Genomic DNA, 57231 nt, shown 5'->3' with positions numbered 1-57231 from the left:
ATCGACAACGCCATCGAGGAGGTCGCCGATCCCGGCCACGGCGGTTCGACGGTGACCATCACCCTGCACGCCGACGGATCGGTCAGCGTGGCCGACGACGGCCGCGGCCTGCCGGTCGACACCGATCCGGCCACCGGCAAGAACGGCATCGTCAAAACACTCGGCACCGCGCGGGCCGGCGGCAAGTTCTCCGCCCACACCGACGCCACCAGCACGGGTGCCGGCTTGAACGGGATCGGTGCTGCCGCAGCGGTTTTCATCTCGGCGCGCACCGACGTGACCGTGCACCGGGCCGGCAAGACCTACGTCCAGTGCTTCGGGCGCGGTTATCCCGGCGTGTTCGAAGGCAAGGAGTTCGATCCGGACGCCCCGTTCACCCGCGCCGACACCCAGAAGCTGCGCGGCGCCGGCAACCGCAAACCCGACCTGCACGGCACCACTGTCCGCATTCTGTTCGACGCGGCCGTGGTGCCCGACAGCAGCGTCGACATCGGCGAGGTGCTGCTGCGGGCCCACGCGGCAGCGCGGATGTCGCCCGGTGTGCACCTGGTCGTCGTCGACGAGGGCTGGCCCGGCGAAGAGGTGCCGCCGGCACTGCTCGAACCGTTCAGCGGCCCGTGGGGCACCGACACGCTGCTGGACCTCATGTGCACCGCGGCCGGCACTCCCCCGCCCGGCATCCGCGCGGTGGTGGAGGGCCGCGGCGAGTACACCACCGGACGCGGCCCGACCCCGTTCCGCTGGTCACTGACCGCCGGACCGGCCGAACCGCCGACGGTGGCGGCGTTCTGCAACACCGTCCGCACCCCGGGCGGCGGCTCGCATCTGACGGCGGCGGTGAAGGGCTTGTCCGAAGCACTCGCCGACCGCGCATCACGAATGCGCGACCTCGGCCTGGCCAAAGGCGAAGAAGGTCCTGAAGCGCAGGACTTCGCCGCGGTCACCGCTCTCGCCGTGGACACCCGCGCACCCGATGTCGCCTGGGACTCGCAGGCCAAGACGGCGGTGTCGTCCCGCTCGCTCAACGTCGCGATGGCCCCGGATGTGGCGCGCAGCGTCACCATCTGGGCGGCCAACCCCGCCAACGGCGACACCGTCTCGTTGTGGACCAAGCTGGCGCTGGAGTCCGCCCGGGCCCGGCGCAGCGCTGAAGGTGCGAAGGCGCGGTCCCGCGCCGCGTCGAAAGCCAAAGGGCTGGGCACCAACCTGTCGCTGCCGCCCAAGCTGCTGCCCAGCCGCGAGACTGGACGCGGATCGGGCGCCGAACTGTTCCTGTGCGAGGGCGACTCGGCGCTGGGCACCATCAAGGCGGCACGTGACGCGACCTTCCAGGCCGCGTTCCCGCTGAAAGGCAAGCCACCCAACGTATATGGCTTCGCCTTGAGCAAGGCACGCGCCAAGGACGAGTTCGACTCCATCGAACGCATCCTCGGCTGCGGGGTACGGGACAACTGCGATCCGGAGTTGTGCCGCTACGACCGGATCCTCTTCGCCTCCGACGCCGACCCCGACGGCGGGAACATCAACTCCAGCCTGATCTCGATGTTCCTCGACTTCTACCGCCCGTTGGTCGAGGCGGGGATGGTCTACGTGACGTTGCCGCCGCTGTTCGTGGTCAAGACCGCCAGCGAGCGCATCTACTGTCAGGACGAGTCCGAGCGCGATGCGGCCGTGGCCAAGATGAAGGCCACCTCGAAAGGCCGGGTCGAGGTGCAGCGCAACAAGGGTCTCGGCGAGATGGACGCCGACGACTTCTGGAACACCGTGCTGGATCCGCAGCGCCGCACCGTGATTCGCGTGCTTCCCGACGACGGCGAGAAGAAGTTGCACCACACGCTGTTCGGCGGACCGCCCGAGGGCCGGCGTACGTGGATGGCCGAGGTCGCCGCCCGCGTCGACACCGCTTCCCTCGATCTCGACTAGAACATAGGTAAACACTGTGACCTCCACCCTGGATATTCCGGAGCAGAATCCCGACCAGGTCCTCGACCAGAGCGCCGACGACTACTGGAACCGCTACCAACTGACGTTCGCGCTGTACAGCGTCAGCGACCGCGCCATCCCGTCGGCCTACGACGGGCTCAAGCCGGGTCAGCGTCGTCTGCTCTATCAGATGCACGAGTCGAAGCTGCTTCCCGGCAACAAGCCGCAGAAGTCGTCGAAGGTGTGCTCGGCGGTCACCGGCAACCTGCACCCGCACGGCGGCGCGTCGATGTACGGTGCGGCCGCGCTGATGGCCGCGGAGTTCCAGCGCGTGAAAGTCATTGACGGACAGGGAGCGTTCCCACGGATCCAGGGCGACATCCCTGCCGCCGACCGCTACACCGAGATGCGGCTGTCGGCGCCCGGCGCCGCGCTGACGGCCGAACTCGACAGCCACGCGGTACCCATGGTGTCGACGTTCGATGGTGAATGGATCGAGCCGACGGTCTTGCCCGCGCAGTGGCCGGTGCTGTTGTGCAACGGCGCGGTGGGTATCGCCGAGGGGTGGGCCACGAAAGTGCCGGCGCACAATCCGCGCGAGATCATGGCCGCCTGCCGGGCGCTGCTGAAGACGCCGAACATGACTGACGACCGCCTCGTCAAGCTCATTCCCGGCCCGGACTGGGGCTGTGGCGCCACCGTGGTCGGCACCGCGGGTCTGCGCGAGTACATCACCACCGGCCGCGGCCAGTTCACGGTTCGCGGAACGCTGTCGGTGGACGGGAAGAACGTCGTCATCACCGAGCTTCCTCCCGGTGTGGCGAGTAACACTGTGCAGGAACGGATCCGGGCTCTGGTCGAGTCCGGTGAACTGCCCGGGGTGGCCGACATGTCCGACCTCACCGACCGCCGCAACGGGCTGCGGATCGTCGTCACCGCCAAGCGTGGCCACAGCGCCGAGCAGATTCGTGATCAACTGCTGGCCATGACTCCCCTGGAGTCGACGTTCGCGGCGAGCCTCGTCGCACTCGACGAGAACCGGGTGCCTCGCTGGTGGTCGGTGCGGGAATTGATCAGAGCGTTTCTGCAGCTGCGTGATTCGGTGGTGCTGCACCGCAGCGAGTACCGGCTGGAGAAGGTCACCGCTCGCCGTCATCTGGTGGCGGGCCTGATGACCATCCACCTCGACATCGATGCCGCGGTCGCAGTGATCCGCGGATCCGACACCGTCGACGAAGCGCGCCAGGGGTTGCAGGACCGGTTCGGCATCGACGCCGTCCAGGCTGACTATGTGCTGGCGCTGCAGCTGCGCCGCCTGACCAAGCTCGACGTCATCGAGCTGCAGGCCGAGGCCGAGCGGCTGGACACCGAATTCGCCGAACTCACTGAGCTGGTGTCCAATCCGGATGCGCGTCAGCGGGTGATCGACAAGGAGCTCGTGGAGACCGCGAAGTTGTTCAAGGGCCCCGAGTTCGACCGCCGGACCGTGCTGGACTTCGAGGCCACCCCGGTGTCGTCGGGCGCGTCCGATGACGGGTCGCGGGAGCGCAAGGTCAACGCGAACTGGCGACTGGACGACCGTGGCGTGTTCTCCGACCGCCACGGTGAGTTGCTCACCTCCGGTTTGGGCTGGGCGGTGTGGTCCGACGGCAGGGTGAAGTTCACCACCGGTGGCGGCCTGCCCTTCAAGATCCGCGACATTCCCGTCGCACCGGACATCACCGGACTGGTGTGCTCGGGCGTGCTGCCGGCCGGATTCCATTTGGCTTTGGTGACCCGGCGCGGAAAGGTCTTGCGGATCGACCCGGCTACCGTCAACCCGCAGGGCGCGGCCGGGAACGGCGTGGCCGGCGTGAAGCTCGCGGCGGGCGAACCGATGGACGAGGTGATCGCTGCATTGCCGGTGTCCTGCGCCAACGGTGAGGCGATCCTGTCGCTGTCCGAAAAGAGTTGGAAGGTCACCGAAGTCGCCGACATTCCGGTGAAGGGCCGCGGCGGCGCCGGCGTCGGCTTCCATCCGTTCGTCAAGGGCGAGCACATCCTGCTCGCGGCGTCGATCTCAGCGACGGGATACGTGCGCGGCAAGAGAGCGGTACGTCCCGAGAACCGCGCGAAGGCGGCGATCAAGGGCTCGGGTGTGGACGTGACGCCGGCGGGTTAGGGCCCGGCCGCACACAACTCAACCGACGTTGGTGTAGGGGACACCGCCGCGGGCGACGCCGTCGTGGTTGACGCCGCGGTCGAAGTCGAATGGCAGGGGCCGGCCGTTTTCCATTGCCAGCCAGAGCCGCACGAGCAGACGGCGTTGGGTCTCGTCATCGGAATCGATGAACTCCGAGCGGCCGTGCATGACGCTGTAGTTGTTGGCGATCACCATGTCGCCGGATCCGAACCCGACCTCGACTCCGCCCTCGTTGGAGATCTCGTCGAACACATCCATCAGGCGCAGTTGCCGTTCAGTCAACGGCGGGCAGTCGCCGCGGTACAGCGCCGCATCGGTCAACGGCCGTACGTAGCGCGTGGTGATCTTGCCGTCGACGATTGTGCACAACCGGCTCAGGTAGTAGGTGGTGTCCCCGTCGAGAATCTCCATCTGCCGATCGAACGGAAAGTAGTCCTCGAACAGAGACGGCAGCAGCTCCGGATAGCGTCGCGCGATCTCCTTGACGGTGCGCGCCGAGCTGGATACCACCGAGTTGCCGCCGACCATCGCCTGTCGAATGCACATGAGCATCAACAGATCCGACCCGTCAGTGTGAAAACTCAGCCCCTCGTTGGTGTTCTCCGCGCGGGGGTGATCGGGCCGGGCCTTTCCTTTGTAGGCCAGCCGCGCCAAGAGGGTGCCGCCGCCCATCTGGTTGACCGGTTGCCCGATCGCGGCCCCGATGAGCCAGAGCAGGTTCTCGTTGTACGGCAGCTCAGCGTCGGGAGTGCGCACCGGCAGATTGCGCAGCAACGCGATACCGGTCCCACCTTCCAGCGAGTGCTCGACGGTAGAGAAGTACTTGGCCAGCGGGGCGGCCAGCTCCTTCCACTCCTCGCGGGTGCCGTTCCCGGCCGACCAGTGCCCGAACTTCTCCGTCGCCTCCTCGGCCAACTCACCGAGCATCGCACTCTCCGGATCGGTCAGCGCCAGATCCCAGCTGCTGCGGCGGCTTTCGAGCTCCTCGGCACTCCACGCCGCCGGCTCATCCAGCTTCAGCACATACTCACGGACACGATCGAGGCCGGCGGTGATCAATGGCGTCGGGCTGTAGGAAGTGGTCATCGTGAGTCTCTCCTGGTGTCGCTTTGTCTTATGGGAGTGGTGGCGCGGATGCGGTCCGAGCCTGAATGGGCCTCGCCTGCAGACAGCTTGGTCCGCAGCTGTTACGGACGGGACGCTGGGCCGGTTACGCTTTGTAAATTCCGAACAGATCTGTGCGTTTTCTGCAACACACACCCGAGGGGGTCACCCGACCTCGACGTAGGGGACACCGCCGCGGGCGACGCCGTCGTGGTTGACGCCGCGGTCGAAGTCGAATGGCAGGGGCCGGCCGTTTTCCATTGCCAGCCAGAGCCGCACGAGCAGACGGCGTTGGGTCTCGTCATCGGAATCGATGTACTCCGAGCGGCCGTGCATGACGCTGTAGTTGTTGGCGATCACCATGTCGCCGGATCCGAACCCGACCTCGACTCCGCCCTCGTTGGAGATCGCGTCGAACACATCCATCAGGCGCAGCTGCCGTTCGGTCAACGGCGGGCAGTCGCCGCGGTACAGCGCCGCATCGGTCAACGGCCGTACGTAGCGCGTGGTGATCTTGCCGTCGACGATTGTGCACAACCGGCTCAGGTAGTAGGTGGTGTCCCCGTCGAGAATCTCCATCTGCCGATCGAACGGAAAGTAGTCCTCGAACAGAGACGGCAGCAGCTCCGGATAGCGTCGCGCGATCTCCTTGACGGTGCGCGCCGAGCTGGATACCACCGAGTTGCCGCCGACCATCGCCTGTCGAATACACATGAGCATCAACAGATCCGACCCGTCAGTGTGAAAACTCAGCCCCTCGTTGGTGTTCTCCGCGCGGGGGTGATCGGGCCGGGCCTTTCCTTTGTAGGCCAGCCGCGCCAAGAGGGTGCCGCCGCCCATCTGGTTGACCGGTTGCCCGATCGCGGCCCCGATGAGCCAGAGCAGGTTCTCGTTGTACGGCAGCTCAGCGTCGGGAGTGCGCACCGGCAGATTGCGCAGCAACGCGATACCGGTCCCACCTTCCAGCGAGTGCTCGACGGTAGAGAAGTACTTGGCCAGCGGGGCGGCCAGCTCCTTCCACTCCTCGCGGGTGCCGTTCCCGGCCGACCAGTGCCCGAACTTCTCCGTCGCCTCCTCGGCCAACTCACCGAGCATCGCACTCTCCGGATCGGTCAGCGCCAGATCCCAGCTGCTGCGGCGGCTTTCGAGCTCCTCGGCACTCCACGCGGCCGGCTCATCCAGCTCGAGGATGTAGCGGCGGACTCGCTCGATACCCGAGGTGATGAGCGGGGTCGGTGAAGCGGATGTGGTCATGCTGGCTCCGTAGTGAGGGTGCGGTCGGGTTGGTTGACGGCTGGAATGCCGTCAGTGGTGGGGACGGGGGATTGATCGGCGGGTTTGCACGGGATCAGCCACCACTGGGCGATGGCCAGGATGATCAGGACGACCGAGGCGGTGGCGACGGCGTCGATGCCCTGCCAGGCGTAGATGCTGGGGCCCAGCAGGCTTCCGGTACCGCCGACCAGGAAGACGATGAAACCGAATCCGGTGTTGAGTTGGGCGGACTGCTGCGGATCCGTCGCGAGGGCACGTACCTGGTTACCGGACAGGGCCGACTGGTTCGCCCAGGTCGCGACGAACATGACGATCCCGAAGGCGACCGGCGTGCTGTTGGTCAACAGAACACCCACCATGGCCGCCAGAAGGAGAAACAGGAACCATCCGGTCATCCGGGCGGCGCCGAACCGATCGATGAGGCGTCCCGCATAGGGAGTGAAGAAGCCCGCGACCATACCCACCATCCCGAACAGCCCGGCCTGGCTCAGAGTCCAGGCCAGGCCGGGGCCGGTGAGATGGAGGGCCATCACCGTCCACACCGCGTTGAAGGTGGCGAAAACACAGGCCTGGGTGAGTGCCGAGCGGACCAGGATCGGATTCGAGGCGGCGTGTTGTACCGTGCCGAGAACGAGCTGAAAGTGGCTTGACGCAACGTCTTCCGGTGCGGGAGCATGCCGAAGGGCCCAGCGGGTGGCCGGGATGGTGGCCAGTACCGCCAGCGCGAAAACACATACGGTGGCACGCCAGCCGATCCATTCGCAGCAGAGGCTGGCCAGGAGCCTGCCACCGAAGATCCCCACCAGCAGCGACCCGACCAGCACGGAATTGGTCGCGCCGCGCCGGTCGTGGGCGCTCATCCGGTTCGCAGCCGGGATGAGCACCTGGGAGATGTTCGCCACCAGTCCGACCGCGAGGAAGGCCACCATGGCGCCGACGATGTTCGGCGCGACCGCGGCCATCAGCATCGTGCCGGTGAGGGCGAGGGTCTGGTAGGTCACCTGCTTCTTGACCTCCAGGCGGGCCGCCAGCGGTACCAGCATCAGAATGCCGACGGCGTAGCCGATCTGAATAACGGTCGCCAGCACGCTGGCCACCCCGTGCGAGATCCCGAGATCACCGGCTATGCCCGTGAGCAGCGCCTGCGGGATGTAGGTGACGCTGACGGTCAGGCCACACACCACCGACAGGGCGAATAGTCGCAGCGATCCCGTCTTGCCCACGAAAGAATCGATCATGATGCGCCCGTCGCGGCGCGGAACTGGGATCTCACCTCCGCTCGGATGTCCGGATCGCTGGCGAACTCCGCGGTCATGGCGGCCAGTGCAATCGCGGAATCGAAGATGCACGCCTCGGCATCGGCGCCGACGCTGACTTCGTGGAAGGCGTGCGAATGCGGTGGGACCGAACGCGGTGTCATCTTGATCTGCGGCTGCAGATACGGCACACGGCGGCTGAGAGTGCCTGCGTCCGTGGACCATGCGCCGGTGACCTGGTCGGTTGGCAGCGGGGATCGACCCACGGCCCGCAGCGCGCTGTCGAAGAGCGCGGCCAACGCGTCGTTGCCGAGTACTGTCTCGGCGCACCGCTGGGCGGGCGTCACCCTGCTCCGCGCGCCTACCGCTGCCATGGCCTGCTCGAACGCGCGGATGACACGCGCCCGCACGTCGGCGAGTTCGGTGAGATCGGCGGCCCTGACCACCACCGTCGCCCGCGCATAGTCCGGGACGACCTGCGGGTGGATGCCGCCTTCTTCGATGATGCCGTGAACGCGCGCGGTCGCGGGAAGGCTCGGGCGGAGCATCGCCATGGCGGAGAACCCCATGACGATGCCGTCGAGGGCATTGATCCCGAGCTCCGGGTGAGCCGCGCCGTGCGCCGGGGCGCCGAAGGCCTCGATGGTCAATCGGTGAGCGGCAAGCGTGCGCGACGCTGAGATGTCGTCCATGCCGGGGTAGATCGACGCCGCGAAGTCCACGTCGTCGAAAACCCCTCCGTCGCCGAGGACGTACTTTCCTCCGACACCCTCCTCCGCCGGCGTCCCGATCACCAGCAGCCGGAGATCGAGATCGCGGATAAAGGGGCGCAGCGCCAATCCCGCGCCGTAGGAAGCGGCCGCTACCACGTTGTGGCCGCAGCTCTGTCCGTATGGGGGGAGTCCGTCGTACTCACACACGAATGCGACGGTCGACGCCGCGGAGTCTGATCCGATCGATGCGCGAAATGCTGTTTCCATACCGGCGATTCCCCGCTCGACGGCGAACCCGTGCTCTTCGAGTCCTGCTGTCAGTCGAGCGCTGCAGGCGAACTCCTGGGACGACTCTTCGACATTGGCATGGATGAACTCGCTGACGGCGACGACGTCTCGCCAGTCCTTCTCCAGTTCCGTTCGGATCTTGGGTGCGAATACGTCTGCGATACGGGTGCTCACGAGGCCGGATGATGCTCGAGCCAGTGGGTGGCGATGTCCATCCGGCGGGCGAACCACACCTTGCCGGTCGCCTTTGCATGCTCGATGAACTGGCGGAGCGCGTGGACGCGGGCCGCCTGGCCGGCGACCCGTGGGTGCAGCCCGATCGACATCATCTTCGGATAGCCGGCCTCACCCTCACGCCAGAGCTCGTCGAAGGCACGCGTGATGTAGTCGGCGAACAGCCCTGGGCTCTTGTCTCCCTGCAGATCGTTGTAGGTCAGGCTGTACGGGATCACCAGCTGCTGGTGCTCCCCCACCGAGACGTAATAGGGCAGGTCGTCGTTGTATGCGTCCGAGTCGTACACGAACCCACCCTCTTCGACCACCAGCTCCCGGGTGTTGACCGACGCTCCGTATCGGCAGTACCAGGCGCGGGGCCGTTCACCCCAGGTCCGTTCGAAGGACTCGATCGCCAGGCGGATGTTCTGCCGCTCCTCGTCTCGCGTGTAGCGCCACACCTCGTTCCAGCGCAACCCGTGGCTGAGCAGGTCGTAGCCGGCGGCACGGGCGTACTTGGCGACCTCGAGGTTCTTCTCGAAAGCCTCGGCGCAGGCGTAAAACGTACAGGGAACGTCGAGTTCGTCGAAAAGACGCATCAGGCGCCAGATCCCGGCGCGGCTGCCGTACTCGTACATCGACTCGCGGGACAGGTCGCGGGTGTCGGCCGGGAAGTTGTACGGCGCTTCGACGGGGACGTCGTTCTCGCCATCGCGGTCGAACGAGTACTCCGAGCCTTCCTCATAGTTGACCACCAGATTGATCGCCACGTTCGCGCCGTTCGGCCAGGTCACCTTCGGGATGTCCCGGCCGTACCCGATGAAGTCCCGAACGGGACCGACGCCAGCGGTCGATGTGTTCACTGAGATGCACTCCTGAGAGAAGAAGAGGGATGGTCCGGTCAGTCGACCCAGCGGGTCAGATGGTTGAGCACTTTCACGAGCACCAGATGAGTACATCCGGCAACGATGACCACCACCAACGTGGTGACCGCCACGACATCGGTTGCGGCATAGAGCAAAGCGAAGTTGAGAATGCGGCCCAGTCCGTACTGCTTGCCGATCACCTCGGCGGCCAGCACCGCACTCCAGGCGAACGGCACGGCGAGCAGGATCCCCACCTTCAGATTCGGTGTGATGGACGGGACGATCACCGACAGATAGATGCGGGCGCGGCTGGCCCCCAGGGAGGTCGCCGAATCGCTGTAGATCCGGGGGACGTTGTTCACCGCGGCGACCGTCAGAACGAACAGCAGGACGGCGACCGCGAACGCGGTGAACATGTAGGTGCCCATCTCGGAACTGCCGAACCACAGACCGAACAGGGGCAGCATCGCCAGCAACGGCATCATCCGCAGGAAGTGGGCGGGAAACGACACGGTGCATCGGGCGATCGGGGACCAACTCACGAGCAGACCTGCGCCGACTCCCACCACGGCTCCGATGACAAAGCCGACCGCGAAGCGGGACAACGAGATCACGACGTTGTACGCCAACCCGAGCGTCGCTCCCCAGACGGACGGTTCTGCGCCCCGGACTGTCTGCTCGGCACCCAGGCCGCCAGGCCAGTAGTCGGCGAAGACCATGTAGGACGACACAACGTCGCCGATACCGGGCACCAGTCGCATACCTGACTGGCCTTCACCGATCAGCACCGAGGCGAGCTGCCACAGAACCAGAACCAGAACCAGTGATGCAGCAGCCCAGAGGAGGCCGGATCTGTCGCCCTTGGGGCGCAGTGTCGGGTTGGTGAAGTGGAATCGAGCCCGTGCCGCGGGCAGGAGAGTAGCGGTCACCGGGAGAACTCCTCCAGTAGCTGCCTGCGCAGTTGGTTCGCCGCGGGGCCGGTGATGTGTTCGGTGCGGCGCGGTCTCGGAAGATCGACCCCCATGTCGAGTGCCAGCGTGCCGTGCTTGATCACGAAGATGCGGTCCGCCAGCGTCAGCGCCTCGTCGATATCGTGGGTGATCATGAACACCGCTCGCTTGTCACCTTCCTGCCACAGATCGAGGAGCACCTCGTGCAGTTGCCCCAAGCGGAGGTAGTCGATTCCGACGAAGGGTTCGTCCATCAGGAGCACTTCTGGCTTGTTAGCGAACACCGCGGCGATCGCCACTCGGCGGCGCATGCCGCCCGAAAGCTGCTTCGGCCAAGCGTTCGCGAATTCCTCGAGGCCGATGATCTTGAGCATCTCGGCGACGATGGCCTTGCGCTCGGACTTCGGTATGCCTCGCGCCGACAGGCCGAACTCGATGTTCTGCGCAACCGTCTTCCAGAGGAACAACGTGTCGCGCTGGAAGACGACCCCGCGGTCAGGGCCGGGTTTGATCACCGGCACGCCCCCGACCGTGATGGCTCCGTCGGTCGGCGGGATGAAGCCGGCGATCATGTTGAGCAGCGTCGACTTCCCGTGTCCGGAAGGCCCGATCACGCAGATGAATTCGCCGGGATCGACACGGAACGACACCTCGTTGACGCTGTTGACCACGTCGCCCGACTCCAACCGGAACTGTTTGGAGACATTCACGAGCTCGATGGCCGCGTGTCGCACAACGACTCCTGTGCTCTGTTCGGAGCGCATTTCGATTGTCATTCGTTCCACCTCACAATCCAGCGACCGGCGATTCCGATCAGGGCATCGACAAGTACGGCCACGCATCCGACAACGATCAGGACACCGATCGCCCCGGCCGTCTGGGTGGCATCGGAGAACGACCGGATCAGCCGTCCTGCCCCTTGGCTGCCTCCCAGTACTTCGGCGATGCACTGAAAGCCCCACCCGAATGCGGTTGCCGCGCGGACGACCCCGATCGTGGATGGAGCCAGTGCCGGCAGGATGACCGACATGGTGGTGCGCCGCGGTGAAACACCCAATGTGGCCGCGTAATCGGCGTATCTGACCTCTGCGGAGACGGCAGCCGACTGCACCGTACTTGCGACGGTGAGTGCGGTGAAGAAGATGACCAGGCCACTGGTCGCCAGCGCCGAGTTGCCGAACCACAGCGTGAGAAACGGCAGGACGGCGAGAACCGGGACTGTGCCGAGGATCGCCACGGGCAACCTGCCCAGCCGGTTGAACCATTCGATCCGTGCCAGTGCCAGGCCGGTACCGAAACCGATGATCAGACCCATGGCCACCCCGAGGAGCACATTCTGTGCCGTCCACAGCACATTCGACCAGACGCCTCCTACCCCGAATGTGGTGTAGGCCAATATGGGTGCTGCATCGAAGTTCTCGACGATCGCGTCGAAGATGGAGGGAATGCTGGGGAATCGAGCCGCGGTGCTGGTGGCCGATAGGACCGTCCAGATCAGGGCGACCGCGCCGATTCCGGCGATTCCGCCCGCAACCGCAGGGCCTGCTGTTCTGACTCGCATCTTCCTCTCCTCCCGGATGGCCCTACTTGACCGCGGCCTGCAGAATGCGGGAGGCGTCAAGGTAGTTGCGGTGTGCGTACTGGGCGGCGGCGAGTTCGGCGAGCTTGGCCTGATCGCCGGTCAGCGCTTGGGCCTCGGGCAACAAGGCTTCGTACTGTTGCTTGTACTGGACCAGTTCGGAGTAGACGTCGTCGGCGACGATGAAGTCCGAAGCGTCGAGGTCGGCGTTCTTGATGACGCCGGCGTCGCGTGCGGCTTGGATCTGCTGGTTGTAGGTCGCTTTGTAGTAGTACGGCGACTCGGTGTTGACCCACCAGTCCGCCTGGTCCTCGAACGACGCGAAAGGTCCGATCTCCTCGAAGACGATCCGGAGAGCGTCGGCAGAGGTGTCCACCGAGGCGGCGGATTCGATGACCGGTACCAACGCGTCGATGGCATCGGTGGTGCCATTGTTGATGTCGGCGAGAACTGCATCGACGATGCGGAACGCCACCGACGAGACCCGCAGCATCGTGTCGTGGTTCTCTTCGATCCACTTCTCGTCGGCGGCATGACCGACGTGCCCGAGCCCGGAGACCGCGCGGGGGTCGCCGGCCGGAAGGTTTTCGATCAAGTCCTGGAGACCGATGACGGGGTACCAGCCGTCCTCGATCAACTCGGCCGTCTGGACGGCGCCGATCGGCTTGGCGTAATCGAGCTGGCCGCCTCCGGCCAGCAGCAGCGTTTGAGAGTCGTCCACCACGGCGACGTTCCCGAAGTCGCTCTGCGAGAAGCCACTGATCTCGTAGATGGCATCCAGGAAGCTGCGATGCGCACCGATATCGTCGGTGGCGAATCGTGACCCCTTCATGTCATTCATCACGCGGGTGACGGCGTCCTGGAAGTTCATGCCGTCCCCCATCAGGTCGGCCACCGAGGACTTGCCCGATCCGGGCGCGGCGAGAATCGCCAGGCCACTGGTGACGTCGATGAAGTTGAAGATCTTGATCGAGGGCGCCCCCTCCGTATTGCGCACCATATTGGGTCCGTAGGCGGCGACGACGTCGTAGTCGCCGTTGAGGGTCAGCGGGATCTGCTGTTCGTCGGAGATGCTGGAGAACTTGTCTGGACCGACGTCGATACCGACTTCCTCGAACCAGTTCTTGGCCATGCCGATAGACAACATCATGTTGTCCGCGTAGGGCATCATGCCGATGTTGACGACTTCCTGCGGGATACCGACGCCGTACTTCTCGAGCAGGGCGTTGTCCGTCACGGTGCTGGGACCGGCTTCCACGGTCGCGCTACCGCCGTCGTCGCTCGAACACGCGACCAGTGCGCCGGACAGTGCAACACACGCCGCGAACGATGCTGCCCGGAACATTCCGCGGCGAGTGGATATCTTCATGAATAATTCCTGCCTTCAGACGAATTCGATTGATTCAAAGCTCTATGAAGGCCGAGTCGAGGTCTTGGTCGTTGGTCATCCAACGCCCTCCGCTCGGCGTGACGCGAATGTTGTCGGTCAGCCCGAAGAGGCCGAACTCTGCAGACTCCTGATCAGTCCGGAACAAGCGATGCGGGTGGATGTTGACGACTTCGTTCTCCATCAAGGAGCGATCGTTTCCGCTGACCCAGACACCCTGGATGGCATCGGTGCCGATGCCGTGGAGGTGGAACGACCGGTGCTTGTCGTCCGGCGATCTGTAGTCGAGTTCGATTCCACCGGAACGGAACACGTCCGCGACACGCTCGACAAACACGCTGGCCATCGATCCTGGGACCATCGCCGCCACGCCGGCTTGGTGGGCTGCGGTGTAAATCTGCCACGCGTCCCGGTACTCGGGCGAGATGGGGCCCAGAGAAAACATTCGGCGGTACTCCAGCCACGTCCCGTTGGGACCGGCGGACTCGATCCACACCGTCACCACGTCGCCACGCTCAATCGGCTTCCGGGTCCCGAAGGACGTGGCCCCTTTGAACGGGGTCGAATCGAGCGCAACCATGGGATCGCGCACCCCGTGCTCGCGACAGATCCGATGAGCCTGCGCCGCCAGTTCGATCTCGGTGATCCCGAGTGTCAAGTGCTGTTCCAACTCGGCGTAGATCGACTTCCAACATTCCGAGGTGTCCGCCATCGCGGCGAGCGATTCACCGCTGTTGATCTGTCGACACGTCTCGAACAGTACTGTGGCATCAACGATCTGCGCGCCGGGCAGCGCGCTGATGAGCTCCATGTAATGGCTGTAAGCAAGCCCACCGTCGCGCAGGCCGACAATCCCGATCTTGGCGTTCGACAGCTGCTGTGCGGCCAGTACCTCTGCGATCTCGATACCGGGTGTGCCCGTCAGGCGGCACTCCGAAATCCAATCAGACTGCCGCGCCTGCGAGATGCCCCAAACAGTCCCTCCGATCAGGACTGGGCCGGCCGAATGAGTCAGCACCACATGAGAGTCGGCGAACAGTTGCCAATAGTCGGTCACGTAGAAGACGCGCCCGCGGAACCGGATGTCGTCACGACCGGCAATGACCAGCGCGTCGAGTTCATACGTCTCCATCGCCGAACGAAGGGCATCGATTCGGCGCCCACGCTCCTGGTCGGTGGTGAAGCGATGATCGTCGACCATCTGCGTCATGTATCGGTTCCTTGCCTAGGCTCGAACAGCTTCGGGCGGTGCGTTTTCTGCACAACCCTGTGCGTTCTGGAGTACGGAAAGATTGAGGGCCGAACGTTACGAACGCGCTTCCAGCTGCGTTAAGTTGTGTAAATTCGCGCAGTGCTGTGCATTTCGTGCAACTGTCCTGGACGATGGGAGAACCCATTCCGGCGCCGAGGGTGGCGGGTCAGCCGCTAGACGCGGTGTCACGGGGGAAAATCGTCGAAGGAGAGCGATGGCGGGAGCTACTCAGCGCATAGCGGAGATCATCGAGCGGATCGCAGACGAGCCGCTGTCGGTGGCCGAGCTCGCCGAGGAATTCGACGTCCATCGCTCCTCGATGTTCCGTCAGCTGAAGTCGTTGGAACAGGTGGGCTACGTCAGACGTCGCGAGGACGCGCGGTTTGTGCTGGGCGCCAAGCTGATCGCGCTCGCCAGATTGAGCTTCGACGATGTAGATCTGCGTCGCGCCGGATACCGGCATGTGCGACGACTGCATGCGAAGATCGGACACACCATCCAACTTGTCGGTCTGATCGGTGACAGCCTCATCTACGTGGACAAGGTGGAGAGCGCGTCAGGGGTCGGCATGTACTCCCGCATCGGACGCGAAGCACCCGCATACTGCAGCGGGGTCGGCAAGGTCATCTTGGCAGCGCTCGATCCCTATCGTCGAGAAGCAATCTTGGATTCTGTTCCGTGGAATCGGTTCACTCCCAATACATTCACCACCCGCACGCAACTCGATCAGGCTCTGGCGCATGCTGCTGAGCACGGGTGGGCAGTGGACGATCGTGAACTCGACATGTTGATCAACTGCCTCGCCGTCCCGATATCGCGGCCATCGGGGATCGTCGGCGCGGTGTCCGTGACCGCTGTATCCAGCGTCGAGGACATCGACGCGTTGATGAAGTACCTCCCCCTTCTTCAGGACACCGCGCGAGCGATCGAAGGCGAACTGGGGTAATCCGCCGGCGCAGGCACAAGGGCTGCTCGAGTGACTCCGAGATTTGTCGGTGCTTGTTGCGATATTCGTGTCATGTCCACGGCCACCGACGAGTTCATCGGGAACGCCGCCAACCGGTACTCGGGAAACGGGGACCGCGTCCGGGGTGGCGACCAGATGAGTGAGAGCGCGCCCCCTGTTGGACAGCGCCCCGGAGCAGCACCTGACGACCACCGGAGTCGGTACGCGCAAATGAGTAGAGTGCCTGTGGTATCGCGTTGAGCAGTTCGAGGAGGTCACCTATGAGCGACCACGACGTTCGGATGATCGTCTTGTCGACGGACAACCTGGACGAATCGATCAAGTTCTACACCGAGGCGTTGGGGATGTCGCTGAAGTTTCGCGATGGCGCGCATTTCGCCGCACTTGACGGCGGATCGGTGACGCTGGCACTGGCGACGGCAGTGGACCATCCCATTCCTGGACAGGTCGTCGTCGGTATCAAGACCGCTGATGTCGATGCCGCGGCCAAGGCGATCGAGGACAGCGGCGGCGGCATCGTCAAGGCCCCGTACGACGACGCCCACGAGCGACGCGCGGTCGTCTACGACAACAAGGGCAACGGGTTGGTGTTCTACAAGCCGCTCAGTCGCTGAGCCGCAGTCGAGGCCAAGCCAAATCCAGCGTGGCGTCAGCCCCAGAGACGTTGTCGCGCAGCGTGCCTGGCGATTATTGCTCGACCACCTCGATGCGGCACAGCGGGCCCGGCGCACGCGCAAGCCGGGCGTCCATCGTGAGCAACGTGGCGTTCATGGCTTCGGCGAGAGCAACGTAGAACGCATCCCATCCACGTACCGTGGCGCGGAGCTGCCAGACCCGGTCGAGCATCCACCGGTGGGCGAAACGCTCCCCCGGCCAGTCGTGCAAGTCCGCAACGGCCTGTCCGGCCGCCGTTTCATCTAGCGCCCCCTTCAGGTACTGGGCACGGACAACACCGAGCACCTCGACGTCGATGACCTCCGGCGCCGCGTGCTCGGTGTCCGCGGCAAGCCTGTGCCGGATCACATCGGCGCGCGGGGTATCCGCCACCACCTCGAAAAGACACGATGCGTCAACGACCAGCATCGGGCCACTCGCCACGCCACTCGTCGAGTGTCTGCACCACTTGCTCAGTCGTGACCTGGGAGGGACGTCGCCGTGTTCCCCGTAGCCATTCATTGACCGACGGCCGTGCCGCAATTCGGGCGGCCTCCCGACGCAGCAGTTCGGGCACGGTCAGCCCGTCCTCGGCGGCGCGGCGGACAAGGCCGGCGTACACCTCGTCGTCGATGTCGCGAATCTGCACGGTCTTAGGCATGTCAGCATGTTAACATGCATATACGCATGATCCCTTTTCGCGGCGCCTTCGTGGGCTCGGCGAGCGCAACTACGTTCGGTTTTAACGGGCATGGCGGCAGGGAGCAGCGACACGAACCGACACCCCCGCCGTCGTCCCACCATTCCCCGTGGTCACTTTGGTAACTTCGCGCCGTGCAGGTATCCCGGCGTGACGCGCTGCGCTATGCCACCGCGGTGTCGGCACTGGCAGGCCTCGGTGCGGCTTCGATGGCGCAGGCGCCCGGAGCGGCGGCGGCGGCTCCCACCCTGATCGACTTCGCGATGCGCCAGATCCCGGCGCAGGACATCAAGGCCGCCGGCCACTCCGGGGTCATCAACTACGTGTCGACCTCGCGTCCTGGCTCCAACTTCGGCGCCAAGCCGATCACGCTGCCCTACGCGCAGTCGCTCACCGCCGCCGGCCTGGTGATCGTCAGCAACTACCAGTACGGCAAGCCTGGCGGCACGGCGCCGTCCGACTTCACCCGCGGGTACGCCGGCGGCGTGGCCGACGCAAAGACCGCCTGGCACCTGCACACCGCCGCAGGCGGCGGCCGCAGCGCCCCGATCTTCTTCAGCGTCGACGACGACATCGACCGCCACGCGTGGGACACCCTCGCGCTGCCGTGGTTCCGCGGAATCAACTCGGTGATCGGGGTGCAGCGCACCGGCATCTACGCGGGCATCCGGCCGTGCCAGTGGGCCGCCGCCGACGGCGTGATCGGCAAATCCCGTACGCCCGGCCATGTCTGGGCGTGGCAGACCCGGTCCTGGTCCAACGGCCAGATCTACCCTGCAGCGGTGCTCTACCAACGCATCATCGACACCGCCTCCAATCCGGGACCGGTGGTCGGCGGCATCCGCGTCGACGTCAACGACGTCCTGGCCCGGGACTGCGGCCAGTGGAACTTCCACCCCTGACCTGACGGCACCGCTGCTTGACGACACCGTCGACACCTGAAAGCATTGTGATCTGCGTCATAGGACCTTTGGTCCGCAGAGGGGCGGTATCGCATGACCACGAAAGACAGATACACCGAGCTGCCGGCAACCTCCTCGTGGGAGATCCCCAGCGCCGGTGACGCCCGCTTCAACTGGGAGTATGACGACGGCCGAGCCCGACTCCTGTCCCTGTACCAGAAGGGCAAGGACAAGCAGTGGGATGCCCAGTCGCGCATCGACTGGACGACGGACGTCGACCCGATGAACCCCATCGGGCTGCCCGACGAGTTCCATCCGCTTTTCGGCAGCCCGATGTGGGACGCGGCGGACGAAGCGCGTCGCGCCGAGATGCGCCAGCACTCCCAGGCGTGGCAGTTCTCGCAGTTCCTGCACGGCGAGCAGGGGGCGATGGTCTGCGCAGCCAAGATCGTGGAGGTCGTTCCGGACCTGGATGCGAAGTTCTACGCGGCCACCCAGGCCATGGACGAGGCCCGCCACGTCGAGGCGTTCTCCCGGTTCCTGCACGAGAAGGTCGGCCTGGTCTATCCGATCAACAAGAACCTGACAGCTCTGTTGGAGGACACTCTGCGCGATTCTCGTTGGGACATGCCGTATCTCGGCATGCAGGTGCTCATCGAAGGGTTGGCGCTCGCAGCCTTCGGAGTGCAACGGGACCTTGCGCAGCCGGACTCGCTTGCCAAGCAGCTGTTGGCCTACGTCATGCAGGACGAGGCTCGCCACGTCGCCTTCGGTCGAATTTCGTTGAAGGACTACTACTCTGCGCTGACCGAGGCCGAACGCGACGAGCGCGAAGAGTTCGTCGTGGAAGCCTGCTACCTGATGCGCGACCGGTTCCGGGGCGAGGAGGTCTTCGAGACACTCGGCCTGGACGTGAAGGCGTGTGCCGAATGGGTCGACACGGCGCCGGTGATGATCCAGTTCCGCTCGCACCTGTTCAGCCGTATCGTGCCGATCGTCAAGGACATCGGGTTGTGGGGCGACAAAGTCCAGAAGGCCTTCAGGGACATGGGCGTTCTCGATATGGCGGCCTTCGATATCGACTCGCTCATGAAGGCCGACGAAGATCAGGCCGAAGCGCTGGACCAGGCACACCGCGAGATGGCGACCCGGGCCACCGAGGTCGACCAGGTGATCGCCGCAGGAGCCGGTTGACGGGTTCGGCCGGCCGGGTGGGTTCTCGTCGGGTTGGGTACTCCCCAGCCCATGGCTGACAAGAAACCACGCGGCGAGAACTCGGACGACCCCAGTCCAGTTGTCATCTTCGCGCCCCTACCCGTTCTCACCGTCACGATCGAGGACCGTTCGGGTGCAGCCGACATCCACGTCCACGCCGGCGGCCAGGGTGTCTGGCAATCCCGCATGATGTCGTCCCTCGGCGTGCCGGTCGTGTTGTGCTCGGCGCTGGGTGGAGAGACGGGCGACGTCCTGGGCCACCTCCTGCCGATGCGCGACATCACCGTACGGACGGTGCCGGTCAGCGCACGCAACGGTTCCTACGTCCACGACCGCCGCTCGGGCACTCGAGAGGTCATCGCCGAGGCCGCCGGCAGCCCACTCGACCGGCACGAACGCGACTCGCTCTACGAGCTCACCCTGACCGAGGGGCTGATCCACGGGCGGGTCCTGCTGTCCGGACCACAGGAGGACGACGTCGTGCCGGCTGATCTCTACCGGCGGCTGTCGACCGACCTGGGTGCCAACGGCTGCAAAGTCGCCGCGGATCTCTCCGGGGAACGGCTCGAGGCGGTACTGGAAGGCAGGCCCGACCTGATCAAGGTGAGCCACGAAGAACTTCTCGACGATGGCCGGGCGAAATCCGAGGATGCCGAAGATCTGGTCGCGGCCATGCGCGCCATGCGCGACGAGGGTGCAGGCACGATCGTGGTGTCGCGCGCCGGTTCCGAGCCGGCGCTGGCCCTGCTCGACGACCGTGACCCCGACGGGAACGGGACACGAGGCGGCGACATCGTCGAAATCTGCATGCCCTCTTTGGAGCCTGCCGATTCGGCGGGCGCCGGTGACTCCATGACCGCAGGCATGGTGGCCGCACTGGCCAGCGGTCGCCCGCTGCGCCGGGCATTGCAGATCGGAGCCGCGTGCGGCGCACTCAACGTCGTCCGCCACGGCCTGGGCACCGGCGGCTCTCGAGCCGTCGAGACCCTCGCCGAGCGGGTGGAGTTGTGCGAATGGAAGAAGAAGTAGGAGGTTGACGCGTGCCGCTCGCACTCGTGACCAACGACGACGGGATCGATTCTCCAGGTTTGCATGCGCTCGCGGCGGCGGCGCTGGACGCCGGGGTGGATGTCATCGTGGCCGCCCCGGCCGAACAGGCCAGCGGCGCGAGCGCCGCACTCACTGCCGTCCGCCGCGACGGGCGCACGGTCGTGGAGCCGCGCGAGTTACCCGACCTCGACGTCCCGGCGTGGGCGGTCCAGGCCCAGCCGGGACACATCGTCGCGGCGGCACTCAACGGTTGGTTCGACCCGCGTCCGGACCTCGTGCTGTCCGGAATCAACCACGGCGCCAACGTGGGTCGGGCGATTCTGCACTCGGGAACCGTCGGTGCGGCGCTGACCGCCAAGATCAGCGACACCCGCGCCCTGGCGGTCTCGTTGGACGTCGCGCTGCACCCCACCGGTGACCGCTATTGGAAGACAGCGGCCGGCCTGGTCGCCCCGGTCCTGGAGTTGCTGTTCGATGCGCCCGACGGCACCGTGCTGTCCCTCAACGTCCCGGATCGGCCCGCAACCGAGGTCGGGCCGATCCGTCACGCACGGCTGGCGCGCGGCGGCGCCGTGCAGACCCGGGTCGAAGAGGTTCGCGACGGCGGCGTGCGGCTGCGCGAGGTCGAGGTGTCCGACGAGTTGGAGGAGGACACCGACACGGCGCTACTGGATGCCGGGCACCCCACGCTGACCGAGCTGCGGTCGATCGAGGCGGACGACGGTGACCTCGTCCATCGATGGATTCAGGCGTCCACTCGATAAACGATCTCCATGGCGACACGCGACGCGCCGACCGAGGTGGACGTGGTGACCGCGGCCTGCCCGGCGACTCCGTCGGGTAGCCCGCGGCCGAATCCGTAGATGTCCTCGGGGCTGGGCAGAAACACATGGACCTTGAGCGGCTGGATGTCGCCTCCGGCGTCGGCCGCGGTCCCGTCGAACGCTGCGCGCACCAGCTTCTGGATGGTGAACGGCCGGTACCACTCCTCCTCGACCGGGGTGTCCACCACGGCGAATCGTGTGCTGGGTTGGGTGGTTCCGGTTCGCACCGCGATGACGTCGATCTCGATCTGCGCTCCCCCGGTCAGCAGTTCCTCCACGCCGATGATCAGGTAAGGAGGCGGGTTGCCGTCGAACTTGTCCTGCCACAGTGCGTCGAACAACGGGGCCTCGGTCATGTCCTTCAGGAACACGTGCACCCGGACGGCGTGCTGCCAGTCGCTGCCCGCATCGCCCAACAGGGTCTCGCAGATCGCGATGGTGAACTCCGCCTGTGCGACCAGAGGTGAAACATGGTGGGGGAACGCGGGGTTGACCGATGCTTGTGGCGCCAGACCGGTGTCACCGAACTCGGTCGGCAGTTGACCGGCCAGGAACAACCAGTCCCCGGCCGCTACACACGGCGTGTAGTTGGCGAGCGGTTTGGGCAGAGTCGGGCTGTCGATCGCCCGAATGTCCAATTCGTCCGGCAGTGCCGCGATGGCGTCGACGACCACGAGTGTGCCCGGCACAGGCATTCCCGCCTCGCCGACACCGACGGTGGTGCGCGGTGGCGGGGTCGGGAAGAACTTCTTCCATACCTGGTCGAAAGCGTCGAAAAGCCGGCAGTCTGCGATGAACACCTGGGTCTTGACGACGTCCTCGAGACGAGCACCCGACCCGGCGAGCAGATCCCGCAGTTTTTCCAGGATGTAGGTGGTCTGCTTCTGGATATCGGCGCCGTAGTAAGGAAATTCGGGCGATACCGCAGCCTGCTGGGGGATGCCCGTGCCCGCGTCGGCAGCGGTCAATCCGGTGATGAACAGCAACCCGTCGCTGACGACGACACGCTCGTCGAGAATTGCTTCGACGGATTGCTTTCCGCTCTGTACGTAGGACATGCCGAATTGCCTCTCCGGCGGGTTGCCCCGCCCGATCGTTTCTTCTGTGTTGATGTGTGAACTTCTCGTTCGGGACTGTGCGCGACGACCTTGGTCAGTGGTGGTCAGTGGGCGCCTTCGATGCCGAAGAAGAGCTTGCGCAGCCCTTCGTCCTCCAGCACCGCGGCCACTTCCTGCTCCTCGCTGATTCGGCCGCCGGTCATGATGCGCACTCGGTCGCAGTGCGGCAGGATCACCGCGGGGTTCTCCTCGACGACCCACAGCACCCCGACGCCGTCCTTGGTCACCTCGGCGATGCTCGCGATCAATTCCTGCACGATCGTCGGCGCCAGGCCGGTGGTGGGTTCATCGAGTGCGAGGAACTTCGGTTCGGACGCCAACGCCCCTGCTACCGCGAGCATCTGGCGCTCGCCGCCCGAGAGCGTGGACGCGCTGGCGTCGCGGCGCTTGGCCAGGCCTGGGAACCTGTCGAACGCGAGGTCTATCCCCCCGCTCATCTTGCGCCGGCCCATCGGCATGAGCGCGACTCGAATGTTCTCCTGCACGGTGAGTGCCGGAAACGTGTTGCCGCCCTGCGGAACATAGGCCATTCCGCGCCGCACCATCTTTGCTGTCGGCACGGTGCCGAGGTCTTCGCCTTCGAGCTCTACGCGGCCGGACATCGGAGTCACGACCCGGAAGATGGACTTCAACAACGTCGATTTGCCGGCGCCGTTGGGCCCCACCAGCGCTACCGTCTGGTTCGTGGACACGTCCAACGACACGTCGTGGATCACCGGCAGCTTGCCGTAACCGGCGGTCAGTCCCTGCACGCTCAACAACGTCACTGCGCACTCCCCAGGTAGATCTCGGCGACCATCGGGTGAACCGCGATCTCGTCGGGCGTCCCGGACACCACGACGCGCCCTTCGGCCATCACGTAGACGTAGTCGGACACCGCGAAGACGAATTGGATGTTGTGGTCGATGATCAGCAATGTGATGCCGCGGGCCCGAAGGTCGGTCACCTGATCGGCCAGTCGTCCGATCCCCTGCGGCGCCACGCCGGCTGCCGGCTCGTCCAGCAGCACCATACGCGGCTGCACCATCAGAAGACGGGCGAAGTCGACCAGCTTGGTCTGGCCCGCCGTGAGGTCTTCGATCCGTTGATCTTTGACCTCGGTGAGCCCGAGCTCTTCGATCAACAGGTCGGCACGTTCAGCGGTCTGGCGTTCCTGCTCGAGCCAGCGTCGCCGGTTGAACAGGCCGCTGAACAACGATTCGGACTGGTCGGCTCCGGCGGTCATGAGGTTCTCCCACACAGACAGCAGTGGGAAGCCCACCGGCGTCTGGAACGACCGAACCATTCCGCGGCGCGCGATCTTCCAGGCCGGCTCCCGCTCGATACGCTCACCGAACAGCGCAACCTCTCCGGTGTCGGCCTGATCGAATCCGGTCAGCACATTGAACAAGCTGGTCTTGCCGGCGCCGTTCGGTCCGATGACGGCGGTGATGGTGCCCTTCTCCGCCTGGAGCGACACCCCGTCGACAGCTCGGACGCCTCCGAACGACTTGCTGACATTCGACGCGCGGAACGCGAGTTCTGTTGCGACACCGGTACTCATTTGGCTGCCACCACCTTGTTCTTCTTCGACCGGACAGGCCCGAGGTCACGCTCGCTGAGCTGGAAAGCAGACCGCTCGTTCATCAACCCCTCGGGGCGGAACCGCAGCACCAGGATCAGCAGGATGCCGAGGATGACCGGACGGGTGGCCGCGAGCATCTGGGCGTACTCGGCCGACCCCTGCAGGAACGTCAGAAGTTCGGTGCAGACGATCAGGAGCGTGGCGCCGATCAGCGGTCCCTTGCGGCTGGCGATCCCGCCGATCACCAGTGCGGTCCACACCACGAAGGTGAGCTCGGAGACGAACAGCGACGGCACGACGCTACGGACGTGCCACAGGTACAGCGGTGTGATCACGCCGATCAGCGCCCCGGCGAGCACGTAGGTGATGAGCCGGTAGCGCACCACGTTCTTGCCCAATGAGCGCGCCACCGCCTCGTTGTCGCGGCTGGCCCGCAGCAGGCGGACATAGGGAGTCTTGGCCAGGCGATTCATCAGCAGGTAGATCGCCAGCGCCACGGCCACCGCCAGACCGAGCAGCACCCAGCGGTAATCCGACGGGGGCACCAGATCCCGGAACGGGCGGTCGATCGACGAGAAGCCGGTGGTGCCGCGGGTCAGACTGCTCTCGCTGATCGCGAGTTGGTGCACCACTTCGGCGAACGCCAATGTGGTGATCAGGAAGAACTCGCCGCGCAGCCTGATCGACGGAAGCGCGACGACCAGTGCCGCCAGCGCGGTCATCACGATTGCTCCGATGATGCCGACAGCCATCGGCCAACCGGGCATGAACAACAGTCCGCTGTCGACGCGGGTCTGCGTGAGGATGATGTAGGTGTAGGCGGCCACCGCCACCAGTCCGGCAATGCCCAGGTCCCACATCCCGGCCCAGCCCGCGACCAGATTGAGGACCATCGCCAGCGCCGCGTAGATCGCCGCGAGAGTGAGAACACCGACAAGGAAGACCAACAAGGATTGCATTTACGCGGCCTGCTTTCTCTGCCTGACGCTGAAGAGTCCGCTGGGTCTGACCAGCAGGACGATGATGAGCGCCACGAACGCGACGACGGTGCGATATGACGTGGGGATCAGTAGCGCGCTGAGATCCATGGCCAGCCCGAGAATCAAGCTGGCGAAGATGACTCCGTACGTGCTGCCGAGTCCGCCCAGCACCGCCGCTGCGAGAATCAAAAGGATGTTCTGCCAACCCAGTTCCGGGCCGACCGAGCCGATGATGCCGATCATGACCCCGGCCAGGCCGGCCAGGAAGCCGGCGATGAACCACACCTGGTAGGACACGAACTGCGTCGATATTCCGCGCACTCTCGCCAGGTCCGGGTTGCTGGCCACCGCCCGGATCGAGATGCCCGCCGGTGTTTTGGTCAGGAACAGGTGCAGCGCGAGGATCGACACCGCGGCCGTGACGATCATCGCGAGCTCGCCGAACGAGATCTGGACGCCCAGCCCGTTGAAGGTACTGCCGAACGACACCTCATAGTGCTGCAGGTTGGCGCCGAAGACCATCACCAAGAGGCCGTAGATCACGTACGCGACGCCCACGGAGGTGAACAGCTGAACCAGGACGCCCTTCTGGCGAATGGGTTCGAAGATCACCACGGACAGGATCACTGCGGTGACACCGGTCGCAATGGCCGCGAAAAGCGCGGCAGCCCAGGTCGGTATCCCCCAGTCGCGGGACGCGATCAGCCCGAGAAACGCAGCCAGGGCGAGGAACTGGCCATGGGCGATGTTGAGGAAGCCCTCGGTTTGGCGGACCATCGAGAACCCGACCGTGGCCATCGCCAGAATGCTTCCGGTGACGAGACCGAAAATCAGATACTGCACTGCTCAGTGCCTTTCGAAATCCGCAGGGGTGTGTGAAACGGGTTGTCCGGCGGCCGACGATCGCTCGGCGGCCGCCGGACCGACGTCAGCGGTCGAGGATCCCGCGCAGGGCGGGATCCAGCTCGATCACGTCGACCTGTGTCCACTCGCCGTCGACGATGAACTGCTCACCGAACAGGGGTGCGGCCAGGTTGTTGTGTTCGTTGAGATCCAATGAGCCCGAGGCACCCTCGTAGTTGATCTCGTTCCCCGCCTCGAGCTCCTTGATGCCGTCGGCGTAGGAGTACACCACCGTGCCGCCGGGATTGAGCACCTCGGGAATCGCCTCTGCGATCGCCCGGCCCTCTGTGCTCTGCGCCTTGGTGATCGCCAGCGCCAGCGCGATGTACTCGTCGTACTGGTTGGCGTCGTAGACACCTGCGGCCGGCTGGTGACCGGTCTTGGCCTGGAATTTCTCGGCGAACGCCTTGTAGGCGGGAGAATCCGTGTCGTAGGCCGCGATGGCGCCCACGGCGACACCGTCTGCGAGCTCCGGCATCAACGAACTGATCGGGGGCGTCACCAGATCCGGTGATACGAAGAACTTTCCGCCATATCCGCGCCGTTGCCACTCCCGGAAGATCACCGACGCCGCCTCGTGACCGGCCGCCAGATAGACGGCATCGGGCTTGGCATCGAACGCCTGAGCCAGTTCGGCCTGATAGGAGGACCGCCCCGGATTGAATCGGACGTCGGCAACGACCTCGCCGCCGGCGCCCTCGACGAACACCTTCTTGAAGATGTCCGCCGGCTCCGACATGCCTTCGGTGTTCTGCGCCATGATCGCGACGCGCTTGATGCCTTCGTCGCGCGCGAACTGCGCGGCGATGGTTCCGCCGTCGCTGTCGGATCCCGTGATCCGCCACATGAATTCGCCCGTGCCGGTGTCCAGCTCCGGCGTGCCGCAGCCGGGGCAGAACACCGGGATCTCCATCTCGTTCGCGCTGTCGAGGATCGCGAGGCCACCGGTGGACTCCACCCCGCCGACCGCGACGACGTTCTCGACGTCGACCAGTCGAGAGAATCCCTGGACGGCGCCTTCGACGGTGGACAGGTTGTCCGCGCTGACCAGTTCCACCTTCTTGCCCAGGACGCCGCCGGCTTCGTTGATCTCGTCGATCGCGATGGTCACGGCGGCTTGGGAAGGCTCGTAGTAGGACGCGTAATCACCGGTGATGCCGTTGAGCCACCCGAACTTGATCACGTCGCCGCCGCCGGCGTCGCCTCCGCCGCCCCCACCGCTACACGCGGTCAAAAGCATTGCGGCAGTGGCGAAGACGCCTACAGCTCCTTTTCGTTTCAACATCGCTGTTCCTTTCTTGGGCATGCGCTACTACACCGTCGACATCGATGGTGTGTGCAGACGGTGGGGTGAATCGTGAACTTGCTGCTCGGTTTGAGCTGCGTCCTACGCGCGATCCTCATCGCTGGCCAGGAGATAGCGCACGATGAATTCATGCGATGTCTCGAGATGGGTGCGGGTAAGTTCATATAGCCGTTGGCCGTCACCGGCCTTCGCGGCGTCCAGGATGTCGGTGTGCTCCTCCTGCAGGTGCTCGACGTTGCCGATCACGGCGAGGTGCAGGTAGAGGTAGCGGTCGGTGAGTTTGCGGAGTTGGTCGACGTGGGCGATCATCATCGGCCGGTTCGCGCGGTGGTAGATGGCGGCGTGGAATTTCGCGTTCGCCTCGAGCCACTCCACGAGATCCGTGGTTTCGGCCATCATCTCGTAGTACCGCGTCATCTCGATGATGTCGGCCCGGCCGACCTGCGTGACCGCGATCTGCGTGAGATAGGGCTCCACAGCCATTCGCATCTCGTAGAGTTCCTGCAGCTCGAGGATCGACAGCGGCCGCGAGTGCGGCACCCCCTCGATCATCACCACCAGGCCCTCCGCCACCAGGGTCTGCATCGCGTCGCGAACCGGAATGCGGCTCACACCGAAGCGGTCCGCCAACTTCGAGTACGACAGCCGCACACCCGCGCCGATCTCCCCGGTGAGCAGAGCCTGCCGTAGCCCGTTGACCACCACGCTTCCCACCGCTGCTGTAGGCACCACACCCGCACTTCCCTGATACGTTCCGAACAAGTTGTATACGGAACATACGGCCTGTATCGCTTTTGGGTATCCAAAATACGAAAATTCCGTGTTACATCCGGATTTCGGTTGGTGTGTACACCATGTAGCACCGCGCCGAGACGGACACCCGCAGCAGGCCGGAGGGCAACCCTGCGCGCGAGGAACTTCGAACCGTGGTCAGCCGGGCAGCGTCGTGATGTGCACGTGGTCGAAGTGGCCGTATCCCGATCCGCGCGGGCCGGCAGGCGTGTAGTAGGTGCCCCGCCAGATCACGTCCTGCAGTCGGAATCGGGCGGCGTTGGCCATCGCGAACGCGAGGATTTCGTTGCCGAGCGCGATGCCTTCGGGGCTGTTGTGGTTGGGGATCATGATGTCGATCGCCAGTCCGCGGGGATGCCACGGCTTCGAGTCCGGCCGGACACCGTCGATCTGCGCGATCTGCGGAAAGCGGGCGCTCATCGAGCGGGCGACCAGGACGGTGCTGGGTTGCAGACCCGCTTCCTTGGCGACACCGACGGGCAGGGCCTCCATCGGGACGTGGGCGGCGGCGAGGGAGGCAGGGTCGGGCATCGGGGCGACGGCGGCCGGAGCCTGCGGAGCCGGTGCAGGAGGCGCCGGCGGCGGGACCGCAGCGTCGACCGCCGCCTGCTGTTGCGGTGTCAACGCCGCGTACTGCGCCTCCGCGGCTGCCACCTGGCGCAGCAGCTCGCTCCACTTGGCCTGTAGGTCGGCCTGCACGGCGGCGGCCTGTTCAGCCGCGACGCGGGCCTCTGCGGCCGACTTCTCCGAAGCCTGAGCAGCTGCGGCCGCACGCTCACGCGTCGCCCGGAACGCCTTCATCCGGTCGGCTGCCGTCGCCGCCACCACTCGCTGCAACGACAATGACTCGATCAGCTGTTGCGGGGACGTCGCCGTCAGCACTGCTGCCACCTGGCCCTCGCGGCCACTCATGTAGCTCATCGCAGCCACCCGGTCGACCGCGAGCTGATAGTGCTCGAGCTGCGCGTTGGCCGCCGCGGCGGCGTCGAGGTCAGCGCGGTGCCGGTCTTCGGCGGCGGTCTGGGCGGCCAGCTTGGCGTCGGCCTCGCGCTGGCCCGTCGTGACGGCCTCGCGGGCCTGAAGCGCCTGGCTGGACAGCTCGTTGAGCCTGGCCAGCGCATCCGCCGCCGGGTCGGCACTCACGTCGATGGGCGATGCCAGAACCAAGAGAGCGGTTGCTGAAATGCACACGGTGCGCCGAAGTGACTGGCGTACCCGGGTCATCTGGTGTGCCACGATCCTTCGCTGCGAGGACCGCTCGCGGCCCCGAACCTTCTACGTCCCGAGACAGGCTACGAACTGGTTCCGACGATGTCCACTCGTCGCTTCCGTTCGGCGGGACGCGCCGGGTACTTCAGCAACAGCTCACCCGGCGGCAAGCGAGGGAAACGTGAACACGAGGGTCGTGCGGCTGCCGTCAGCCAGGACGACTCCGGACATCGTGACAAAACCGGTGCCGTCGGCGTCGAACGTCGGTGGCTGAACGCTTCGCAGGGATTGATATTCCAGGTCGAGAACCTCCTCGGCTCCGGCCGGCGTCAACACGTACACACCGCTGTGGTCGGGACCGAAGACGGTGAGGTAGGCGTTGCCGGCGGGGTCGAACATCAGCACCCGTTGGTCATCCGGACCGATGGACAGGGCCCTCGCAACGGTCAAACCGGATGCTGATCCCACCACTTCGCCCGCAGCATTGAATCCCAAGACCTCGACGCCGAGCTGAGTGTCACCGCCGGTGATCAAGTAGCCCTCGCCGTTCGGACCGAATTCGATGAGGGGTCCCCACTGGGGAGTCGGGACATATCCCGAACCCGGCACGATGGGTGTGTAGGTGTCGGTGGACAGTGCCAGAATCTGTTCGTCCGTGTAGTTGCCCTCCGGGATGCGATACCGCAGCGACACGTAGGCAGCACCGTCAGGACCGAAGAACACCTGGGCGCCCTCGGTCCCCAGTGGCAGTTCGATCATGCGGTTCACGGTCGCGTCGGGGTTCAGCACCGCGACGTATTCCCTGCCATCCACGACGTAGACGAAGTAGCCGAAGTCATCGGCGGCCGTCGCGCCCCCACCGACAAGGTTGATTCCCTGGCCCAGGACCAGTGCCCCCGGCAACTCCGTGGTCGCGACGACTCCGTCCCGGTCGATCACCGCGACGGAGGCGGTCTCGGACGACGCCGGGTTGATCGCCGCATAGACGGTGCCGTCCGGTGTCACCTGGAAGCCCGAGATACGGGCGCCGATCGTGTCCGACGTGTCGATGGTGGTCGCGGTGATCCGCGAGATCGTGGTCGTCCCCGTCTGGTTGTCCGTGGAACCGCTGTAGTTGAAGGTCTCCAGATAGAAGCCGTCGGGACTCACGACCGTCTCACCCGGCAGTCCGCGGATGGTGCGCACGGTGCGCGCACCCTCTCCGACCGTGTACACCCGAGTTGTCTTGCTGCCGAACCATCCTCGGATGCCGACGGTGACGTACGCATTGCCGTCCTCACCCAGGATGGGACCGCTGGGGTCGGTGCCGAAGGGCAGCCCGATGGCCCTCGTCCCACCGTTCGGATTGAACACTCGCAAGGTCGAGAAGCCGAAAACGGAAGACACCATGTAGGCGGTGCCGTCTGGCGCCAGTTCGAGCTCGGCGTCGTAGGAAAAGGACCGCACCGTGTTGGCCGGGGAAACCCGGACCAACCGGTAGTCGATCGGTGCACTGAAGGGGTCGAAGAAGTTGAGGACTTGGGTACGCATGTACAGCGCGCCGTCGGCGCCCACCATAGGTGTGCCTTCCGCCAAACCGGTGAACGTGGCCAATCGGGACACGTTGCCCTCGCTGTCGACAGCCGAGATGGTCGAGCGACTACGGCTTGCGTTTCTCGTAATGACGATCAGCGTGCCGTCAGGTCTGGTCACACGCACAGCGCCCGATCCCGGGATGTCCTCGCTGGTGGTGACGACCTGGCCGTCGCTGTCCAAGATGCTGACCCGGGTGACGTCCCCGCTCCAGGTGACCTGGTAGCGGGTGCCGTCGGCCCCGATGACCACAGGACTGCTGGCATTCCCGGGGATCGATGCTGCCGCAGCCGCGGCCTGTGCGCCGGCTTGCGCAGCACTTCGCGCCGCGGCGCTACTGAATTCCGAAGTGCGCTCCCCCAGATGACGACGCGCTGACGTCACCGCCGTGAACAACAGCGGAGACGCGGCCGGAGATCCGGGCCCGTTGCTCTGGCGCGAGACGGCCCGCGGCGAGGACAACGGCGTCGACACCGTGGCGGGCGGTGACGTCTGTTCAGACTGTTCGACGACGGGATCGGTGGATGGTTCTGCGGCCGGCGGATCGGCCGGAAGAGGCTCGGCCGGCGACGGAGCCGGGGTCGGATCCGCCGCGGCATTCTCGTCAGGCGTGACGAGTTCGCTTGTAAGATCCGCGGATTCGTCCCCCTCGATGCTCTTGGTCTCGGGAGTCGTGGTCGCTGCGGCGCGCTTGCCGGTACCCGATGTCCGTCGCGGTGAGTCTTCGGCGATGGACTTCTTTCGCGGCCCGGCAACCTCTTTCGACGTCTTCGACCGTGTCCGGGATTCAGCGTCGTTGGCGGCGCGAGTCGAACTCGAGGCAGAACTGCCGGAGGTGCCCGTCGAGCTCGCCCCTTCTGTGGATGCCCCCGCCAGTCCCGGAACTGCGGCCACCGCAGAACCGATACCCAGCGCGACAGCCAACGCGCCCACCCGTCCGACGTACTTGTCCCAGCCCATGATGACCCTCCCCCGTTGAGTTCCAGCAAACATAGTCGGCCGATGAGCGTTGCGTGAGCAATTGGGGAAACCCCTTGTCTTCGGGGGTCAGCCACCGACACTGCGGCCGGGTGTCAACCCGTCATTAACCCGTGGTCCGCCGCAGCACCGCACAATGTTCACCGGCGTTACCTAACTTTCGCCTTCATGGACGACGGCACGCGGGCGATTGTCGAGGCGATGGAGCGTGAGATCCTCCACCTCGACGACGCCGCGAAGCTCCCCAGTGAGCCCTCCTTGATGCGCCAGTTCGGTGTCAGCCGCCACATCGTGCGCAAAGCGCTCGCCCAACTCGAGACCCGGTTCCTGGTGCGACGGGTCCAAGGCGCCGGCACCTTCGTGAACAGCCGGCTCGACTACGTGTTGTCCCCGAACATCCCACCGTCGGTGCACGAGACCTTCGCACGCGTCGGCGGCATCGTGCGCACCTTCGTCCTGGACGCCTCCCAGCAGCCGGTCCCGGCCGACGTCGCCGACCGGCTCGGGCAGGCGGTCGGCGACACCAGCCTGCGGCTCACCCGGGCCAGCTATCTGGGCGACGAACTGGTCGGCTACTCCAACGAATGGGTGTCACCACAGGTCCTGCCCGAGGTCGAGATAGGTCTACGGGCCTACGAATCGCTGACCGAGCTGTTTCGCGCCGCCGGTGCCGAACCGGTCCGGAGCTGGACGCGCGTCGTGCCCGACCTGACCCCCGCGCCGATGCTCGCTCACCTGTCGGTGAACGAACCGGTGCCGGCATGGCGGATCGAGACGTTCACCAAGAACGCGAAGGACGGCGCAGCGTTGATGGTCAGTCGGGCATGGATGCGTCAGGACCGGGTGTGCATCTCGGTGAAGTACGAGCACGAGGTCTGAGCCAACTTGTTGCGCAACTTCTGCGACTGTTCACTGCAGTTCCCGCTCGGATTGGGTCCCGTGTCGATCCGGGGCCAGACCGCGCAGTGACGGTGTACCGGTAACCCGTCGCGCCCACGGCGGCCCCCTTCTCTCAACATCAGGATGAAAACCGCATGCTCACACGTAGCTCCTCACGCACCACACTGACCGCGATCGCGGCGGTGGGACTGCTTGCCCTGTCCGCTTGTTCGAGTTCGGACTCCAACGACAACAGCGACACTGCCGCCGCCGGTGGCGGCGACGGGACCACCCTCACCTTCGCGTCGATCCCCGAGGAAAACGCATCCGGGCTCGCCGAGAAGACGAAGATGGTCGTTGCCGCTCTGGAGAAGCAGCTCGGTGTGAAGGTCGAGACACAGCAGGCCACCAGCTACGCCGCCGTGATCGAGGCACTGCGTGCCGGACAGGTCGACATCGCGGCCCTCGGGCCGTTCTCCTACGCTGTCGCCGCCGACAGCGGCGTCGGTATCTCGTTGGTGGGTGTCCCGGCCGATTCGGTCGACGAGTCGCCCAGCTACCAGTCGTACGCCATCACCAAGCCCGACAGTGGAATCACCTCGTTGAGCGACATGGCCGGCAAGACGGTCTGTTTCGTCGATCCCACTTCGACATCGGGGTACCTGTTCCCCTCCGCCGGACTGCTCGAGGCCGGGATCAATCCCGAGACCGGAGTCACGCCCGTCTTTGCCGGCGGACACGACGCCTCGGCCCTGTCGGTCCTCAACGGCACGTGTGACGCAGGCTTCGCCTACGACACGATGGTCGACAACAAGCTTCCCGAATCGGGTCAGCTTCAGCCCGGCGCGCTGAATGTGATCTGGAAGTCGGAGGACATCCCCAAGTCACCGACCGTGGTCAGCACGAAGTTGCCGCGGGAGATGCAGGACCGCATCGCCGAGGTCTTCCAGAAGGACATCAACCGTCCGGCCCTGGTCGAACTGGGCCTGTGCGCCACCGAGGAGGAATGCGCGCTGCCGGAAGACGTGGCATACGGCTACATCCCCGTGGAGGACTCCACCTACGACGGCATCCGGCAGGTCTGCGCCATCACGAAGTCGAAGTCCTGCGTCGTCTGACGTGGGCGCCGCAGAGAGGACTGACATGGGAAACACCTTGACCATCCCGCGGAACGGCACCGCCCTTGCGGTGCCGTCGGATCCGCGCGATGACGGTGTGCAGTTGCTGGGAGTGACCCGGACGTTCGGACAGGTCACGGCCCTCGACGATGTCACGGTCTCGTTCGTCCCGGGCAAGATCAACGTGTTGTTGGGCTTGTCCGGATCGGGAAAGTCCACCCTCCTGCGCTCCGTCAACGGATTACAGATGCCCACCCGCGGCCAGGTGCACACGCTCGGCGTACCGGTGCACGCGGCGAACGCCCGGACGCTGCGGCGGCTGCGGTCGCGAGTCGGCATGATCTTCCAGCACTTTCACCTGGTGGGCTCGATGTCGGTTTTGGAGAACGTCTGCACCGGCCGGCTGGGCACGCTGCGCGGCCCGCGTCTCGGGTTGTTCAGTTACCCCCGCGCCACCAAAGAGGCGGCGATGGCCCACCTTGCACGGGTGGGCCTGGCCGACAAAGCCTTTCAACGTGCCGACACGCTCTCGGGCGGTCAGCAGCAACGCGTGGCGATCGCCCGCGCCCTGATCCAGGAGCCGGCGCTGCTGTTGGCCGACGAGCCCGTCGCCTCCCTGGACCCGCTCTCGTCGATCACTGTGATGGACCTGCTGCGCGAGATCTCGCGTGAACTCGGCCTGACCGTCATCTGCAGTCTCCATCAGGTCGACATCGCCATGGAGTTCGGTGACCGGATCACCGGTTTGGCTTCCGGTCGCATCGTGCTCGACCGCCCGATCAACGGTTTGGACCGTGACGAGGTCTTGCAGATCTACCACGGCCCCACACGAACCGCGCTCGTCTCGTCCGGCAGCGGGGCCTGACGCCGTGTCGCCCGATCTTCTCGAGGCGACCGAACCTGCGGTGATATCGACGCCCCCGCGTCCGCGGCGGCGTCCTGCGCCGATCGCGGCGGCGGCTGCGCTCCTGGCCCTGTTCGCCGCGGCGGTCTGGTCCTTCGTCGACCTCGGCTTCGATGTGACCACGCTGGTCACCGGCGCCGAGAACGCGGCGGAGTTCATCGCGCGCATGGTGCCGTTGGACTTCCCACCGCTGGCCGAGACGATATCGCTGACGTTGCAGACGCTGTCGATCGTCACGGTGGCCACCGCATTGTCGGTTCTCCTCGGCCTGCCGCTGGCGTTGGCGGCGGCGTCTACCACCGCTTCACATGGACTCAGCCGCAATGCTTCCCGGGCCTTCATCGTGGTGATGCGTGCCGTCCCCGACCTCGTCCTGGCGCTCATCTTCTTCCGGTTGTTCGGACTCGGCGCGCTCCCGGGCATTCTGGCCATGGGACTGCACTCGATCGGCATGGTCGGCAAGTTGTACGCCGATGCCATCGAAGATCTCGACCACGGTCCCATGGAGGCGCTGCGCACGGCCGGAGCCAGTCGACGTCAGCAGATCGTCTCGGGAATCCTGCCGCTGCTGCTGCCGCAGCTGATCGCCACAGCGCTGCACCGTTTCGACATCAACCTGCGCGGATCGGTGCTGCTCGGTTACGTCGGAGTGGGCGGCCTCGGCATGGCGATGGCCGACGCGCTCAACACGATGGACTACCAGCGCGGCATGGCGCTGGCTCTGATCGTGCTCGTGCTGTGCATGGTCGTGGAGATGATCTCTGCCACCGCACGCACCGCGCTGCTGGGCCGTCGCCCCGATCGCCGCCGCTGGCCCCTCGGTCTGTGGGATCGGATCACCGACGGCTGGGTGCGCCGGCCCCTGGCCACCCATGAGCCGCAGTCGTTGCGATCCGGGCGGATCCGCACCGCTCCCCCGTGGGACGCCGACCGGATCCGGCGGACGTTGACCATCGCCGTCACCGCGACCATCGTCGCGCTGGCCGTACTGCGCTCCGGAATCGACCCGGGGGCCTTCCTCGGCGGTCTGGCCCACGTCGACGAGACGCTCGGCCTGTTCTGGCCGCCGAGCGCCGGCGGATCCTGGGACGATCTGGTCGAGGCCATGATCGTGACCATCCAGATCGGTTTGGCCGCAACGCTCATCGGAGTCGTGATCGCTCTGCCGGTGGGTGCGCTCGCGGCACGCAACGTGGCGCCGAATGCCGCCACCGCCAATGCTTTCCGCCTTCTGATCGTCACCGTGCGCGCACTGCCGGACCTGATCCTGGCGATCGTCCTCATCGTCATGATGGGCCTCGGTCCGGTGCCGGGGGCCATCGCCTTGGGCCTCGGATCGGTCGGACTGCTCGGAAAGCTGGTCGCCGATTCGATCGAGGAAACCGACGTCCGCGTGCAGGACGCCCTGCGCGTCACCGGAGCGTCACGGCTGCAAGTGCACACCGCGGCAACCCTTCGGCAGGCGCTACCGGCAATGGTGGCCCACGTGCTGTACCAGCTGGACGTGAATTTCAGATCGGCGACTTTGCTCGGCATCGTCGGTGCCGGCGGCATCGGCTATTACCTGTTGAACGCCAACCGGGTTCAACAGTTCGACACCGTGACGCTGATCGTGCTGATGATCCTCACCGTCGTACTCGCACTCGAGGCGTTGTCGGCGTGGATTCGGCATGTGGTCTCGCGGGCCGGTATCGACGCCGATTGTGCAACAAGTCGCTCGTAGTTTGCCTGCCGGTTAACCGGAGGTCAACCGCGGCGACGGGACCGATGCATGTACGAACAGGACAGTAACGGCATGGACACACAGACACTGCAGGACAGCAGACGGCGCTCAGCGCGGGCGTTGTCGCGCGCGACCGGAGCCGAACTGGCCGACCTGTGGCACCACTGGCCGGATCGGCCCACCACGCAACTGCTGCGGGCACCCGAGACCGGGCTGGTGATGGTCCAGGGTCGCGTCGGAGGCGGAGGTGACCGCTTCAACCTGGGTGAGGCCACGGTCACCCGTGCCACCGTTCGCGTCAGTCATGCCGACTCCGTGGCCGTGGGGACCGCCTATGTTCTCGGCACCGATCACGAACACGCTGAGCTGGCAGCGACATTCGACGCCATGCTGGCCTCGCCGATGCGCGACGCAGTGCTGCGCGACGTCATCGAGGTTCTCGAGCAGCGACAGTCGGCACAGGACTCCGACGACTACGCGCAGGCCCGTAGCACGGTGGTTGAGTTCTTCACCGCCGCGCGGGAGAACTCCGGAGACGACGAGGACGACGAATGACCACCGCATTGAACACCTTGCAGGCCCGCGGCTTCGGCGACCCGCCACACGACGCGCAGCAGATGTTCCGCAGCATCCTGACCGCCATGTCCCGCCCGACCATCGCCCAGCCGGTCACCGTCGACCTGACACCGCCGGCACCGCTCGGTGTTGCCGCCGCTGCCGTCGTCCTCACCCTCTGCGATGAGTACACCCCGCTGTGGCTGGACGAGACGCTGAGCCCGAACACCGCAGTGGTGGAGTGGATCCGGTTCCACACCGGAGCGCGGATCACCCCGGACCTGCGTTCGGCGATGTTCGTGCTCGCGTCGTCGCCGGTTACGGTGCCGCCGCTGACCGAGCTCGACACCGGCACCGACATCGCCCCGCACACCTCAGCCACTCTGATCATCGACATCCGTGACGCCGGCAATGCGGTGACCCCGCTGCTGGCGACCGGCCCCGGCGTCAACGGCGCCATCACGTGGGACGCGCGCGGCCTGCCGGCCGGACTCGTCAGCTATCGCGCCGAGCGGGAATCGGCGTTCCCGCAAGGGATCGACCTGATCCTCGCCGACCACGACACCGTGGCCGCCCTGCCGCGCACCACCCGTCTGCAGATCCTCGACACCCGAGCGGAGAACCCCTGATGTATGTCGCTGTCAAAGGTGGGGAGAAGGCCATCGCCAACGCCCACCGCCTCCTGGCCGCACGCGGACGAGGATCCACCGACGTACCGGCACTCGAGCACGTTCAGGTGCGTGACCAACTGGGTGTCCTGGTGGCCCGGACCATGGCCGAGGGTTCGCTCTACGACCCGGATGTCGCCGCGAAGGCCCTGATCCAGGCTCAGGGCGACGTCGTGGAAGCAGTCACGCTGCTGCGGTCCTACCGGACGACGTTGCCCCGCTTCGGCACAACCGAGCCGGTCGATACCGGCGCCCTGCCCAGCGACCGCCGCGTCTCCTCGACATTCAAGGACATCCCCGGCGGCCAGCAGCTGGGCGCCACCTTCGACTACACGCACCGGTTGCTCGCCGAGGGGAACTGCTGCGACCCGCAGGCAGCCGACGCCGGCAAGGTCGACCGCGAGCCGATGCCGCGAGTCACCGACGTGCTCGGCGCCACCGCGTTGATCGAGCCCGACGGATCCACCGAACAGTCCGACGATCCAGAGCCCGACGACCTCACCCGGGAACCGACCGTGTTTCCGATGACGCGGGCCGGGCGGCTCCAGGCACTGTCGCGCGGGGACGAGGGATTCCTTCTGGCACTGGGTTATTCGACGCAGCGCGGGTACGGCAACAACCACCCGTTCGCCGGCGAGATCCGGGTCGGTGAGGTCGAGGTCGAGTTCGTCGCGCCCGAGATCGGACACGCGGTGCCCATCGGACGCATCGAGCTCACCGAGTGCCAGATGGTCAACCAGTTCGTCGGCGGCCATGACCAGCCGCCGCAATTCACCCGCGGTTACGGGCTCGTGTTCGGCCGAGCGGAACGCAAGGCGATGTCGATGTCGCTGGTCGACCGCGCCCTGCGGGCCGACGAGTTCGGCGAACGCACCGTCTCCCCGGCCCAGGACGAAGAGTTCGTGATCAGCCATACCGACAACGTGCAGGCTGCCGGGTTCGTCGAACACCTCAAGCTCCCGCACTACGTGGACTTCCAGGCCGAGCTGATGATGATTCGCGAGCTGCGTCGCGGCTTCGACGAACGCCGGCAGGCCGCGACCCCGATCGCCCCGATCGCAGAGGAGGTCGACGCGTGAGCGAGAACCACATCGAATACAACGAGGGCTATCTCGACGAACAGACCAAGCGCGTCGTTCGACGGTCGCTGTTGAAAGCGGTGGCCATTCCCGGGTTCCAGGTGCCCTTCGCGTCGCGCGAAGTCCCGATGCCGCGCGGCTGGGGTACCGGCGGTGTGCAGGTCACGGCATCGGTGATCGGTGCAGGCGACACGCTCAAAGTGATCGACCAAGGTGCCGACGACACCACCAACGCCGTCTCGATCCGGAAATTCTTCGAGAAGGTCTCCCGCGTCGCCACCACCACCCGCACCACAGAGGCCACCGTCATCCAGACCCGCCACCGCATCCCGGAGCAGCCGCTGCGCGAAGACCAGATCATGGTGTATCAGGTGCCGCAACCGGAGCCGCTGCGCCAGCTGGAACCCCGCGAGACCGAGACCCGGCAGTTGCACGGCCTCGAGGAGTACGGGTTGATGTTCGTGCGCCTCTACGAGGACATCGCCCGCTACGGACGTATCGCCTGGACCTACGACTACCCGGTGCGGGTCAACGGCCGGTATGTGATGGCGCCGTCCCCGATCCCGAGCTTCGACAACCCCAAGATGCACCAGAGCCCGGCACTGCACCTGTTCGGAGCGGGCCGGGAGAAACGCATCTACGCCGTCCCGCCGTACACGGACGTGGAGAGCCTCGGTTTCGAGGACCATCCCTTCCAGCCGCAGCGATTCGAAAAGCCCTGCGAGATCTGCGGTTCCCGCAACGTGTATCTGGACGAGGTGATTCTCGACGACCAGGGCGGCTCCATGTTCGTCTGCTCGGACAGCGATCACTGCGAACAAGCCGCCGCCGACCGCGGCGTGACCGAGAAAGAGGTGGTGGGCGCATGAGCGCAGAGATGCCGCTGCTGAGTGTGACCGACGCCGGCCACCGATACGGCGCCCGATTCGGCTGCCGGAACGTGACTTTCGACCTGTGGCCCGGTGAGGTACTGGCCGTGGTGGGCGAGTCGGGTTCGGGCAAGTCGACGCTGATGGGAATGCTCGCACAGCGCTTGTCGACCGACGAGGGCAGCGTGCACTACCGGATCGGCGACACGCTGACCGACCTCTCGACGCTGAGCCAACGCGAAGTACGCCGGCTGTGGCGCACCGAGTGGGGTCTGGTACACCAGAACGCCGCCGACGGCCTGCGCATGCACGTCAGCGCCGGCGGCAACGTGGGTGAGCCGCTGATGGCCAACGGGTGGCGACACTACGGACAGATCCGGGCGCGCGCCGCCCAGTGGCTGGAGCGTGTCGAGATCCCGCTGGACCGCATGGACGATGCGCCCGTGACGTTTTCGGGCGGCATGCGGCAACGGGTGCAGATCGCCCGCAATCTCGTCGTCGGGCCCCGTCTGGTGTTCATGGACGAACCGACCAGTGGACTGGATGTGTCGGTCCAGGCGCGGCTGCTGGATCTCATCCGGTCGCTTGTCACCGAATTGAAGTTGGCGGTGGTGATCGTCACCCACGACCTCGCTGTCGCCCGGCTCATCTCCCACCGCACGTTGGTGATGAAGGACGGCGGGATCATCGAGCAGGGGCTCACCGATCGCGTGCTCGACGACCCACAAACTCCGTACGCGCAATTGCTCGTGTCCTCGATTCTGCAGGGGTGACCACCACGATGGACGACAACCTGACACTCGCTCTGTACGACGTCAGCAAGACCTTCACGCTGCATCTCCAAGGCGGCCAACGCCTTCCGGTGCTCCGCGGTGTACACGTCGAGGTTCCGCGGGGCACCTGCGTGGTCCTCGGTGGCGAGTCCGGCGCGGGTAAGAGCAGCATCCTCAAGATGGTGTACGGCAACTACGCCGCCGACGGCGGCCGCATCCTGCTGTCCCGCCACGGACGGGTGCTCGACCTGGTCACCGCCGCGCCGCGCGAGATCCTCGCCGCCCGCCGCGACACCATGGGCTACGTCAGCCAGTTCCTGCGCGCGGTACCGCGGGTGTCTGCGCTCGACGTGGTCGCCGAACCCCTGCTCGACGACGGGCTGCCGCGCGAACAGGCACACGAGCATGCGGCCGAACTGCTGGAGCGGCTGAACATCCCCCGGCGGATGTGGCACCTGCCGCCGGCCACGTTCTCCGGTGGCGAGCAGCAACGCGTCAACATCGCCCGCGGCTTCGTCACGGGACGACCGCTGCTGCTCCTGGACGAGCCCACCGCGTCGTTGGATGCCGGGAACCGTGCCGTGGTGATCGACTTGATCCGGGAACACCTGGCGCGCGGGGTCAGCATGCTGGCGATCTTCCACGATGCCGCCGTCCGCGAGGAGGTGGCCGACGTGATCGTCGACGTCACGCAGTTCTCTCCGGATGCGACGCGCCTGTCGGTGGGAGCCATGGCATGACCAGATACGCGATCTACGCGATTCCCGGAATCGATTCGTGCGCTTCCGAATCCGCGATCGCCCTGCGCGCCGCGGCCGAATCCTGGCTGGCGCGCCCGGACCTGCGAGACGTCACCGTCGACGCTCGTCGCTACGGATTCCACGCGACGCTCAAAGCACCGTTCCGCCCGGCCGCCGGTATGAGCGAAGACATGATCGTCGACGCCGCTGCCGAGCTGGCCGCCGCGCACCCTCAGGTGACCCTGTACGGGCTGACACCCGCGGTCATCGGCGACTTCCGCGCGCTGGTGCCCAGCGGACCGACAGAGGCGGTCGACGCTCTGGCGGCCACGGTGGTCCGCGGTATGGACCATCTGCGCGCACCGATGGACGAGGCCGACCGGGCGCGACGCCGCCCGGATCTGCTGTCGCCCCGGCAGCGAGAACTCCTGGAGGCGTGGGGTTATCCCTATGTGCTCGAGGAGTTCCGCTTCCACATGACGTTGACCGATCGACTCCCGCCCGACCGTGGCGCGGCGATCGACGCGGACATCGCGCGCCACTTCGCGGACTTCCTCGGGACCGACCTGACGCTCACCTCCGTGTCCGTCTGCGTCGAGTCCGCGCCCGGGCGCCCGTTCCGTCCGCTGGTCTCCCACCCGTTGCGCTCCGTCGCCCCCACCCCCACCCGCTAGAGAGGGATCCCATGACTGTCTCCGAGAAGGTCTTCCGCAACGCCCACGTCGTCCTCGAGGACGACGTGGTGTACGGGGCGGTGCGGGTCGTCGACGGTGCCATCGCCGATGTCGCCGAGGGCGCGTCGACCGCCGGCGCCGGTGAGGATCTCGACGGCGACCTGCTGCTCCCCGGCGTCGTCGAGCTCCACACCGATCAGGTCGAGACCTACTATCAGCCTCGCCCCCAGCGCTTCTGGGCGCCGGTGCCGGCCGTCGTCGCTCACGACGCCCAGATGGCCGCATCGGGAATCACCACGGTGCTCGACGCGCTGCGCATCGGCAGCGGTCCCGGTGACACCAGGCTCAGCCGCGACGCGGGTCTGCTCGCCGGTGCCATCATGCACGCGCAGAGCGCCGGGTTGCTGCGCGCCGAACACTTCATCCACCTGCGCTGTGAGGTGTCGACCCCTGATGTCCTCGACTCGTTCGACGAACTTCGCGACAACGAATACGTGCGGCTGGTCTCGCTGATGGATCACACGCCCGGTCAGCGGCAGTACGCCGATATCGAGGCGTTCCGCACCTACATGGTGGGCAAGCATCGTCTGACACCCGAGGGCTTCGACGAGCACGTCGCTGAACTGCACACCCGCGCCGCCCAGTACTCCGCGGTCAACCGGGTCGAATTGGCCTCTCGGGCCCGTGATCTCGGGTTGGTGTTGGCGGCACACGACGATGCCACGGTCGATCATGTCGCCGAGTCGTCCGCACTGGGTGTGGGGATCTCGGAGTTCCCGACCACGCTGGAGGCCGCCTTCGCGGCCCGCGCCGCCGGCCAGGTGGTGATGATGGGTGCCCCCAATGTGGTTCGGGGCGGCTCACATTCGGGCAATGTCGCCGCGAGCGATCTCGTGGAGTCGGGTCTGCTCGATGTCCTTTCCAGCGACTACGTCCCGTCCAGTCCGCTCCAGGCGGTGTTCTCTCTGGTCGACAGCGGCGCGCTGACGATGCCGGACGCCGTCGCGATGGTCACCGTCAACCCCGCTCGGGCGGTGGGTCTCGACGACCGGGGTGTCATCGCCCCGGGACGTCGCGCGGATCTGGTCCGCGTGCACGTGCACCAGGCCGGGGTGGCCGAAAAGGTCGGGCCCGTCGACCAGCTGCCCATCGTCCGTGGCGTCTGGCGCGAAGGTGAGCGGGTCGCATGAGCGGGACTCTTGTCGCGGTGGTCGGGCCCAGCGGCGCCGGCAAAGACTCGGTGATCGACTTCGCGCGAGGGCGGTTCACCGCGGATCCCGGGGTGGTGTTCCCTCGCCGGACCATCACCCGTCCCCACGGACCCGGCGAGGATCACCGGGCCGTCACCGACACCGAGTTCGCCGAACTCGCCGGCGCCGGAGCGTTCGCATTGGCGTGGCGAGCACACGGTCTGGACTACGGCATCGGTATCGAGGTCGCGGCGGAGGTCGCGCGCGGGGCGGTTGCCGTGGTGAACGTGTCGCGCACGGTGCTGGCCGCACTGCCGCAGCGGTTTCCGCGGTTTGCGGTGGTGCGGGTGACGGTGGATGACGAGGTGCGCCGGGCCAGGCTGGCGGGTCGGGGACGCGAAGATGACGCGGCCGTCGTCGCCCGGCTGACCCGCCCCGACCCCGCGCCCGACCACGTCGTCGATCTGGAGATCGTCAACGACGGGACCGTCGAGCAGGCCGGCCAACGGCTGGCCGAGTTCGTGAGGAGTCTGGGCGTCGGCGCCATGTCCGGAACTCGGTGACGCCCACTCTTCCTCCCTCGGCGTCATTCGCGGTCTGTGCGTGCTTGCCCACGAAGGCACGTATGGTAGGACCACATAACTGGTCGGCATCGCAGCGATGCCACTGCAGACGATTCGAGGAAGAGCATGGTCCAGTCAAGCGACAAAGTCGGCGTCGTCGGATGCGGCCTGATGGGCGCGGGAATCGCCGAGACCTGTGCCCGCGCCGGGCTGGAGGTCACCGTCGTCGAGACGAACGCCGGCGCGGTCGCGGCGGGACGGCAGCGACTCGAGACCTCCCTGGCGAAGGCTGAGTCGCGGGGCAAGATCGCCTCGGCGACCGACGTCCTGGACCGCATCACGATCGTCGAGGGCATCGACGCGCTCGCCGACCGCACCCTGGTCATCGAGGCGATCATGGAAGACGAAGCGGTGAAAACCGCGCTTTTCCGGCAGCTCGACGAGGTCGTCACCGATGTGGACGCCATCCTGGCGTCCAACACCTCCTCGATCCCGATCATCAAGCTGGCGACGGCGACCGGCCGCCCACAGAACGTGCTCGGTGTGCACTTCTTCAACCCGGTGCCCGTGCTGTCGTTGGTCGAACTGGTCCCCAGCTACCTGACCGCGGATGCGACCACCGAGCGGGCGCGCGCCTTCGTGCAGGAAAAACTCGGCAAGCACGCCATCGACTGCAAGGACCGCGCCGGATTCGTCGTGAATGCGCTGCTGGTCCCGTTCCTGTTGTCGGCGATCCGGATGGTCGAGCAGGGCGTGGCGACCGCGAAGGACATCGACGAGGGCCTCGTACGGGGGTGCGCACATCCGCAGGGTCCGTTGGCGCTCAGCGACCTGATCGGGCTCGACACCGTGCGGGCCATCGCCGATTCTCTGTACGAGGAGTTCAAGGAGCCGCAGTACGCGTGCCCACCGATGCTGGCCCGGATGGTCGACGCCGGTCTCCTGGGCCGAAAGACGGGCCGGGGCTTCTTCGACTACACATGACCAGGTGAAGCTCGACACCTACTGGGTCCGGCACGGCGAGTCGACATGGAACCGCACGGGTCTGATGCAGGGCCAGACGGCGTGGCCCGCGCTGACCGCAGACGGCGAGCGCCAAGCACACCGCGCGGCCGAGGAACTGGCTGGGTACCGCCCCACGCGAGTGGTCAGTTCCGACCTCGATCGAGCGGTTCAGACCGCTCGCGTCATCAGTGCACGGCTCGGCTTGCCCGTCTCCCTCGACCCGTTGTTGCGGGAACGGTGCTGGGGCGTCTTCGAGGGCAGGCCGGTCGCCGAAGGTCAGCGGCTCGAAGCGACCCTGCCCTCTGACCGGGCCCTACCGCAGGGAGAATCGCGCGACGACGTCGCCCGACGACTCCGTCTCTTCTCGGCGTCACTGGCCGGGGCCGACGGGCCGATCGTGGTGGTGACCCACGGCGACGTCATCCGGGAAGCACTGAGGCTGTTCGCCGCTGACGACGGGCACGCAGACGGCCTCGCCAACGGTTCTGTCATCAGGTTGACTCCGAACACTGCGGCCACGACTCACAACACGAGATCGAGGCAGCCGTAGGCCACCAGACCACAGACGATGCTCAGCGCCAGGTTCTTCCATCGGAAAGACACCAGCAGCGCGATCGCACCCGCCAATGTCGCCGGCGAAATCAGTTGCAGCTGGCCTTCTTCGAGGAACAGTGCCGGTGCCACCAGCGCCGCGAACGCGGCGGCGGGCACCATCTGCAGCACAAGGCTCAGGCGGGGCGGAAGGTTCCGCGGCAGGATCGGCACGAGGATGAAAACCGCGCGCAAGACGAAGCCGCCGATCGCAATCGCTGCGATGATCAACCAGATCGTGGCTGTGCTCATGATTCCGACTTCTCACCGGCCGCGCGCCAACCGAACGCCACACCCGTCGCGATACCGGCGAAGGTCCCCAGCATCATGCCCAGATTCGCCGGGAGGCCGGCCCCCGCGACTGCGACCACCCCCGCGACAATCGCGGCGAAAAGCCTTGGCCGGTCGGCGAGTTGTGGCGCCAGCAGGGCCAGAAACGAGATGGGGACCGCGAATGCGACCACACCGGTATTGGGCAGCGATCCGAGGAACGACCCGATGAACGAGCAGATCTGCCACGTGCACCAGAACACCAGGCACGCCCCGAAATAGAACGCGATCTTGTCGCGCCGTGCCCACTCCGCTGTGCGGGTGAGGGTGAGCGGAACCGCATGATCGACAAGCAGATACGAGCCGACAGCCCGTTGCTTGACGCTGGCGTCGGAGAACATCGGGGCCAGCGTGGCCGAATAGACGATGAACCTGACATTGATGATCAGGGCCGTGGCGATCACCACCCCCGCCCCGGCCCCGTTGCCGATCAGGTCCAGTGCGGCCACCTGGGCGGCGCCGGCGTAGGCGAACAGCGAGAACGCTGCCGTCTCGAGCACGGTGAAACCGTTGTGCGTCCCGGCGAGACCGGCGACCGCGGCGAACGGTGCGATCCCGATGAGTATGGGCAGCATCGCCGTTGCCCCGGAACGCAGCGCACCGCGGCTGGATCCTCCGGCCGCACTTTGTCTGGCCTTTGTCATGGCGACCTCCTCTCACACGCACGCGGCGCGAGTGCCGTACCGGTCTACGGCGCTGACTGGTTCGGCCAGGGTCAGCCCGCGAACCGCGAAACGGCCCTACTCGGCGCCGATGGATCTCGAGAACTTCGGCGCGGAGTCTCGGATGTGGTCCCGTGTCCGCTGCTCGGCGAGGTCGGCATCACCGGCCGCGATCGCCTCGGCGATCATCCGGTGTTCACGCCAGGCCAGATCGAACATCTCGGGCACGGTGCGCAGCATGCCGACCATGGCCCGCTCCACCACCGACCACATCGGCACCATGGCTCGACTGAAATACGGATTGCCGGTGGCTTCGAGGATCGCCCAGTGGAATGCGCGGTCGAGCTCCAGCAGTCTCTCGGTGTCGTTGACTCCGCCCAACCCCTCATGCCGGTCGAGCACCGCCGACAACTCGGTGAGCCCGTGGGGTGGCCGAGCCATGGCGACTTCACGCACGGCCTGCGCCTCGAGCGCTTCGCGTACCCGGTAGGCGTCTTCGACATCGCCGCGCGACAAGGCCTTGACCGCCACCCCGCCGGTCGGTAGCGGTTCCAGCAGCCCTTCCACCACCAGATCGGCAGCGGCTACGCGCACCGGCATCCGGCTCACACCGAGTTGCTCGGCCACCATGACCTGGTTCAGACGGACACCCGCCGGCAGCTCCTCGAGGACGATCGCCCGGCGCAGACGGTCCCGCACCGATCGGGCCAAGGCACTCGAATCTCGCGGAGGCAAGGCGCCCAGCGCGGCGAAGCTGGACGCCTTCTGAGCGAGAAGGCTGCCGTCGGCATCGGGGTTGAGGCTCACGTCTGGTCTCCTGGAAGCGTCCGCTGTGCAGACAGCGTATTCGTGGATCCTGGAACCAGTACCCACAGGGGACGCCGTCCTACTGCGCCGCATACCGCTTGAACTCCGCCGCGTTCCACGGGCCGACCGCCTGGCGGGGCGGCACCTCGGCCAACCCGCTGAGGTAGTCCGGCGATTTGGCCTGGCGCGAGACCAGGACATCGACGACCGCGGGCGCATTGTCCATGGCCCGTTTCAGCGCGTCGCCGAGCTCGCCGGGATCCTCCACGCGCTCGCCGTGCGCGCCGAGGCTCCGCGCCAACTGGTCGTAACGGCAGCCGGGAAGATCGACCCCGACGAGATTGCCGTCGAACCGGTCCACCTGGTCGTGGCGCTCGATGTTCCAGGCCTCGTTGTTCACGACCACGAACACCGCCCGTGCGCCCCGCCGCACGGCGGTGTCGATCTCCACCGCCGTGAAGCCGAAGCTACCGTCGCCGATGACGGCGACGACGGGCTCGTCGGGCCGCTGCAGCGCGGCAGCGATCGCGAACGGAACCCCGACACCGAGGCATCCCAACGCCCCGCAGTCGAGGTAGTCGACCGGTTTGAGGCCCACCCGAGCGAACGAGAGGATGTCGCCGCCGTCAGCGATCGCGACCGACCCGTCGGCCAACAGGTCGTTCACCGCGCCGATGACGAAGTTGGGCGACATCCGTCCGTCGCTGTCGAGGTCCGGGGACTGCAGTTTGGCCTGGAGCTTGCGCGACCGGTCCGCATTCGACGCCCGCATGTCGGTGAGCCAGTCGAGGTCCGGCGCCTCAGGAGTGGCACCGTTCTGCGTCAGCGCGGTGAGCACCGCCGCTGTGCTGCCCTGCACCTCCACATCGCCGCGACGCGTGTCCCCGAGCTCTTCGAAAGAGGTGCCGATGCGCAGGAATCGAGCGTCGGGCGAGAACACCGCCGGCGAGCCGTAACCGAGTTGGAAATCCAGGCGACGGCCCAGCGTGACGATCAGGTCCGCTTCGCTCATCGCACGTCCGCGCACGGCAGGCACGAACCCCGGAACATCGTCGCGGATCGCACCGCGGCTCTCGCCCGAATCCAGGTAGAGCGCGTGGGCCGCGTCGAGAAAGGTCCGCACCTCGTCCGCCGCGGCGCGAACCGAACGGCCACCGATGACGACGACCCGCGAGGACTCACGGATCAGCTGGGTGGCCCGCGCGACCGCGGACGGGCTCGGAGCCGTCTCGGCAGCCTCCCGCGGCTCCATCGCCACGGCGGGAATGTCTGCGTCGGAAACCTCCTCGACCAACAGATCCGTCGGGAAATCGATGTAGGCGGGCCCCGTCGCGCCCGTCACGGCACCCAGTGCCGCCGCGATCGCCTTGTCCAGCCGGGAAATCACATGGTGACGTTCGGACACCTGCTCGACCAGGCGGCAGATCGGCCGGACGATGTCGGCCTGGGCGATGTCCTGCATCGCACCCATACCGGTCTGCGGGCGCGGGGCGCGCCCCGAGATCACCAGCACCGGGCTGCGCGCGACGAATGCGTTCGACATGGCCGTGACCGCATTCGTCAGGCCCGGCCCCGCGGTCACCAGCGCCACGCTCAACTCGCCGGACAGATCGGCGGTCGCATGCGCCATGTACACCGCCGCGGCTTCGTGACGCACATCCACGACCTCGATGCCGGCCAGGGCCACCGCATCCCACAGTGGCTGGATGTGCCCGCCGCACAATCCGAAGATGCGGCGGACCCCCTGGCTGACCAGGCGGTTGGCGATGAGCTGGGCAACGGTCATTTCAGCCATGTGGGCACCAATCGTCGGTTGTTTCCGATGTCGGAAGGACTAGTTGCAAATCCTGGATCCAGAGTCCATAGTAGCACCTATCACAGTGTGGTCGAACCACAGAGCTACGTCACAAAGGGGCCCGAATGACCGTGTCAGACGCACGACCGAGCGTGATTCGACAGGACGCCGTCGAAGATCCGCCGGAGTTCCAGACCCTCTCCGGAATCCCGGTCGACGCGGTCTACGACGCGTCACGGCTCGAATCCTGGGACCCGGCATCGAAGTTGGGGGCTCCGGGCCAGTACCCGTACACACGCGGGCCCCATCCGACGATGTACCGAACCCGGCAGTGGACACGCCGCCAGGTGGTGGGCCTCGGCACCGCCCCGGAGACCAACGAGCGCAACAAGTATGTGATCGAGCAGGGGCAGACCGGCCTGTCCAACGACTATGACGTGCCGACGCTGATCGGACTCGACTCCGACGACCCCCGAGCAGTCGGCGAGGTCGGACGCACCGGCGTCGCGATCGACACCCTCCCCGACATGTACGACCTGTTCGACGGCATCGACCTGGAGAACATCAGTGTCTCGATGACGATCAACCACCCGGCGTTCGTCCTGGTGGCGCAGTATGTCGCAGCGGCCCAGATGCGCGGGTTCGATCTGCGCAAGCTCGGCGGCACCGTGCAGAACGACCCGCTGAAGGACTTCTACGCCCAGAAGACCTACATCTTCCCGCCCGCCCCCTCGGTGCGCCTGGCGTGCGACCTCATCGAGTACTGCTCGATCCACATGCCGCGCTGGAACGGAATCAGCCTCAACGGCTACAACATTCGCGAGGCGGGAACGACCGCCGACCAGGAATTGGCATTCACCTTCGCCCACGCCATCGCCTATATCGAAGACCTCCTGGGCCGCGGGCTGCCCATCGACGACTTCATCGGCCGCTTCTCGTTCATCTTCAACGTGCACAACGACTTCCTCGAGGAGATCGCCAAGCTGCGCGCCGCCCGCCGGGTATGGGCACAGCTGATCCACGACCGGTTCGGCGCCGACCCGAAGAACGCGAAGTTGCGCACCCACGTGCAGACCGGCGGAAGCACCATGACCTACCAGCAGCCCGAGGTGAACCTGATCCGCGGCGCGCTGCAGGCGATGGCCGGTGCGCTGGGAGGCGTTCAGTCCATGGCGGTTTCCTGCTTCGACGAGGCCTACTCGATTCCATCCGAGTTCGCACAGCGGATGTCGCTGCGTACCCAGCAGGTGGTGGCCTACGAGAGTGGCATCACCAACGTCGTCGATCCCCTGGCCGGTTCCTACTACATCGAGAGCCTCACCGACGAGATCGAACGACGCACGTGGGACTGGATGGGCCAGGTCGACGCTCAGGGCGGCGCCATCCGCGGTGTCGAGAGCGGCTGGCTGGAGAAGACGGTGTCCGACACCGCCCACACCCAGCAGCTGCAGATCATGAAGGGGACCCGAACCATCGTCGGCGTCAACGATTTCAAGGGCACGCAGGGCGAACGCCCGATCGAAACGTTCCGCGTCGACGAGGAGTCGGAGAAGGAGCAGATCCGCCGGCTGGAGAAGGTCCGCGCCGAGCGTGATGCCTCGGAGGTCGAGCGCACGCTCGACGAACTGCAGAAGGTCGTCGCCGACGGCGGCAACGTCATGGAGGCGGTGATCGCGGCCAGCAAGGCGCATGCCTCTCAGGGCGAGATCGTCAAACGAGTCATCGCCGAGGTCGGCGAATACATCGCTCCCCCCATCTACTGAGCGCGCCGTCGCGCCGAACCACCGACCACCGAAATCCCTGGAAGGGCAACTCATGATCCGCGTTCTACTGGCCAAGCCCGGAATCGACGGCCACGATGTGGGTGTCAAGATCGTCGCGCGGGCACTGCGCGACGCCGGCATGGAAGTCATCTACACCGGTCTTCGCACCACGATCCCCGACGTCGCGCGTGCGGCGGTGCAGGAAGACGTCGACGTCGTCGGCGTATCCAATCTGTCGGCTCAGCACGTACGCCTGATGAAGGAGCTCAAAGAGCGCCTCGACGAGGCCGGCGCCCAGGACATCCTGATGATCGCCGGTGGCAGCCTGCTGCCCGAGGACATCGAGGAGCTCGGGCGGATGGGTATCGACGGGTGCTTCCCCCCGGGGACCGACACCGCCGACATCGTCTCGTTCATCGAGGAACGCGTCGCGGTGAGCCGCGGTGGCCAACGGGTCGAGGCATGACCGTCGCATCAGCACGCCGCTTCACCCCCGCCGACCGCAGCGGATTCACCCTGCCCAATTTCCTGAGACAGGCAGCGGCCGAACGGCCGGACAAATGCTGCGTGCGCACCCTCGCCGGGGAGAGCCTCACCTACGGCGAACTGCTGGCCCTCACCGAGCGCAGGGCTGCCGGCCTGGCAGCACTGGGGGTGTCCAAGAGCGACCGGGTCCTGCTGATGATGGACAACTCCATCGACATGATCGTGTGCTGGTTTGCGATCAATCTGCTTGGCGCGGTGGAGGTTCCGGTGAATACCGCCAACCGCGGACCCAGCCTGGTGCACGTCGCCGAGAATTCGGGGGCGGCTGTGGCGATCATCGACGCGCAGTACGGGGCGGCGCTCGACGACGTGGCCGGCGAACTGACGGGCCTGCGCACCGTCGTCGTCCGCGGCGGGCCGCCCGCTTCGTCGTGGACGACGGTCGCGTTGCAGGACCTCGACACTTCGCCCGGCGCGGTTCCCGAGGTCGAGGTGTCGTATCAGGATCCCGCGTCGATCATCTACACCTCGGGAACGACCGGTCCTGCCAAAGGTGTCCTCGTCCCGCACGCGCACATGCACACGTTCGCCGCCCATGTCGTGGAACAACTCCGCATCGCCGAGGACGACATCTACTACGTCTGCCTGCCGATGTTCCACGCCAACGCACAGTTCATGCAGGTCCTTCCGTGCCTGATGACCGGCGCCGAAGTCGTTCTCGCCGAAGGCTTCAGCGCGAGCCGCTGGTTGGACGACCTGCGTCGGTGCGGCGCTACGGTGACCAGCCTCCTCGGCGTCATGGCGCAGTACGTGTTCAACCGACCGGCCGGGCCACACGACGCCGACCACCGGGTACGGCGGATGATCACGATCCCGCTGCCCAGCGTCATCGCCGAAGCCTTCGAGCGCCGCTTCGACACCACGTGTGTGGAGGCCTACGGCATGACCGAGACCTGCCTGCCCATCTACCGGCCGATCGACGAGCCACTGCGTCCGGGAAGCTGCGGCAAGGCGCTCGACGAGTGGTTCGAGGTCGCCATCGTCGATCCGACCACCGACGAACCCGTCCCGGACGGGCAGGTCGGCGAGATCGTCGTCCGTCCGCGGTTCCCGTTCACCACCTTCCTGCACTACAACGGCATGTTCGAGAGGACCGTCGAGGCCTGGCGCAACCTGTGGTTCCACACCGGCGACGCAGCCCGGCGTGACGCCGAGGGCTACTACTACTTCCTCGACCGCCTCAACGACCGAATCCGGCGCAAGGGCGAGAACGTCACCGCCTACGACGTGGAGGTCGCGCTCACCGAATTGCCCGAGATCGCCGATGCCGCGGTGATCGCCAAGCCGGCGCAGGAGGGCGAGGACGACATCAAGGCCTACCTGGTGGTCGCGGACGGCGCCGTGGCACCGGATCCCGTCGACGTGCTCTCCCACTGTGTGACCCGACTTCCCTACTTCGCCGTGCCCCGCTATCTCGAGTTCATCGGTGAGCTGCCCAAGACACCGACCGGCAAGGTGCTCAAGCGCACTCTGCGCGCCGCGACGGCGGCCCCCTCGGATACCGAATGGGACCGCGAGAAGGCGGGATGGACGGTCAAGCGCGGTGTCGACCATCTGGTCCGGCTGGACTCCGCCGGCGCTGCCGTGCCGGGGCAGACGCCATGACCCGCATGCCTACCCGGTCAGGTCGAAAACGGTGAAGGAGTTGACGACATGAGCAGCAAGTCCGGTGTGACGATCGGCCTGGCTCCGGAACGCGAGACCGCACGCTTGATCAGCAAGGTCGAGCGTGGGGAAATCGCCGATGTCGCTGGGGATCTCCTCCTCGAGGACACGGCCGGTGCCCACGTCATCGGCATCACCGGAAGTCCCGGATCCGGCAAGAGCACCCTGGTCGATGTGCTGGCACGGCAGATCCGAGCGGACGGGCGCACCGTCGCGATCCTGGCGATCGACCCGTCGAGCCATCTCACCGGCGGGGCGGTCCTGGGCGACCGGGTACGGATGTCGTCGCACAGTCAGGACCCGGGCATCTTCATCCGCAGCATGGGCACGCGGGGATCGACGACCGGCCTGGCTCGCGCGGCCCGCGACGCGGTGAAGGTCCTCGAGGCGGCCGGTTACGACGTCGTCATCGTCGAAACCGTCGGCGTCGGGCAGGTCGAACTCGACGTGTTGACCGTCGCGGACACCGTGGCCGTGGTGCTGGTGCCGGGACTCGGCGACACGATGCAGATGAACAAGGCCGGCATCATGGAGATCGGCGATCTGTTCGTGGTCAACATGGCCGACCGCGCCGAGACCTCGACCTTTGTGCGCGACCTCAAGCAGGCGCTCGCGGTGGGTGCCAGACACACCCACTCCGACATGCCGCCGGTCTGCTGCACGGTGGCGCTGACCGGGGAAGGTGTCGACGCGCTGTGGTCGGCGCTGCGCGAGTTCGGCGAGCGTGATGAGACCTGCGGGGGGCGGCGCGAGAGGCGGGCCGAACAGCAGAGCCACGAGCTGACCCGCCACATCGAGAACCGGGTGACGGCCATGCTCCACGAGACGATGCAGGGATCGGCCCACCTCGACGAGCTCCGCCGACGGGTGCGGGCCGGCGAGATCTCGCCGCGAGCGGCGGCCGCCGAATGGCTCGCCGATCTGAGGCTGCGCCTGGAGTAGGCGGGCTTCTCAGAGCCGGACGAGCCGGCAGCACACCTCAACCTCGGAGGCAGCGAGGACGTCCACCTTGTGGCGTCCAACGCAGCCTCCATTCAGTGTTGCGCATGTCACGCCACCTGATCTATGGTCGAACCACAGATTGGTCGTCCCACAGAATAGGTGAGTACATGAATCAACCATCGGCGCTGCCCATCCGTGTGATGCTTGCCAAGATCGGTCTCGACGGACATGACCGCGGCGTGAAGGTCGTCGCCCGCACGCTTCGCGACGCGGGAATGGAAGTCATCTACACGGGACTTCATCGCAGCCCGGCACAGGTCATCGAGGCCGCCACGCAGGAAGACGTCGACGTCCTCGGTGTCAGCCTGCTGTCCGGTGCGCACATGCCGATCTTCACGAAGATCTTCGAGATCCTCGATCAGATGGAGGAGCGTCCGCGCTTCACCATCGTCGCCGGCGGCGTCATGCCCGACGAGGACGAGATCGAACTGCAGAAGATGGGCGTCAAGGCCGTCCTCGGCCAGGACACCACACCGGAGAAGATCGTCGAGACCATCAAGGCCGCCGTCCCCGCGGAGGCGAATTCCTGATGGCCTCCATGGAGTCCTGGAGCTGGCCTCCGGAGTACGACGCGGACTACCGGCCGCCGAACGACCAGACGCACTGGTTCCCCGTCCGCGAGACGATGGATCCCGAGCAGCGCGACGAGGCGATCCTCGGGCGCATCCGCGAACTGATGGCGTACGCGTGGGAACGCGCGCCCTTCTACCGCCGCAAGTGGTCCGAGGCGGGTCTGGAACCCGGTGACATCACCTCCCTCGAGCTGTTCGAAACCGTCCCGGTGGTGAAGAAGGAGGAGCTGCGCGAGGACCAGGCAGCCAATCAGCCTTACGGCAGCTACCTGTGCATCGATCCCGTCGAGGTCACCCACATCAAGGGCACCTCCGGCACCACCGGACGCCCCACCGCCTTCGGCATCAACCAGCGTGACTGGGTCGCCGTCGCCAATGCTCACGCGCGCGTGATGTGGGGCATGGGGATCCGCCCGTCCGACGTCGTGCTCATCGGATCCCCGCTGACCCAGTACTGGGGATCGTGGGGCGCCTACAGCGGCGCGGAAAGGCTTGGCGCCGCAGTCTTTCCGTTCGGTGCCGGCTTCTCCGGTCAGAGCCTGCGCACCCTGCAGTGGATGCGCCAGATGTCGGCCACGGTGTTCTACGGCACGCCGTCCTACGCACTGCGCCTGGCCGAGGTGGCGGTGGAGAACGGCATCGACCCCCGCGGCCTCGGTCTTCGCAAGATGTTCTTCTCCGGCGAACCCGGAGCGAGTGTGCCGGCGATCCGCCAGCGCATCATCGACGCCTTCGACGTCGAGGTGTACGACTCAGGCAGCATGGGCGAGGTCGCGCCGTGGATGCACCTGGGCGCAAGCAACAACGAACCGGGTGTATTCGCTTGGCAGGACTTGGTTTACACCGAGGTCTGCGACCCTGCGACGATGCGGCGCGTGCCTTACGGCAGCGAGGGCACCCCCGTCTACACGACGCTCGAGCGGACCTCACAGCCGATGATCCGTTTGCTGTCCAACGACCTCACCAGCTGGGAGGCCCCCGATGCCTCCCGCGGCAGGACCTACCCGTTCCTGCCCAAGGGCATCTACGGCCGGATCGACGACATGTTCCAGATCCGCGGCGAGAACGTGCATCCCAATGCGATCGACGAGATCGTGATGAGCGCCGACGGCTACGGCGGCGAACACCGGATCATCATCACTCGGGAAACCGCGATGGACGAGCTGCTGGTGCAGTGCGAGTTCGACGCCCAGAAAACCTCTGTGGCACAGGATGTCTGGATCAAGAAGGTGAGCGACGACCTTCGCCACGTCCTCGGTGTGGGTGCAAAAGTGGTGACGGTACCGCCCGCCACCTTCGAGCGCACCGACTTCAAGGCACGGCGTGTGATCGACGACCGCAACTTGTTCGAATCGGTGGACCGGGGGACTTCGTCATGACCGGAACCGCCACCGGCAGCGCCGTCGTCGCGCTCGCCGACCGTATCCGCGCCGGGTCTCAGGTGTCGCTGGCACGGGCCCTGACCCTGGTCGAGAGCCGCTCGGATGCGGCCGCGGAACTGCTGGCCGAGATCTGGAAAGACAGCGGCCGCGCGCATGTCGTGGGCATCACCGGACCTGCGGGCAGCGGCAAGAGCACGTTGGTCACCGCGATGGCACGGGAGTACGTGTCCCGCGGTGCTCGGGTGGCGATCCTGGCCGTCGACCCCTCGAGTGCCTATTCCGGCGGCGCGATCCTCGGTGACCGCATCCGCATGACCGAGCTGGCCGGACGCACGGACGTCTACATCCGGTCCATGGCCTCACGCGGGGCCACCGGCGGACTGTCCCGGGCGGTGCTCGACGGCATCGTCGTGCTCGACGCCGCCGGCTACGACGTCGTCATCTTGGAGACCGTCGGCGTCGGGCAGGCGGAGGTCGACGTCATCAGCGTGGCCCACACGGTGGTCGTCGTCAGCGTGCCCGGACTCGGCGACGACATCCAGGCCATCAAAGCCGGCCTGATCGAGATCGCCGACATCCATGTGGTCAACAAGGCCGACCGTCCGGGTGCCGATCTCACCGTCAAGCAGCTGCGCGAATCGCTGCGGCTGGCTCACCGGGAGGCCCAGGAGTGGGACATCCCGATCCTGAAGACCACCGCCGCCACCGGTGAGGGCGTCGGCGACCTGCTCGACCAGGCCGCCGAGCACCGCACATGGATGGCCGACCGGGGCGGCCTCAAGGACGTCGAGCGGCGCAATGCTGCGACCCGAATCCGCTGGGCTGCAGAGAGTCTCGTGGCCGACAAGCTCCGGTCCGGAATGCGCGACTTCGATGCTGCGGTCGAGGCGCTGATCGCCCGCGAGGACGAACCACGCCAAGCCGCCGCCCGGCTGTTGACCGCCATGGCCGTAGACCCAACTGACATCAACGGAAGAGGAAAATGATGACCGACCCCCAGTCGAACGCCGACAACTCCACTCCCGAGGAGCTGCGTCTGACCAGCGACGCGCTACGCAAACGCGCCCAGGCCGATCTCGAGGAGTGGGAGAACAACGAGCTCGCCGAATTCATCAAGCGGGCACCGGAATCCAGAGAGAAGTACGTCACCGGCGCCGGCCTGCCGGTCAAGCGGGTCTACGGCCCGCAGGACCTTCCCGAGAGCTACGCCGACATCGGCTGGCCCGGCCAGTACCCGTACACCCGCGGGCCCTACCCGACGATGTACCGCGGCCGGAAGTGGACGATGCGGCAGATCGCCGGGTTCGGCCAGGCCGAGGAGACCAACAAACGCTTCCAGTACCTGATCGCCCAGGGCCAGACCGGCCTGTCCGTCGACTTCGACATGCCGACCCTGATGGGTCTGGACAGCGACCACGAGATGAGCCTCGGAGAGGTGGGCCGCGAAGGCGTGGCCATCGACGTGCTGCCGGACATGGCGGCGCTCTTCGAGGGCATCGACCTGGAGAACATCTCGGTGTCGATGACCATCAACCCGTCGGCGTGGATCCTCATGGCGATGTACATCGCCGTCGCCGAGGACCGCGGGATGGACCTCAACAAGCTGTCGGGCACCATTCAGAACGACATCCTCAAAGAGTATGTCGCACAGAAG

56 protein-coding genes (2 of these 56 cut by a window edge) are annotated in these 57231 nt (G+C 66.2%); 31 read left to right on the top strand and 25 right to left on the bottom strand.

All coding sequences use genetic code 11. From position 1 onward, the window contains the following. Nucleotides 1–1923, top strand: partial view of a toprim domain-containing protein gene (locus tag ACQI46_RS19400; RefSeq protein WP_427095667.1) — the 3' portion only. The gene continues 111 nt to the left of window position 1, outside the view; only the last 1923 of its 2034 coding nucleotides appear in the window; its start codon lies off the left edge, out of view; the stop codon is at nt 1921–1923. A gap of 16 nt (nt 1924–1939) precedes the next feature. After that, complete coding sequence (locus tag ACQI46_RS19395) at nt 1940–4084, top strand: DNA gyrase subunit A (RefSeq protein WP_427095666.1); 2145 nt, start codon at nt 1940–1942, stop codon at nt 4082–4084. Nucleotides 4085–4102: 18 nt separating this feature from the next. On the opposite strand, the gene ACQI46_RS19390 is transcribed toward ACQI46_RS19395, so the two are convergent. The 10 genes from ACQI46_RS19390 to ACQI46_RS19345 all read right to left on the bottom strand — a co-directional run bounded on the left by ACQI46_RS19390 (nt 4103) and on the right by ACQI46_RS19345 (nt 14946). Continuing rightward, the gene (locus tag ACQI46_RS19390; RefSeq protein ID WP_427095665.1) at nt 4103–5191 is read right to left on the bottom strand and encodes a TauD/TfdA family dioxygenase; all 1089 of its coding nucleotides are present in this window, start codon (nt 5189–5191) and stop codon (nt 4103–4105) included. Between the two features lie 183 nt (nt 5192–5374). Beyond that, a complete protein-coding gene (locus ACQI46_RS19385) occupies nt 5375–6463 on the bottom strand; it encodes a TauD/TfdA family dioxygenase (RefSeq protein WP_427095664.1) in 1089 nt (362 codons plus the stop codon). After that, nucleotides 6460–7722 carry an MFS transporter gene (locus tag ACQI46_RS19380; RefSeq protein ID WP_427095663.1) on the bottom strand — a complete coding sequence of 421 codons (1263 nt, stop codon included), beginning with the start codon at nt 7720–7722 and terminating at the stop codon, nt 6460–6462. The genes ACQI46_RS19385 and ACQI46_RS19380 overlap by 4 nt, the downstream gene beginning before the upstream one ends. Next, nucleotides 7719–8915: a M20/M25/M40 family metallo-hydrolase gene (locus ACQI46_RS19375; protein ID WP_427095662.1), complete on the bottom strand. Its 1197-nt coding sequence runs from the start codon at nt 8913–8915 to the stop codon at nt 7719–7721. The genes ACQI46_RS19380 and ACQI46_RS19375 overlap by 4 nt, the downstream gene beginning before the upstream one ends. After that, on the bottom strand, nt 8912–9817 hold the full coding sequence (locus tag ACQI46_RS19370) for a polysaccharide deacetylase family protein (protein ID WP_427095661.1): 906 nt from the start codon (nt 9815–9817) through the stop codon (nt 8912–8914). The genes ACQI46_RS19375 and ACQI46_RS19370 overlap by 4 nt, the downstream gene beginning before the upstream one ends. A 38-nt stretch (nt 9818–9855) precedes the next feature. Next, nucleotides 9856–10749, bottom strand: a complete 894-nt coding sequence (locus ACQI46_RS19365; RefSeq protein WP_427095660.1) for an ABC transporter permease — start codon at nt 10747–10749, stop codon at nt 9856–9858. Then, nucleotides 10746–11546, bottom strand: a complete 801-nt coding sequence (locus ACQI46_RS19360) for an ABC transporter ATP-binding protein (RefSeq protein WP_427095659.1) — start codon at nt 11544–11546, stop codon at nt 10746–10748. The genes ACQI46_RS19365 and ACQI46_RS19360 overlap by 4 nt, the downstream gene beginning before the upstream one ends. After that, nucleotides 11543–12331, bottom strand: a complete 789-nt coding sequence (locus ACQI46_RS19355) for an ABC transporter permease (RefSeq protein ID WP_427095658.1) — start codon at nt 12329–12331, stop codon at nt 11543–11545. Before ACQI46_RS19355 ends, ACQI46_RS19360 begins: the two co-directional genes overlap by 4 nt. A 22-nt stretch (nt 12332–12353) precedes the next feature. Next, nucleotides 12354–13718 (bottom strand): ABC transporter substrate-binding protein, encoded by a 1365-nt coding sequence (locus ACQI46_RS19350; protein WP_427095657.1) that lies wholly within the window; start codon nt 13716–13718, stop codon nt 12354–12356. A 34-nt stretch (nt 13719–13752) separates the two neighbouring features. Then, nucleotides 13753–14946, bottom strand: a complete 1194-nt coding sequence (locus tag ACQI46_RS19345) for a M24 family metallopeptidase (RefSeq protein WP_427095656.1) — start codon at nt 14944–14946, stop codon at nt 13753–13755. A gap of 256 nt (nt 14947–15202) precedes the next feature. On the opposite strand from ACQI46_RS19345, the gene ACQI46_RS19340 reads away from it, so the two are divergent. Both ACQI46_RS19340 and ACQI46_RS19335 read left to right on the top strand, forming a co-directional pair. Beyond that, entirely contained in the window at nt 15203–15934 is a 732-nt protein-coding gene (locus tag ACQI46_RS19340; RefSeq protein WP_427095655.1) for an IclR family transcriptional regulator, read from the top strand. Between the two features lie 281 nt (nt 15935–16215). Further along, nucleotides 16216–16569, top strand: a complete 354-nt coding sequence (locus tag ACQI46_RS19335; RefSeq protein ID WP_427095654.1) for a VOC family protein — start codon at nt 16216–16218, stop codon at nt 16567–16569. Nucleotides 16570–16642: 73 nt separating this feature from the next. On the opposite strand, the gene ACQI46_RS19330 is transcribed toward ACQI46_RS19335, so the two are convergent. Together ACQI46_RS19330 and ACQI46_RS19325 are read right to left on the bottom strand one after the other, a co-directional pair. Then, nucleotides 16643–17038, bottom strand: a complete 396-nt coding sequence (locus tag ACQI46_RS19330) for a type II toxin-antitoxin system VapC family toxin (protein ID WP_427095653.1) — start codon at nt 17036–17038, stop codon at nt 16643–16645. Continuing rightward, nucleotides 17025–17270, bottom strand: a complete 246-nt coding sequence (locus ACQI46_RS19325; RefSeq protein WP_427095652.1) for a hypothetical protein — start codon at nt 17268–17270, stop codon at nt 17025–17027. The genes ACQI46_RS19330 and ACQI46_RS19325 overlap by 14 nt, the downstream gene beginning before the upstream one ends. A gap of 173 nt (nt 17271–17443) precedes the next feature. On the opposite strand from ACQI46_RS19325, the gene ACQI46_RS19320 reads away from it, so the two are divergent. From ACQI46_RS19320 to surE, 4 genes are all read left to right on the top strand, one after another. Further along, nucleotides 17444–18211, top strand: coding sequence for a DUF1906 domain-containing protein (locus ACQI46_RS19320; RefSeq protein WP_427095651.1), 768 nt, complete (start codon nt 17444–17446; stop codon nt 18209–18211). A gap of 93 nt (nt 18212–18304) precedes the next feature. Further along, nucleotides 18305–19405: a ferritin-like domain-containing protein gene (locus ACQI46_RS19315; RefSeq protein WP_427095650.1), complete on the top strand. Its 1101-nt coding sequence runs from the start codon at nt 18305–18307 to the stop codon at nt 19403–19405. Between the two features lie 51 nt (nt 19406–19456). Then, nucleotides 19457–20455, top strand: a complete 999-nt coding sequence (locus ACQI46_RS19310; protein WP_427095649.1) for a 1-phosphofructokinase family hexose kinase — start codon at nt 19457–19459, stop codon at nt 20453–20455. An 11-nt stretch (nt 20456–20466) separates the two neighbouring features. Next, complete coding sequence (gene surE, locus ACQI46_RS19305; protein ID WP_427095648.1) at nt 20467–21240, top strand: 5'/3'-nucleotidase SurE; 774 nt, start codon at nt 20467–20469, stop codon at nt 21238–21240. On the opposite strand, the gene ACQI46_RS19300 is transcribed toward surE, so the two are convergent. From ACQI46_RS19300 to ACQI46_RS19260, 9 genes are all read right to left on the bottom strand, one after another. Further along, a complete protein-coding gene (locus tag ACQI46_RS19300) occupies nt 21222–22358 on the bottom strand; it encodes a RidA family protein (RefSeq protein WP_427095647.1) in 1137 nt (378 codons plus the stop codon). The two genes, surE and ACQI46_RS19300, sit on opposite strands and share 19 nt — an antisense overlap. Before the next feature lie 104 nt (nt 22359–22462). After that, complete coding sequence (locus ACQI46_RS19295) at nt 22463–23185, bottom strand: ABC transporter ATP-binding protein (RefSeq protein ID WP_427095646.1); 723 nt, start codon at nt 23183–23185, stop codon at nt 22463–22465. Further along, a complete protein-coding gene (locus ACQI46_RS19290; protein WP_427095645.1) occupies nt 23182–23961 on the bottom strand; it encodes an ABC transporter ATP-binding protein in 780 nt (259 codons plus the stop codon). The genes ACQI46_RS19295 and ACQI46_RS19290 overlap by 4 nt, the downstream gene beginning before the upstream one ends. Beyond that, on the bottom strand, nt 23958–24941 hold the full coding sequence (locus ACQI46_RS19285) for a branched-chain amino acid ABC transporter permease (protein ID WP_427095644.1): 984 nt from the start codon (nt 24939–24941) through the stop codon (nt 23958–23960). The genes ACQI46_RS19290 and ACQI46_RS19285 overlap by 4 nt, the downstream gene beginning before the upstream one ends. Then, complete coding sequence (locus tag ACQI46_RS19280; protein ID WP_427095643.1) at nt 24942–25805, bottom strand: branched-chain amino acid ABC transporter permease; 864 nt, start codon at nt 25803–25805, stop codon at nt 24942–24944. 85 nt (nt 25806–25890) lie between these two features. After that, a complete protein-coding gene (locus ACQI46_RS19275) occupies nt 25891–27105 on the bottom strand; it encodes an ABC transporter substrate-binding protein (RefSeq protein ID WP_427095642.1) in 1215 nt (404 codons plus the stop codon). A 147-nt stretch (nt 27106–27252) separates the two neighbouring features. Continuing rightward, on the bottom strand, nt 27253–27900 hold the full coding sequence (locus ACQI46_RS19270; protein WP_427095641.1) for a GntR family transcriptional regulator: 648 nt from the start codon (nt 27898–27900) through the stop codon (nt 27253–27255). A gap of 201 nt (nt 27901–28101) precedes the next feature. After that, the gene (locus ACQI46_RS19265; protein ID WP_427095794.1) at nt 28102–29187 is read right to left on the bottom strand and encodes a glycoside hydrolase; all 1086 of its coding nucleotides are present in this window, start codon (nt 29185–29187) and stop codon (nt 28102–28104) included. Between the two features lie 141 nt (nt 29188–29328). Beyond that, complete coding sequence (locus ACQI46_RS19260; RefSeq protein WP_427095640.1) at nt 29329–31704, bottom strand: hypothetical protein; 2376 nt, start codon at nt 31702–31704, stop codon at nt 29329–29331. Between the two features lie 186 nt (nt 31705–31890). On the opposite strand from ACQI46_RS19260, the gene ACQI46_RS19255 reads away from it, so the two are divergent. The 15 genes from ACQI46_RS19255 to ACQI46_RS19185 all read left to right on the top strand — a co-directional run bounded on the left by ACQI46_RS19255 (nt 31891) and on the right by ACQI46_RS19185 (nt 45012). Then, nucleotides 31891–32601: a GntR family transcriptional regulator gene (locus ACQI46_RS19255; protein ID WP_427095639.1), complete on the top strand. Its 711-nt coding sequence runs from the start codon at nt 31891–31893 to the stop codon at nt 32599–32601. 155 nt (nt 32602–32756) lie between these two features. Further along, nucleotides 32757–33719, top strand: coding sequence for a phosphate/phosphite/phosphonate ABC transporter substrate-binding protein (locus ACQI46_RS19250; protein ID WP_427095638.1), 963 nt, complete (start codon nt 32757–32759; stop codon nt 33717–33719). Nucleotides 33720–33744: 25 nt separating this feature from the next. Then, entirely contained in the window at nt 33745–34584 is an 840-nt protein-coding gene (phnC, locus tag ACQI46_RS19245; protein WP_427095637.1) for a phosphonate ABC transporter ATP-binding protein, read from the top strand. Between the two features lie 4 nt (nt 34585–34588). Beyond that, nucleotides 34589–36346, top strand: coding sequence for a phosphonate ABC transporter, permease protein PhnE (gene phnE / locus ACQI46_RS19240; protein ID WP_427095636.1), 1758 nt, complete (start codon nt 34589–34591; stop codon nt 36344–36346). 72 nt (nt 36347–36418) lie between these two features. Continuing rightward, entirely contained in the window at nt 36419–36901 is a 483-nt protein-coding gene (gene phnG / locus ACQI46_RS19235; protein ID WP_427095635.1) for a phosphonate C-P lyase system protein PhnG, read from the top strand. Next, nucleotides 36898–37530 carry a phosphonate C-P lyase system protein PhnH gene (gene phnH, locus ACQI46_RS19230; protein WP_427095634.1) on the top strand — a complete coding sequence of 211 codons (633 nt, stop codon included), beginning with the start codon at nt 36898–36900 and terminating at the stop codon, nt 37528–37530. The genes phnG and phnH overlap by 4 nt, the downstream gene beginning before the upstream one ends. Next, entirely contained in the window at nt 37530–38648 is a 1119-nt protein-coding gene (locus ACQI46_RS19225; protein WP_427095633.1) for a carbon-phosphorus lyase complex subunit PhnI, read from the top strand. The genes phnH and ACQI46_RS19225 overlap by 1 nt, the downstream gene beginning before the upstream one ends. Next, nucleotides 38645–39517, top strand: coding sequence for an alpha-D-ribose 1-methylphosphonate 5-phosphate C-P-lyase PhnJ (locus tag ACQI46_RS19220; protein ID WP_427095632.1), 873 nt, complete (start codon nt 38645–38647; stop codon nt 39515–39517). The genes ACQI46_RS19225 and ACQI46_RS19220 overlap by 4 nt, the downstream gene beginning before the upstream one ends. Further along, nucleotides 39514–40290, top strand: coding sequence for a phosphonate C-P lyase system protein PhnK (phnK, locus tag ACQI46_RS19215; protein WP_427095631.1), 777 nt, complete (start codon nt 39514–39516; stop codon nt 40288–40290). Before ACQI46_RS19220 ends, phnK begins: the two co-directional genes overlap by 4 nt. Then, nucleotides 40287–41030, top strand: a complete 744-nt coding sequence (gene phnL / locus ACQI46_RS19210; RefSeq protein WP_427095630.1) for a phosphonate C-P lyase system protein PhnL — start codon at nt 40287–40289, stop codon at nt 41028–41030. The genes phnK and phnL overlap by 4 nt, the downstream gene beginning before the upstream one ends. Next, nucleotides 41027–41704, top strand: a complete 678-nt coding sequence (locus ACQI46_RS19205; protein WP_427095629.1) for a DUF1045 domain-containing protein — start codon at nt 41027–41029, stop codon at nt 41702–41704. The genes phnL and ACQI46_RS19205 overlap by 4 nt, the downstream gene beginning before the upstream one ends. 11 nt (nt 41705–41715) lie before the next feature. After that, a complete protein-coding gene (locus tag ACQI46_RS19200; protein ID WP_427095628.1) occupies nt 41716–42894 on the top strand; it encodes an alpha-D-ribose 1-methylphosphonate 5-triphosphate diphosphatase in 1179 nt (392 codons plus the stop codon). Continuing rightward, nucleotides 42891–43457, top strand: coding sequence for a phosphonate metabolism protein/1,5-bisphosphokinase (PRPP-forming) PhnN (phnN, locus tag ACQI46_RS19195; RefSeq protein WP_427095627.1), 567 nt, complete (start codon nt 42891–42893; stop codon nt 43455–43457). The genes ACQI46_RS19200 and phnN overlap by 4 nt, the downstream gene beginning before the upstream one ends. A gap of 126 nt (nt 43458–43583) precedes the next feature. Beyond that, on the top strand, nt 43584–44441 hold the full coding sequence (locus tag ACQI46_RS19190; RefSeq protein WP_427095626.1) for a 3-hydroxybutyryl-CoA dehydrogenase: 858 nt from the start codon (nt 43584–43586) through the stop codon (nt 44439–44441). 4 nt (nt 44442–44445) lie between these two features. Next, on the top strand, nt 44446–45012 hold the full coding sequence (locus tag ACQI46_RS19185) for a histidine phosphatase family protein (protein WP_427095625.1): 567 nt from the start codon (nt 44446–44448) through the stop codon (nt 45010–45012). Here ACQI46_RS19185 and ACQI46_RS19180 read toward each other — a convergent pair. The 4 genes from ACQI46_RS19180 to ACQI46_RS19165 all read right to left on the bottom strand — a co-directional run bounded on the left by ACQI46_RS19180 (nt 44985) and on the right by ACQI46_RS19165 (nt 48647). After that, a complete protein-coding gene (locus ACQI46_RS19180) occupies nt 44985–45305 on the bottom strand; it encodes an AzlD domain-containing protein (RefSeq protein ID WP_427095624.1) in 321 nt (106 codons plus the stop codon). The two genes, ACQI46_RS19185 and ACQI46_RS19180, sit on opposite strands and share 28 nt — an antisense overlap. Continuing rightward, on the bottom strand, nt 45302–46027 hold the full coding sequence (locus tag ACQI46_RS19175) for an AzlC family ABC transporter permease (protein WP_427095623.1): 726 nt from the start codon (nt 46025–46027) through the stop codon (nt 45302–45304). The genes ACQI46_RS19180 and ACQI46_RS19175 overlap by 4 nt, the downstream gene beginning before the upstream one ends. Nucleotides 46028–46123: 96 nt before the next feature. Continuing rightward, on the bottom strand, nt 46124–46852 hold the full coding sequence (locus tag ACQI46_RS19170; protein WP_427095622.1) for a GntR family transcriptional regulator: 729 nt from the start codon (nt 46850–46852) through the stop codon (nt 46124–46126). Nucleotides 46853–46931: 79 nt separating this feature from the next. Further along, nucleotides 46932–48647, bottom strand: a complete 1716-nt coding sequence (locus ACQI46_RS19165; protein ID WP_427095621.1) for a thiamine pyrophosphate-binding protein — start codon at nt 48645–48647, stop codon at nt 46932–46934. A gap of 125 nt (nt 48648–48772) precedes the next feature. Here ACQI46_RS19165 and ACQI46_RS19160 point away from each other — a divergent pair, with 125 nt between their 5' ends. From ACQI46_RS19160 to ACQI46_RS19125, 8 genes are all read left to right on the top strand, one after another. Further along, entirely contained in the window at nt 48773–50410 is a 1638-nt protein-coding gene (locus ACQI46_RS19160) for an acyl-CoA mutase large subunit family protein (RefSeq protein WP_427095620.1), read from the top strand. Between the two features lie 52 nt (nt 50411–50462). After that, nucleotides 50463–50876 (top strand): cobalamin B12-binding domain-containing protein, encoded by a 414-nt coding sequence (locus tag ACQI46_RS19155; RefSeq protein WP_427095619.1) that lies wholly within the window; start codon nt 50463–50465, stop codon nt 50874–50876. Further along, nucleotides 50873–52561 carry an AMP-binding protein gene (locus ACQI46_RS19150; RefSeq protein ID WP_427095618.1) on the top strand — a complete coding sequence of 563 codons (1689 nt, stop codon included), beginning with the start codon at nt 50873–50875 and terminating at the stop codon, nt 52559–52561. Before ACQI46_RS19155 ends, ACQI46_RS19150 begins: the two co-directional genes overlap by 4 nt. Before the next feature lie 48 nt (nt 52562–52609). Beyond that, nucleotides 52610–53563, top strand: a complete 954-nt coding sequence (gene meaB / locus ACQI46_RS19145) for a methylmalonyl Co-A mutase-associated GTPase MeaB (protein WP_427095617.1) — start codon at nt 52610–52612, stop codon at nt 53561–53563. A gap of 167 nt (nt 53564–53730) precedes the next feature. Beyond that, entirely contained in the window at nt 53731–54153 is a 423-nt protein-coding gene (locus ACQI46_RS19140; RefSeq protein WP_427095616.1) for a cobalamin B12-binding domain-containing protein, read from the top strand. Further along, entirely contained in the window at nt 54153–55574 is a 1422-nt protein-coding gene (locus ACQI46_RS19135; protein ID WP_427095615.1) for a phenylacetate--CoA ligase family protein, read from the top strand. The genes ACQI46_RS19140 and ACQI46_RS19135 overlap by 1 nt, the downstream gene beginning before the upstream one ends. Continuing rightward, nucleotides 55571–56563, top strand: a complete 993-nt coding sequence (meaB, locus tag ACQI46_RS19130) for a methylmalonyl Co-A mutase-associated GTPase MeaB (RefSeq protein ID WP_427095614.1) — start codon at nt 55571–55573, stop codon at nt 56561–56563. The genes ACQI46_RS19135 and meaB (ACQI46_RS19130) overlap by 4 nt, the downstream gene beginning before the upstream one ends. Then, on the top strand, nt 56560–57231 hold the 5' end (the start) of the coding sequence (locus tag ACQI46_RS19125) for a methylmalonyl-CoA mutase family protein (protein ID WP_427095613.1). 1062 nt of this gene lie beyond the right edge of the window; the window shows 672 of its 1734 coding nt (coding positions 1–672); the start codon lies at nt 56560–56562; its stop codon lies off the right edge, out of view. Before meaB (ACQI46_RS19130) ends, ACQI46_RS19125 begins: the two co-directional genes overlap by 4 nt.

The organism is Mycobacterium sp. SMC-4 (assembly GCF_050205565.1).
GTDB lineage: Bacteria > Actinomycetota > Actinomycetes > Mycobacteriales > Mycobacteriaceae > Mycobacterium.
The sequence above is the reverse complement of the archived record's forward strand: the minus strand, read 5'-3'. Positions and strand labels throughout refer to the sequence as shown.

Excerpts from the sequence above, each read along its gene's own strand:
- phnH (WP_427095634.1), top strand. The coding sequence starts at position 36,898 with ATGACCACCGCATTGAACACCTTGCAGGCCCGCGGCTTCGGCGACCCG.
- ACQI46_RS19330 (WP_427095653.1), bottom strand. The coding sequence starts at position 17,038 with ATGCTGGTCGTTGACGCATCGTGTCTTTTCGAGGTGGTGGCGGATACC.
- ACQI46_RS19180 (WP_427095624.1), bottom strand. The coding sequence starts at position 45,305 with ATGAGCACAGCCACGATCTGGTTGATCATCGCAGCGATTGCGATCGGC.
- ACQI46_RS19165 (WP_427095621.1), bottom strand. The coding sequence starts at position 48,647 with ATGGCTGAAATGACCGTTGCCCAGCTCATCGCCAACCGCCTGGTCAGC.
- ACQI46_RS19275 (WP_427095642.1), bottom strand. The coding sequence starts at position 27,105 with ATGCTTTTGACCGCGTGTAGCGGTGGGGGCGGCGGAGGCGACGCCGGC.
- ACQI46_RS19140 (WP_427095616.1), top strand. The coding sequence starts at position 53,731 with ATGAATCAACCATCGGCGCTGCCCATCCGTGTGATGCTTGCCAAGATC.
- ACQI46_RS19325 (WP_427095652.1), bottom strand. The coding sequence starts at position 17,270 with ATGCCTAAGACCGTGCAGATTCGCGACATCGACGACGAGGTGTACGCC.
- ACQI46_RS19350 (WP_427095657.1), bottom strand. The coding sequence starts at position 13,718 with ATGAAGATATCCACTCGCCGCGGAATGTTCCGGGCAGCATCGTTCGCG.
- phnC (WP_427095637.1), top strand. The coding sequence starts at position 33,745 with ATGGGAAACACCTTGACCATCCCGCGGAACGGCACCGCCCTTGCGGTG.
- ACQI46_RS19150 (WP_427095618.1), top strand. The coding sequence starts at position 50,873 with ATGACCGTCGCATCAGCACGCCGCTTCACCCCCGCCGACCGCAGCGGA.
- ACQI46_RS19285 (WP_427095644.1), bottom strand. The coding sequence starts at position 24,941 with ATGCAATCCTTGTTGGTCTTCCTTGTCGGTGTTCTCACTCTCGCGGCG.
- ACQI46_RS19315 (WP_427095650.1), top strand. The coding sequence starts at position 18,305 with ATGACCACGAAAGACAGATACACCGAGCTGCCGGCAACCTCCTCGTGG.
- ACQI46_RS19250 (WP_427095638.1), top strand. The coding sequence starts at position 32,757 with ATGCTCACACGTAGCTCCTCACGCACCACACTGACCGCGATCGCGGCG.
- ACQI46_RS19345 (WP_427095656.1), bottom strand. The coding sequence starts at position 14,946 with ATGACGCAGATGGTCGACGATCATCGCTTCACCACCGACCAGGAGCGT.
- meaB (WP_427095617.1), top strand. The coding sequence starts at position 52,610 with ATGAGCAGCAAGTCCGGTGTGACGATCGGCCTGGCTCCGGAACGCGAG.
- phnG (WP_427095635.1), top strand. The coding sequence starts at position 36,419 with ATGGACACACAGACACTGCAGGACAGCAGACGGCGCTCAGCGCGGGCG.
- ACQI46_RS19175 (WP_427095623.1), bottom strand. The coding sequence starts at position 46,027 with ATGACAAAGGCCAGACAAAGTGCGGCCGGAGGATCCAGCCGCGGTGCG.
- ACQI46_RS19310 (WP_427095649.1), top strand. The coding sequence starts at position 19,457 with ATGGCTGACAAGAAACCACGCGGCGAGAACTCGGACGACCCCAGTCCA.
- ACQI46_RS19260 (WP_427095640.1), bottom strand. The coding sequence starts at position 31,704 with ATGGGCTGGGACAAGTACGTCGGACGGGTGGGCGCGTTGGCTGTCGCG.
- ACQI46_RS19300 (WP_427095647.1), bottom strand. The coding sequence starts at position 22,358 with ATGTCCTACGTACAGAGCGGAAAGCAATCCGTCGAAGCAATTCTCGAC.
- ACQI46_RS19190 (WP_427095626.1), top strand. The coding sequence starts at position 43,584 with ATGGTCCAGTCAAGCGACAAAGTCGGCGTCGTCGGATGCGGCCTGATG.
- ACQI46_RS19200 (WP_427095628.1), top strand. The coding sequence starts at position 41,716 with ATGACTGTCTCCGAGAAGGTCTTCCGCAACGCCCACGTCGTCCTCGAG.
- ACQI46_RS19225 (WP_427095633.1), top strand. The coding sequence starts at position 37,530 with ATGTATGTCGCTGTCAAAGGTGGGGAGAAGGCCATCGCCAACGCCCAC.
- ACQI46_RS19160 (WP_427095620.1), top strand. The coding sequence starts at position 48,773 with ATGACCGTGTCAGACGCACGACCGAGCGTGATTCGACAGGACGCCGTC.
- ACQI46_RS19290 (WP_427095645.1), bottom strand. The coding sequence starts at position 23,961 with ATGAGTACCGGTGTCGCAACAGAACTCGCGTTCCGCGCGTCGAATGTC.
- ACQI46_RS19335 (WP_427095654.1), top strand. The coding sequence starts at position 16,216 with ATGAGCGACCACGACGTTCGGATGATCGTCTTGTCGACGGACAACCTG.
- phnK (WP_427095631.1), top strand. The coding sequence starts at position 39,514 with ATGAGCGCAGAGATGCCGCTGCTGAGTGTGACCGACGCCGGCCACCGA.
- ACQI46_RS19360 (WP_427095659.1), bottom strand. The coding sequence starts at position 11,546 with ATGACAATCGAAATGCGCTCCGAACAGAGCACAGGAGTCGTTGTGCGA.
- ACQI46_RS19355 (WP_427095658.1), bottom strand. The coding sequence starts at position 12,331 with ATGCGAGTCAGAACAGCAGGCCCTGCGGTTGCGGGCGGAATCGCCGGA.
- ACQI46_RS19340 (WP_427095655.1), top strand. The coding sequence starts at position 15,203 with ATGGCGGGAGCTACTCAGCGCATAGCGGAGATCATCGAGCGGATCGCA.
- ACQI46_RS19390 (WP_427095665.1), bottom strand. The coding sequence starts at position 5,191 with ATGACCACTTCCTACAGCCCGACGCCATTGATCACCGCCGGCCTCGAT.
- ACQI46_RS19135 (WP_427095615.1), top strand. The coding sequence starts at position 54,153 with ATGGCCTCCATGGAGTCCTGGAGCTGGCCTCCGGAGTACGACGCGGAC.
- ACQI46_RS19205 (WP_427095629.1), top strand. The coding sequence starts at position 41,027 with ATGACCAGATACGCGATCTACGCGATTCCCGGAATCGATTCGTGCGCT.
- ACQI46_RS19385 (WP_427095664.1), bottom strand. The coding sequence starts at position 6,463 with ATGACCACATCCGCTTCACCGACCCCGCTCATCACCTCGGGTATCGAG.
- phnN (WP_427095627.1), top strand. The coding sequence starts at position 42,891 with ATGAGCGGGACTCTTGTCGCGGTGGTCGGGCCCAGCGGCGCCGGCAAA.
- ACQI46_RS19265 (WP_427095794.1), bottom strand. The coding sequence starts at position 29,187 with ATGACCCGGGTACGCCAGTCACTTCGGCGCACCGTGTGCATTTCAGCA.
- ACQI46_RS19380 (WP_427095663.1), bottom strand. The coding sequence starts at position 7,722 with ATGATCGATTCTTTCGTGGGCAAGACGGGATCGCTGCGACTATTCGCC.
- ACQI46_RS19255 (WP_427095639.1), top strand. The coding sequence starts at position 31,891 with ATGGACGACGGCACGCGGGCGATTGTCGAGGCGATGGAGCGTGAGATC.
- meaB (WP_427095614.1), top strand. The coding sequence starts at position 55,571 with ATGACCGGAACCGCCACCGGCAGCGCCGTCGTCGCGCTCGCCGACCGT.
- ACQI46_RS19155 (WP_427095619.1), top strand. The coding sequence starts at position 50,463 with ATGATCCGCGTTCTACTGGCCAAGCCCGGAATCGACGGCCACGATGTG.